General features: G+C 37.8%; 69 protein-coding genes, 1 tRNA gene and 3 pseudogenes (2 of these 73 only partly in view). 19 read left to right on the forward strand and 54 right to left on the reverse strand.

Going from position 1 to position 55,983, the window contains the following annotated elements; genetic code table 11:
• Nucleotides 1–110, forward strand: the 3' end of a protein-coding gene (locus tag CUU64_RS20970; RefSeq protein WP_101635610.1) for an ATP-binding protein. It extends 1,144 nt beyond the left edge of the window; 110 of the gene's 1,254 nt are visible here — the last part of the coding sequence; its start codon lies beyond the left edge, outside the window; it ends in the stop codon at nt 108–110.
• A 576-nt stretch (nt 111–686) separates the two neighbouring features.
• Here the strand turns inward: CUU64_RS20970 and CUU64_RS20975 are convergent.
• From CUU64_RS20975 to CUU64_RS21000, 6 genes and pseudogenes are all read right to left on the reverse strand, one after another.
• Nucleotides 687–838, reverse strand: a pseudogene (locus CUU64_RS20975) (IS256 family transposase); the annotation flags it as partial.
• Between the two features lie 165 nt (nt 839–1,003).
• Complete coding sequence (locus CUU64_RS20980; RefSeq protein ID WP_101635692.1) at nt 1,004–1,390, reverse strand: VOC family protein; 387 nt, start codon at nt 1,388–1,390, stop codon at nt 1,004–1,006.
• Between the two features lie 97 nt (nt 1,391–1,487).
• On the reverse strand, nt 1,488–1,766 hold the full coding sequence (locus tag CUU64_RS20985; RefSeq protein WP_101635693.1) for an ArsR/SmtB family transcription factor: 279 nt from the start codon (nt 1,764–1,766) through the stop codon (nt 1,488–1,490).
• 269 nt (nt 1,767–2,035) lie between these two features.
• On the reverse strand, nt 2,036–4,171 hold the full coding sequence (locus CUU64_RS20990) for a heavy metal translocating P-type ATPase (protein WP_101635611.1): 2,136 nt from the start codon (nt 4,169–4,171) through the stop codon (nt 2,036–2,038).
• Complete coding sequence (locus CUU64_RS20995) at nt 4,164–4,532, reverse strand: ArsR/SmtB family transcription factor (RefSeq protein ID WP_101635612.1); 369 nt, start codon at nt 4,530–4,532, stop codon at nt 4,164–4,166. The genes CUU64_RS20990 and CUU64_RS20995 overlap by 8 nt, the downstream gene beginning before the upstream one ends.
• Nucleotides 4,533–4,731: 199 nt before the next feature.
• The gene (locus CUU64_RS21000) at nt 4,732–5,031 is read right to left on the reverse strand and encodes a hypothetical protein (RefSeq protein WP_101635613.1); all 300 of its coding nucleotides are present in this window, start codon (nt 5,029–5,031) and stop codon (nt 4,732–4,734) included.
• A 37-nt stretch (nt 5,032–5,068) separates the two neighbouring features.
• On the opposite strand from CUU64_RS21000, the gene CUU64_RS21005 reads away from it, so the two are divergent.
• The gene (locus CUU64_RS21005; RefSeq protein WP_101635614.1) at nt 5,069–5,347 is read left to right on the forward strand and encodes a hypothetical protein; all 279 of its coding nucleotides are present in this window, start codon (nt 5,069–5,071) and stop codon (nt 5,345–5,347) included.
• A 258-nt stretch (nt 5,348–5,605) separates the two neighbouring features.
• Here CUU64_RS21005 and CUU64_RS21010 read toward each other — a convergent pair whose 3' ends face one another.
• Entirely contained in the window at nt 5,606–6,091 is a 486-nt protein-coding gene (locus CUU64_RS21010; protein WP_101635615.1) for a hypothetical protein, read from the reverse strand.
• Nucleotides 6,092–6,605: 514 nt separating this feature from the next.
• A complete protein-coding gene (locus CUU64_RS21015; protein ID WP_101635616.1) occupies nt 6,606–6,719 on the reverse strand; it encodes a YjcZ family sporulation protein in 114 nt (37 codons plus the stop codon).
• A 1,121-nt stretch (nt 6,720–7,840) separates the two neighbouring features.
• Between CUU64_RS21015 and CUU64_RS23275 the strand changes: the two genes are divergently transcribed.
• Nucleotides 7,841–7,969 (forward strand): DUF3967 domain-containing protein, encoded by a 129-nt coding sequence (locus CUU64_RS23275; RefSeq protein ID WP_374702743.1) that lies wholly within the window; start codon nt 7,841–7,843, stop codon nt 7,967–7,969.
• 85 nt (nt 7,970–8,054) lie between these two features.
• Here the strand turns inward: CUU64_RS23275 and CUU64_RS21035 are convergent, their stop codons facing one another.
• From CUU64_RS21035 to CUU64_RS21085, 11 genes and pseudogenes are all read right to left on the reverse strand, one after another.
• A complete protein-coding gene (locus tag CUU64_RS21035; protein WP_101635620.1) occupies nt 8,055–8,174 on the reverse strand; it encodes a YjcZ family sporulation protein in 120 nt (39 codons plus the stop codon).
• Nucleotides 8,175–8,687: 513 nt separating this feature from the next.
• Nucleotides 8,688–9,128 carry a hypothetical protein gene (locus CUU64_RS21040; protein WP_101635621.1) on the reverse strand — a complete coding sequence of 147 codons (441 nt, stop codon included), beginning with the start codon at nt 9,126–9,128 and terminating at the stop codon, nt 8,688–8,690.
• 15 nt (nt 9,129–9,143) lie between these two features.
• Nucleotides 9,144–9,446, reverse strand: a pseudogene (locus CUU64_RS21045) (C40 family peptidase); the annotation flags it as partial.
• 82 nt (nt 9,447–9,528) lie between these two features.
• Nucleotides 9,529–9,831, reverse strand: a complete 303-nt coding sequence (locus CUU64_RS23280) for a lysozyme family protein (protein WP_374702744.1) — start codon at nt 9,829–9,831, stop codon at nt 9,529–9,531.
• Entirely contained in the window at nt 9,750–9,926 is a 177-nt protein-coding gene (locus CUU64_RS23285) for a lysozyme family protein (RefSeq protein ID WP_101635624.1), read from the reverse strand. The genes CUU64_RS23280 and CUU64_RS23285 overlap by 82 nt, the downstream gene beginning before the upstream one ends.
• 3 nt (nt 9,927–9,929) lie before the next feature.
• Nucleotides 9,930–10,148, reverse strand: a complete 219-nt coding sequence (locus CUU64_RS21060) for a hypothetical protein (RefSeq protein ID WP_101635625.1) — start codon at nt 10,146–10,148, stop codon at nt 9,930–9,932.
• 235 nt (nt 10,149–10,383) lie between these two features.
• Nucleotides 10,384–10,515, reverse strand: a pseudogene (locus CUU64_RS21065) (oxidoreductase); the annotation flags it as partial.
• Between the two features lie 32 nt (nt 10,516–10,547).
• On the reverse strand, nt 10,548–10,976 hold the full coding sequence (locus CUU64_RS21070) for a DUF7662 domain-containing protein (RefSeq protein ID WP_101635626.1): 429 nt from the start codon (nt 10,974–10,976) through the stop codon (nt 10,548–10,550).
• A 139-nt stretch (nt 10,977–11,115) separates the two neighbouring features.
• Complete coding sequence (locus tag CUU64_RS21075; protein WP_101635627.1) at nt 11,116–11,526, reverse strand: DUF4395 domain-containing protein; 411 nt, start codon at nt 11,524–11,526, stop codon at nt 11,116–11,118.
• A 289-nt stretch (nt 11,527–11,815) separates the two neighbouring features.
• Nucleotides 11,816–12,214 carry a hypothetical protein gene (locus CUU64_RS21080; protein WP_101635628.1) on the reverse strand — a complete coding sequence of 133 codons (399 nt, stop codon included), beginning with the start codon at nt 12,212–12,214 and terminating at the stop codon, nt 11,816–11,818.
• Nucleotides 12,215–12,845: 631 nt separating this feature from the next.
• Nucleotides 12,846–13,163: a hypothetical protein gene (locus CUU64_RS21085; RefSeq protein WP_180954703.1), complete on the reverse strand. Its 318-nt coding sequence runs from the start codon at nt 13,161–13,163 to the stop codon at nt 12,846–12,848.
• Nucleotides 13,164–13,390: 227 nt separating this feature from the next.
• On the opposite strand from CUU64_RS21085, the gene CUU64_RS21090 reads away from it, so the two are divergent.
• On the forward strand, nt 13,391–13,885 hold the full coding sequence (locus CUU64_RS21090) for a hypothetical protein (RefSeq protein WP_101635629.1): 495 nt from the start codon (nt 13,391–13,393) through the stop codon (nt 13,883–13,885).
• Nucleotides 13,886–14,036: 151 nt separating this feature from the next.
• Here CUU64_RS21090 and CUU64_RS23290 read toward each other — a convergent pair whose 3' ends face one another.
• Both CUU64_RS23290 and CUU64_RS21095 read right to left on the reverse strand, forming a co-directional pair.
• Nucleotides 14,037–14,237 carry an AMP-binding protein gene (locus tag CUU64_RS23290; RefSeq protein ID WP_142383670.1) on the reverse strand — a complete coding sequence of 67 codons (201 nt, stop codon included), beginning with the start codon at nt 14,235–14,237 and terminating at the stop codon, nt 14,037–14,039.
• A gap of 61 nt (nt 14,238–14,298) precedes the next feature.
• Entirely contained in the window at nt 14,299–14,802 is a 504-nt protein-coding gene (locus CUU64_RS21095) for a hypothetical protein (protein WP_101635630.1), read from the reverse strand.
• A 192-nt stretch (nt 14,803–14,994) separates the two neighbouring features.
• On the opposite strand from CUU64_RS21095, the gene CUU64_RS21100 reads away from it, so the two are divergent.
• Entirely contained in the window at nt 14,995–15,804 is an 810-nt protein-coding gene (locus CUU64_RS21100) for an STAS domain-containing protein (RefSeq protein WP_101635631.1), read from the forward strand.
• Nucleotides 15,805–16,005: 201 nt separating this feature from the next.
• Nucleotides 16,006–17,205, forward strand: a complete 1,200-nt coding sequence (locus CUU64_RS21105; protein ID WP_101635632.1) for a NupC/NupG family nucleoside CNT transporter — start codon at nt 16,006–16,008, stop codon at nt 17,203–17,205.
• 66 nt (nt 17,206–17,271) lie between these two features.
• Here the strand turns inward: CUU64_RS21105 and CUU64_RS21110 are convergent, their stop codons facing one another.
• Together CUU64_RS21110 and CUU64_RS21115 are read right to left on the reverse strand one after the other, a co-directional pair.
• Nucleotides 17,272–18,522, reverse strand: a complete 1,251-nt coding sequence (locus CUU64_RS21110) for a D-alanyl-D-alanine carboxypeptidase family protein (protein ID WP_101635633.1) — start codon at nt 18,520–18,522, stop codon at nt 17,272–17,274.
• A 249-nt stretch (nt 18,523–18,771) separates the two neighbouring features.
• Complete coding sequence (locus tag CUU64_RS21115) at nt 18,772–19,206, reverse strand: peptidylprolyl isomerase (protein WP_101635634.1); 435 nt, start codon at nt 19,204–19,206, stop codon at nt 18,772–18,774.
• 217 nt (nt 19,207–19,423) lie between these two features.
• On the opposite strand from CUU64_RS21115, the gene CUU64_RS21120 reads away from it, so the two are divergent.
• Together CUU64_RS21120 and CUU64_RS21125 are read left to right on the forward strand one after the other, a co-directional pair.
• A complete protein-coding gene (locus CUU64_RS21120; protein WP_101635635.1) occupies nt 19,424–19,606 on the forward strand; it encodes a hypothetical protein in 183 nt (60 codons plus the stop codon).
• A gap of 156 nt (nt 19,607–19,762) precedes the next feature.
• Entirely contained in the window at nt 19,763–20,137 is a 375-nt protein-coding gene (locus tag CUU64_RS21125) for a nucleotide excision repair endonuclease (protein WP_101635636.1), read from the forward strand.
• A 356-nt stretch (nt 20,138–20,493) separates the two neighbouring features.
• Here CUU64_RS21125 and CUU64_RS21130 read toward each other — a convergent pair whose 3' ends face one another.
• The 3 genes from CUU64_RS21130 to CUU64_RS21140 all read right to left on the reverse strand — a co-directional run bounded on the left by CUU64_RS21130 (nt 20,494) and on the right by CUU64_RS21140 (nt 22,316).
• The gene (locus CUU64_RS21130; RefSeq protein ID WP_180954713.1) at nt 20,494–20,967 is read right to left on the reverse strand and encodes a CcdC family protein; all 474 of its coding nucleotides are present in this window, start codon (nt 20,965–20,967) and stop codon (nt 20,494–20,496) included.
• A gap of 100 nt (nt 20,968–21,067) precedes the next feature.
• Nucleotides 21,068–21,436 (reverse strand): response regulator, encoded by a 369-nt coding sequence (locus CUU64_RS21135; protein WP_101635638.1) that lies wholly within the window; start codon nt 21,434–21,436, stop codon nt 21,068–21,070.
• 172 nt (nt 21,437–21,608) lie between these two features.
• Complete coding sequence (locus CUU64_RS21140; protein ID WP_101635639.1) at nt 21,609–22,316, reverse strand: cytochrome c biogenesis CcdA family protein; 708 nt, start codon at nt 22,314–22,316, stop codon at nt 21,609–21,611.
• Nucleotides 22,317–22,574: 258 nt separating this feature from the next.
• On the opposite strand from CUU64_RS21140, the gene CUU64_RS21145 reads away from it, so the two are divergent.
• Complete coding sequence (locus tag CUU64_RS21145; protein ID WP_101635640.1) at nt 22,575–22,733, forward strand: aspartyl-phosphate phosphatase Spo0E family protein; 159 nt, start codon at nt 22,575–22,577, stop codon at nt 22,731–22,733.
• 194 nt (nt 22,734–22,927) lie between these two features.
• Here CUU64_RS21145 and CUU64_RS21150 read toward each other — a convergent pair whose 3' ends face one another.
• A complete protein-coding gene (locus tag CUU64_RS21150) occupies nt 22,928–23,995 on the reverse strand; it encodes an ATP-binding protein (RefSeq protein ID WP_101635641.1) in 1,068 nt (355 codons plus the stop codon).
• A 117-nt stretch (nt 23,996–24,112) separates the two neighbouring features.
• Between CUU64_RS21150 and CUU64_RS21155 the strand changes: the two genes are divergently transcribed.
• Nucleotides 24,113–24,391 carry a SpoIIAA family protein gene (locus CUU64_RS21155; protein ID WP_101635642.1) on the forward strand — a complete coding sequence of 93 codons (279 nt, stop codon included), beginning with the start codon at nt 24,113–24,115 and terminating at the stop codon, nt 24,389–24,391.
• A 90-nt stretch (nt 24,392–24,481) separates the two neighbouring features.
• Here the strand turns inward: CUU64_RS21155 and CUU64_RS22270 are convergent, their stop codons facing one another.
• The 5 genes from CUU64_RS22270 to CUU64_RS21175 all read right to left on the reverse strand — a co-directional run bounded on the left by CUU64_RS22270 (nt 24,482) and on the right by CUU64_RS21175 (nt 27,169).
• Nucleotides 24,482–24,649 carry a hypothetical protein gene (locus tag CUU64_RS22270; RefSeq protein WP_180954706.1) on the reverse strand — a complete coding sequence of 56 codons (168 nt, stop codon included), beginning with the start codon at nt 24,647–24,649 and terminating at the stop codon, nt 24,482–24,484.
• A 281-nt stretch (nt 24,650–24,930) separates the two neighbouring features.
• Nucleotides 24,931–25,080 (reverse strand): hemolysin XhlA family protein, encoded by a 150-nt coding sequence (locus CUU64_RS21160; RefSeq protein ID WP_257985623.1) that lies wholly within the window; start codon nt 25,078–25,080, stop codon nt 24,931–24,933.
• Nucleotides 25,081–25,188: 108 nt separating this feature from the next.
• Nucleotides 25,189–25,473, reverse strand: a complete 285-nt coding sequence (locus tag CUU64_RS21165) for a hypothetical protein (RefSeq protein WP_101635643.1) — start codon at nt 25,471–25,473, stop codon at nt 25,189–25,191.
• Between the two features lie 228 nt (nt 25,474–25,701).
• The gene (locus CUU64_RS21170; protein ID WP_101635644.1) at nt 25,702–26,163 is read right to left on the reverse strand and encodes a hypothetical protein; all 462 of its coding nucleotides are present in this window, start codon (nt 26,161–26,163) and stop codon (nt 25,702–25,704) included.
• A gap of 355 nt (nt 26,164–26,518) precedes the next feature.
• Nucleotides 26,519–27,169 carry a DUF4163 domain-containing protein gene (locus tag CUU64_RS21175; protein ID WP_101635645.1) on the reverse strand — a complete coding sequence of 217 codons (651 nt, stop codon included), beginning with the start codon at nt 27,167–27,169 and terminating at the stop codon, nt 26,519–26,521.
• Between the two features lie 182 nt (nt 27,170–27,351).
• Between CUU64_RS21175 and CUU64_RS21180 the strand changes: the two genes are divergently transcribed.
• Entirely contained in the window at nt 27,352–27,753 is a 402-nt protein-coding gene (locus CUU64_RS21180) for a hypothetical protein (RefSeq protein WP_142383666.1), read from the forward strand.
• Between the two features lie 486 nt (nt 27,754–28,239).
• On the opposite strand, the gene CUU64_RS21185 is transcribed toward CUU64_RS21180, so the two are convergent.
• Nucleotides 28,240–29,088, reverse strand: a complete 849-nt coding sequence (locus tag CUU64_RS21185) for a 3-hydroxyacyl-CoA dehydrogenase family protein (RefSeq protein WP_257985624.1) — start codon at nt 29,086–29,088, stop codon at nt 28,240–28,242.
• 174 nt (nt 29,089–29,262) lie between these two features.
• Between CUU64_RS21185 and CUU64_RS21190 the strand changes: the two genes are divergently transcribed.
• Nucleotides 29,263–30,168: a LysR family transcriptional regulator gene (locus CUU64_RS21190; protein WP_101635647.1), complete on the forward strand. Its 906-nt coding sequence runs from the start codon at nt 29,263–29,265 to the stop codon at nt 30,166–30,168.
• Between the two features lie 353 nt (nt 30,169–30,521).
• On the opposite strand, the gene CUU64_RS21195 is transcribed toward CUU64_RS21190, so the two are convergent.
• The 5 genes from CUU64_RS21195 to CUU64_RS21215 form a co-directional block, all read right to left on the reverse strand.
• Entirely contained in the window at nt 30,522–30,965 is a 444-nt protein-coding gene (locus tag CUU64_RS21195; RefSeq protein ID WP_101635648.1) for a hotdog family protein, read from the reverse strand.
• A 35-nt stretch (nt 30,966–31,000) separates the two neighbouring features.
• Nucleotides 31,001–31,558 carry an FAS1-like dehydratase domain-containing protein gene (locus CUU64_RS21200; RefSeq protein WP_101635649.1) on the reverse strand — a complete coding sequence of 186 codons (558 nt, stop codon included), beginning with the start codon at nt 31,556–31,558 and terminating at the stop codon, nt 31,001–31,003.
• 67 nt (nt 31,559–31,625) lie between these two features.
• Complete coding sequence (locus CUU64_RS21205; RefSeq protein WP_101635650.1) at nt 31,626–33,248, reverse strand: long-chain fatty acid--CoA ligase; 1,623 nt, start codon at nt 33,246–33,248, stop codon at nt 31,626–31,628.
• Nucleotides 33,249–33,334: 86 nt separating this feature from the next.
• A complete protein-coding gene (locus tag CUU64_RS21210) occupies nt 33,335–35,644 on the reverse strand; it encodes a hydantoinase B/oxoprolinase family protein (protein ID WP_101635651.1) in 2,310 nt (769 codons plus the stop codon).
• A 29-nt stretch (nt 35,645–35,673) separates the two neighbouring features.
• A complete protein-coding gene (locus CUU64_RS21215; protein ID WP_180954707.1) occupies nt 35,674–37,848 on the reverse strand; it encodes a hydantoinase/oxoprolinase family protein in 2,175 nt (724 codons plus the stop codon).
• An 816-nt stretch (nt 37,849–38,664) separates the two neighbouring features.
• Between CUU64_RS21215 and CUU64_RS21220 the strand changes: the two genes are divergently transcribed.
• Nucleotides 38,665–40,305, forward strand: a complete 1,641-nt coding sequence (locus tag CUU64_RS21220; RefSeq protein WP_101635653.1) for an AMP-binding protein — start codon at nt 38,665–38,667, stop codon at nt 40,303–40,305.
• 642 nt (nt 40,306–40,947) lie between these two features.
• On the opposite strand, the gene CUU64_RS21225 is transcribed toward CUU64_RS21220, so the two are convergent.
• The 8 genes from CUU64_RS21225 to yneA form a co-directional block, all read right to left on the reverse strand.
• Complete coding sequence (locus CUU64_RS21225; protein ID WP_101635654.1) at nt 40,948–41,268, reverse strand: hypothetical protein; 321 nt, start codon at nt 41,266–41,268, stop codon at nt 40,948–40,950.
• 1,101 nt (nt 41,269–42,369) lie between these two features.
• A complete protein-coding gene (locus CUU64_RS22865) occupies nt 42,370–42,699 on the reverse strand; it encodes a phage integrase SAM-like domain-containing protein (RefSeq protein ID WP_257985625.1) in 330 nt (109 codons plus the stop codon).
• Nucleotides 42,700–42,891: 192 nt separating this feature from the next.
• Nucleotides 42,892–43,107 (reverse strand): YneF family protein, encoded by a 216-nt coding sequence (locus CUU64_RS21235; RefSeq protein ID WP_101635655.1) that lies wholly within the window; start codon nt 43,105–43,107, stop codon nt 42,892–42,894.
• 86 nt (nt 43,108–43,193) lie between these two features.
• On the reverse strand, nt 43,194–43,634 hold the full coding sequence (gene sirA / locus CUU64_RS21240; protein ID WP_101635656.1) for a sporulation inhibitor of replication protein SirA: 441 nt from the start codon (nt 43,632–43,634) through the stop codon (nt 43,194–43,196).
• 241 nt (nt 43,635–43,875) lie between these two features.
• A complete protein-coding gene (gene tkt / locus CUU64_RS21245) occupies nt 43,876–45,882 on the reverse strand; it encodes a transketolase (RefSeq protein WP_101635657.1) in 2,007 nt (668 codons plus the stop codon).
• 200 nt (nt 45,883–46,082) lie between these two features.
• Nucleotides 46,083–46,319 (reverse strand): DUF896 domain-containing protein, encoded by a 237-nt coding sequence (locus CUU64_RS21250; RefSeq protein ID WP_101635658.1) that lies wholly within the window; start codon nt 46,317–46,319, stop codon nt 46,083–46,085.
• A 74-nt stretch (nt 46,320–46,393) separates the two neighbouring features.
• A complete protein-coding gene (locus CUU64_RS21255) occupies nt 46,394–47,044 on the reverse strand; it encodes a YneB family resolvase-like protein (RefSeq protein ID WP_101635696.1) in 651 nt (216 codons plus the stop codon).
• A 19-nt stretch (nt 47,045–47,063) separates the two neighbouring features.
• A complete protein-coding gene (yneA, locus tag CUU64_RS21260) occupies nt 47,064–47,372 on the reverse strand; it encodes a cell division suppressor protein YneA (protein ID WP_180954708.1) in 309 nt (102 codons plus the stop codon).
• A gap of 156 nt (nt 47,373–47,528) precedes the next feature.
• Here yneA and lexA point away from each other — a divergent pair, with 156 nt between their 5' ends.
• Nucleotides 47,529–48,152, forward strand: a complete 624-nt coding sequence (gene lexA, locus CUU64_RS21265) for a transcriptional repressor LexA (RefSeq protein ID WP_101635660.1) — start codon at nt 47,529–47,531, stop codon at nt 48,150–48,152.
• A gap of 106 nt (nt 48,153–48,258) precedes the next feature.
• The gene (locus tag CUU64_RS21270; RefSeq protein ID WP_101635661.1) at nt 48,259–48,639 is read left to right on the forward strand and encodes a cbb3-type cytochrome c oxidase subunit I; all 381 of its coding nucleotides are present in this window, start codon (nt 48,259–48,261) and stop codon (nt 48,637–48,639) included.
• 67 nt (nt 48,640–48,706) lie between these two features.
• On the opposite strand, the gene CUU64_RS21275 is transcribed toward CUU64_RS21270, so the two are convergent.
• Entirely contained in the window at nt 48,707–49,129 is a 423-nt protein-coding gene (locus CUU64_RS21275) for a hypothetical protein (protein WP_101635662.1), read from the reverse strand.
• 612 nt (nt 49,130–49,741) lie between these two features.
• Here CUU64_RS21275 and CUU64_RS21280 point away from each other — a divergent pair.
• The gene (locus tag CUU64_RS21280) at nt 49,742–50,080 is read left to right on the forward strand and encodes a YuzC family spore coat inner layer protein (protein WP_101635663.1); all 339 of its coding nucleotides are present in this window, start codon (nt 49,742–49,744) and stop codon (nt 50,078–50,080) included.
• A 367-nt stretch (nt 50,081–50,447) separates the two neighbouring features.
• Here the strand turns inward: CUU64_RS21280 and CUU64_RS21290 are convergent, their stop codons facing one another.
• Nucleotides 50,448–50,756, reverse strand: a complete 309-nt coding sequence (locus tag CUU64_RS21290) for a hypothetical protein (RefSeq protein ID WP_101635665.1) — start codon at nt 50,754–50,756, stop codon at nt 50,448–50,450.
• Nucleotides 50,757–51,233: 477 nt separating this feature from the next.
• A tRNA-Arg gene (locus CUU64_RS21295) sits at nt 51,234–51,307 on the reverse strand.
• Between the two features lie 205 nt (nt 51,308–51,512).
• Here CUU64_RS21295 and CUU64_RS21300 point away from each other — a divergent pair.
• A complete protein-coding gene (locus CUU64_RS21300) occupies nt 51,513–51,758 on the forward strand; it encodes a hypothetical protein (protein ID WP_101635666.1) in 246 nt (81 codons plus the stop codon).
• A 47-nt stretch (nt 51,759–51,805) separates the two neighbouring features.
• Here the strand turns inward: CUU64_RS21300 and CUU64_RS22280 are convergent, their stop codons facing one another.
• On the reverse strand, nt 51,806–51,958 hold the full coding sequence (locus CUU64_RS22280) for a hypothetical protein (protein ID WP_180954709.1): 153 nt from the start codon (nt 51,956–51,958) through the stop codon (nt 51,806–51,808).
• 68 nt (nt 51,959–52,026) lie between these two features.
• Entirely contained in the window at nt 52,027–52,212 is a 186-nt protein-coding gene (locus tag CUU64_RS21305; protein WP_101635667.1) for a hypothetical protein, read from the reverse strand.
• A gap of 159 nt (nt 52,213–52,371) precedes the next feature.
• On the opposite strand from CUU64_RS21305, the gene CUU64_RS22285 reads away from it, so the two are divergent.
• A complete protein-coding gene (locus CUU64_RS22285; protein WP_180954710.1) occupies nt 52,372–52,542 on the forward strand; it encodes a hypothetical protein in 171 nt (56 codons plus the stop codon).
• A gap of 160 nt (nt 52,543–52,702) precedes the next feature.
• A complete protein-coding gene (locus CUU64_RS21310; protein ID WP_101635668.1) occupies nt 52,703–53,173 on the forward strand; it encodes a DUF2512 family protein in 471 nt (156 codons plus the stop codon).
• Between the two features lie 99 nt (nt 53,174–53,272).
• Here CUU64_RS21310 and CUU64_RS21315 read toward each other — a convergent pair whose 3' ends face one another.
• The 3 genes from CUU64_RS21315 to CUU64_RS21325 all read right to left on the reverse strand — a co-directional run.
• Nucleotides 53,273–54,448 (reverse strand): CapA family protein, encoded by a 1,176-nt coding sequence (locus CUU64_RS21315; RefSeq protein WP_101635669.1) that lies wholly within the window; start codon nt 54,446–54,448, stop codon nt 53,273–53,275.
• Nucleotides 54,449–54,611: 163 nt separating this feature from the next.
• Nucleotides 54,612–55,358, reverse strand: coding sequence for a CPBP family glutamic-type intramembrane protease (locus CUU64_RS21320; RefSeq protein WP_101635670.1), 747 nt, complete (start codon nt 55,356–55,358; stop codon nt 54,612–54,614).
• Between the two features lie 18 nt (nt 55,359–55,376).
• Nucleotides 55,377–55,983 carry the 3' portion of an alpha/beta hydrolase family protein gene (locus CUU64_RS21325; RefSeq protein WP_101635671.1) on the reverse strand. 359 nt of this gene lie beyond the right edge of the window, so the window shows 607 of its 966 coding nt (coding positions 360–966); the start codon falls outside the window, past its right edge; it ends in the stop codon at nt 55,377–55,379.

A 55,983-nucleotide genomic window follows, 5' to 3' on the forward strand; every position in this document is an offset into this window, starting at 1 on the left:
GTTTTCAAATTATTCAGTCCATGAAAGGAACGATAGCGGTGGAAAGTGAGCTGGGACAAGGCTCCAAATTCACCATTCAGTTACCTGAGTATCATACGTATTCGGAATAATTAAAATGCCAACTCGCGGGTGTGTACTGACAACGAAATTACTTAATTTTTTTAAGAACATAACAGGTGGAATAGTTACCGGTTTAGGCTTCCCTCTTCTCAATAAGGGTAAACGGAGGAACGCCTACTGCATGTAATGGTCTATCCTTCCTATAAATACGATAATTAATACATACCAGATACGCCATCCTGTAAGAGGGTAAAAGAATTCCGCATATTACTGAAAAGCACCTAAACTATGCACTAATGCAGGAAAGCGTTCAACTCAATTTCAATCTATCCATGAGAAGAAAACTTGCCTTCAGGGGGAAGTTCAAAAGAATCACTGCTATAAATGCATAGTGTATTACAGCAATAGCATGATTCCCTTTGCTGATTTTATCGATGAATTTCATGTTAATAAATCCTATTTATGTTAATCAAGCCCAGAAAAAAGACGCTCATTCTTTTGAGCGCCTAAATAGACCCCCTGATGGTAGGTGTCAGGCAATATCATCTTATGTCCAACCAAACAACGTGACACAAATCAGGCAACATTTATTAAAGAAAATACTCAGTAAAAATTGTCTGAGTTAAGCCCATTCGATCATATTTCTCGTAATCTAAAAACGCCGTTAATTTAGTCGCAGCAGCGTATTGACGGCTGTTTCTAAATACGAACGGAATACTTCGGCAATATCTTGTTTTTTCACTAGAGCGTTAACAATATCTGTTGTAAACTGATTCATAGGGAAGACCTCTTTTCTGTAAATTGTCTTGTGGAGATTCAATTCTACAAGAAAAGGTCTTCCTTTTTCTATTTATTCATTTACACTCTCTTTTTGAACTAACACTTCACCGGTCTTAATCATACCCATAGTGTCGTCTAGAAACTGGGCTCTTTCTTCATAACGTTACTTCTTCTCTATCATCTGAATAAGGTTTCCGCATGTATCGTCGAAGACAGCTATTGTGACTTCGCCCATTTCTGTTGGCTCCATAGTAAACTTTACTGCATTTTCTACTAATCGTTTGTACTCTTTGCGAATATCTGCAACCCCAAACATTGTTACTGGAATGCCATCAGCAAATAGCTTCTGTTGAAACTCTTTGGCAGCAGGGTGGTCATTAGGTTCGAGTAAAAGCTCGGTACCGTCTTGTTCATCAGGAGAAACAAGCGTTATCCACCTATATGCTCCGCTGGGAATGTCATGTTTTTTTACAAAGCCCAGCGTTTTTGTATAAAACTCTAATGCTTTGTCTTGATCTTGAACGAATATACTAGTAATAATGATTTTCATCATGTTTTGGCCTCCTTTGATAAATGCGAGGTACGGTTCTTTTCTAACAATCTGGCTACAAATAGAAAAACTCATACATTCGTCGTTAGTTATAAAATTAATCTACCCATGCTTTCAGCAAATTTTTAAGTGGTTCTTTGTTAAACATAAGTACTCGATATTTTCCCTTTCGTTTTGATTTTACGAGCCCTGCATCTTCCAATATATTTAGATGTTTAGCGATTGCCTGTCTCGAAATGGAAAGGTTGTGTTTCATAACGAGACGTGCCGTTAGTTCATACAACGTCAGCTCGTTACGTTCGGAAAGTTCATCTAATATAACCCGCCGAGTCGAGTCGCCAAGTGCTTTGAATACAGCGTCTTTGTCACAATCCATATGTCGATTGTATGCAACTATACGGTTGCTTGTCAAACATAAGCAACCGTATAGTTGCGTGATAAAGGAACCATATCATACACCCCTTAAAATCACATAAAAGTAGTTTGAACCATTAGTAAATATAACCCGTCTTATATTTACTGATCATTTTGAGAATAGCAGATATTTAATTTTCATGGTAGTTTAAGTGCAATCATTCACAATCAACATCTTCAATATTTACTATCCATTAAAAGGGCTTCCCTATATGGGAAGCCTTATTATTACTATTCCTGTACCCTTAATAAACGTAGACTGTTTAACGTAACAATTAAAGTTGCTCCCATATCCGCAAATATTGCAATCCATAGTGTTAGCCAACCTGGAACGACTAGAAGTAGTGCCAAAGCTTTGATAGCTAATGAGAAAGTAATGTTTTGCTTAATAATTGCTAATGCCTTCCGGCTTAGCTTGATGGTGTATGGTAATTTACTTAAATCATCCGACATTAAAGCAATATCAGCCGTTTCCAGGGCTGTATCTGTTCCTGCTCCACCCATAGCAACACCAACCGTTGAAGCTGCAAGAGCTGGTGCATCATTTACTCCATCTCCTACCATAGCTACACTTTTATGTTGTTCCCGGAGTTTTTTGATATAAGATAATTTATCTTCAGGTAACAAGTCAGATTTGATATCTGACACGCCAACTTCATTACCAATCGCTTCAGCTGTTCGTTGATTGTCTCCAGTAAGCATTACTGTTTTTTCGATACCGATTTGATGCAGCTTACGAATAACTCCTTTTGAAGATTTTCTCATTTCATCAGCAACAGCAATCAAACCGATATTTTCTTTTTCAGTTCCAAGGATCATCACTGTTTTTCCTTGTTTTTGAAGGGTTGTAATCTGCTCTTTAGTATCCGCCTCAATGTTATTTGGCAGAATCTCTTCAAACAGATTCGGACTTCCGACAAAGTACATTTCATTATTTACTTTTGCCTTTATACCTTTACCGGTAATGGATTGAAAATCTTCTACGATTACATTGTTAAAGTCCAATCCATACTGTTCAGCTTTTCTCATAATTGCAGAAGCCAATGGATGCTGTGAACCCTTTTCAATAGCAGACGTTATCTGGAGCAATTTTCGTTCATTACCTTTCAAAGTAATCATATCGGTAACAGCTGGAACACCTTTTGTCAAAGTCCCGGTCTTATCAAAAGCAATGACTTTCAAAGAACCTGTTGCCTCTAAGTGAACGCCACCTTTTATCAAAACACCGTTTTTAGCTGCGTTCCCAATTGCTGTTACCACGGCTACAGGAGTTGAAACAACTAGGGCACAAGGGCAACCGACAACCAAGACAGCCAATCCTTGATAGATCCATTCGCTCCAATCTCCTCCAAGAAAAGGAGGAACTACAGCGATCATTAAAGCCAAAAGAATGATAAACGGAGTGTAGTATTTTGCAAATTTATCAACAAATGCTTGTGAAGGGGCCCGTTCTGCTTGAGCTTCTTCTACAAGGTGAATGATTTTGGAAAGAGTGGTATCTTTCACTCGTTTTGTTACCTTAACCTCTAACAAACCTTCTTCATTCAATGTACCTGCGAAAACTTCATCATCGATGGTTTTCGCAACGGGCACAGACTCACCGGTTATAGCAGCCTGATTTAATGTGGATGTACCTTTCACAACCACACCATCCATCGCTAACTTTTGTCCTGGTTTCACGATCATAATATCGCCTACTTGGATATCATCAACGTGAACCATCAATTCCCGATTGTCCCGGCGAATTAATGCTTCCTTCGGAGCAATTTCCATTAAGGATTCGATGGATTGCCTTGCTTTATCCATTGAGTAACGTTCTAGAGCTTCACTAATAGCAAAGAGGATGACTACCGTTGCTCCTTCGCCCCATTCACCAATCAGGGCCGCACCAATGACAGCGACTGTCATAAGTGTATTCATATCGAATTTTAACCGGCTTAAATTCTTTAGACCTTTCAGGAACAAAGAATATCCGCCTATTAGGATAGATGCTGCGTATCCAATTGTCGGAAGAATGTGTTCTTCGCCATATTGCTCTCCTAAAAACCAAGCAATAATCAACAATACAGCCGAAATATATACCTTAATGTTTTCTTTTTGCTTCCAAAACGGTTCACGTTCAACCCTTTGTTCTTTTTCATCCCGAACTTTTAGGTTTTCGAATGCTCCTGCCTTTTCTATGTCTTTAATGGTTGTATCACCATAAACCGTAAGCTTTGCTGCACCAAAATTAACTACCGCATCAGAAACACCATCCAGGTGTTTCACGTTTGTTTCGAACGTTTTAGCACAGTCAGCTCAGGTGAATCCCTGAATGCGGTATGTTTTTGCTTCTTTTTCATTTACCTTTATTTGTTGCTCAGACATTTGCTTTCAACTCCTTGTTATGAGCTAGTGCGATTACAATCAATTGTTTGATGTGATCATCGTCTAAGGAATAGAAAACAAGCTTTCCTTCTTTTCTGTGCTTAACAAGCCCTTGTTTAAGAAGAGTACGCAAATGGTGGGAAGCAGTAGCAATGGTAGAACCAATAATATTAGCGATGTCACACACGCATAACTCATCATCTTGGCAAAGAGAATAGGCGATTTTAGCCCTATTTTCATCTGCTAGTGCCTTAAATAATTGGGCCACACTAGAGATATCCTCTTTTTGTAATTCTCCTTGTATTCGGTTAACTTTTTCTTCGTCATAACAATAAATTTCACAAGTATCTTTATTAATCATTAACATTCACCTAATATTCAAATATTCATTTGATTATATTATAACCATTTCTTTTTATTATTCAAACTTTTATTTGAATGAGTAAACCAAAACTTTATTTAAAGACACAAATAAGGCAGCTATTATACTGCCTCGTCCTTTATCCTATTCTATTTTTTGTATTCTTGCCAAAAATGAACCAATTGGAATACTGCATACCTTAATGTTTCCAGGATGCAACGCCATCTTCAAAACTGCTGTTGATAAGAAGGTTGGACGCAGAACCAAGGTTGTCGCTGGACTCGATTAAATTTCCATTCCCGCTTTCATCATATTTCGCAACGGAAGATACCTTTCCGTTGTGATCCGTTTCAGATACAGCATTTAGCCCATCATAGGCTATCGATGTAACACCGTCTTCCGTATCTGTAATCGATGTAACATCATTATTTTGATTGTATTGATAAGATTCAGTACCATAGCTGTCACTTTCCGTCAATATGTTCGCATTTGGCATCATAGGTGTATAATTCTGTCGGGCTTGAACGCCAATTGGGATGCTTCTGTCGCTAGGCGGTCATTCATTTGCTCATATTATCCGTGCCCACGAAGGCGGTGGTGCACGTTCCGACCGGGACGCAATCGATATCAGGTTGATCAATTTAAAATGGAATCTTGGAGGTGTAAGCATGCGCGGAAAAAAATTACATAATATTCAGACACTGTTCTCAAAAAAAATGTGGGTTTGCAGGTGCCGTGATCGTGAGTTAGTGTCAGCACGGAAAAATTATAAGAAGACCGGCAACCTGCAAGGGCTGCTCCCCACATTTAAATAATTATTCATTTTTAAAGCATGGCGGGCATTCAACATAAATGGAGCAGGAACCTAATAGTAGATACCCTAAAATCACGTGTTCCACTAAAACGAAGTGAACGTTTTGTCACTATTCAAATTTATTTTATGGAATAAAATTCAAAAGAACTATCTTGCCCAAAAATGATTATATTGTTATTAAAGCTCAATGAAGAAGGTACAAACGAATTGTTGATAACAAAAGCTCTGACTATTAAGAGTACACCATACTATTGGAAAATTACTTTAGTTGTGCATTTGTTTGTTTGAATGACCAAGTCTTCGTTCCCCTTTTGATGGTTGCTGTAACGGTTGCACCCACTCGACTATAAGGGGATCCCAGCAGTACGGGTTTCCAAGTTTTTGGCGGATAAATTGTGTAAGATAAAGTTTTGCCACTAATTGTATAATCCTTTATTTGACCAGTTAGATTTCCGGATTTAGATGGACCAGGCCCTACTTGTCCAAGCCTTATTTTTGGTTTTAATACTTGAAGTGATCCTGAAAGTACCTGTATTTTCCCTTTAACTTTAGTAATTTTGTAGAGTTCGTTTCCATCACGATAAGGTACCGTTGTAAAATATACGGTAGTAGTAGACTTAACACCATATGTTTTATCATATTGTGTTCGGGTAATTTGATCAGCTTGTGCCGCCGTACCGGTGAAACCAACAGCAAATAATAGGAATGCAAATAAAAACGTACATCGAATCAGTTGTTTTCTCATCATTTTCTCCTTTTTATCACGTATTATTTTTATGAAACGGTAGGGTTAATACCTGATTCTTTTGTGTATCAACCCATAAAGGAACCCTTCCATTTTATGACATGATATCTTGGATTAAATCTAGATTCGAGGTATTTCCAATGTACACCCTGTCCAACCTACATAGGGACATTGAAGTGCTTCACCAAGTAAAAGGATAAAATTCTGGTGCTCCTCTTTGTGTTTTATTGTTGACTCTTGTATCTACCATCTGGCTATAGCATTTTACAATCTATCAACCCTCACATTTGCTTTTTTCATAGGTGGCACGACGGTGGCCACATTCCAATACCACTTTGAGGAAATATACAGGAATTAAGTGTTCACGATGTTTAGGCTAGCCAATTGCCTATAAGGGATAGTGAGGTTTAACGTATCATATGTAAAAACCGCTGACATGATAGTCTTTTTTTCAATGGAATAAAGGAAAGCCTGATAGAAGGTTCGAAACCCATTATCAGGCTTTGAGTGCAAATTAATTAGCGTAACCGCCATAGCAAGCGCAGCCAGTAATTACAAGAAGAATGAAAATAACAAGGAGAAAAGCAAAGCCGCTATTCCAGCATCCGTCTCCAGTATATTTGCCCATATAGTCTCCTCCTTTGTGTGCTAGTGGAAAAGCTATTTTACACTTTACATACTATGTACAACCCATTGGGACATGGTAGAGAGTTTGTCCTACTTAAAAATGTACCTTTTCATCAATTCAATAAATGCTTTTTAAAAAGGCTGTCACTTTAATAGCTTGTACATATTATAAATTAAGCCGAAGCCAGCCAGCATATTCGCCATTATCCTCCTTTACGAAATGGCAAAAAAGAAGCCAGATAATTAGGAGTGCCTGATTATTGGGCTTCTTTCAATTTGTGATTTGAATCTCTTTCGATTTGCATATTACGCAAATCATCTACCCGATTTTTTCTTTAAGATATCGTAAGACCATTTTGTTGTACTCTTTTACCGCGTTTTTCTTTGTCTCCACCAAATCCCGATAAATAAATCGGAATATCATTTGTATCATAAATGTTTTAGCCTTCCCCCTTACCCATGCTAATTCTAAGTGATCATATTCCTTTAAAGTTTTGTATCCCATTCAGTTTCAGTCACATAAAACACACCCTTATCAGGCTAAGAATAATAGCCTTTATATCTTTTATAGTCATACAGGCATTCATTTGTGTGGGCCAAAGCTCAGAGCGTTTCTTTTGTGCCTCTAACATTTGATTTATTTTCATATAGTTCCGAGTGCCTTCCACAATTTATCAATGAAAATAAAAACAGAAAACAAATACGAATTACGACTTTGTATAGTTCGTACTAGGATGACAGGTGAAAGGAGTGAGAACGATGGAGGGAACGGAGAAGTACATAACTCCCAACGATGCCAGTATAAAGTTAGGCATTGGTGACAGTACACTTTGCAAGTGGTGTCTTTTGTTAGAAAGTCATGGTTTCTTTTTTCGAGAACAGACAATAAACGGAAATCGTTCTCGGAGAAGAATCTGGAAATGCTGCGGCACTACTGGCAATTAGTTCAAGTTCAAAATATGGGCATGGAGAACACATCTTTGATTGTATTATCAAGTTTAAAGAGGAAAACGAGCTAACCGTCCAGTCAGAGCACAGTGTTCCTGCTTTGCTGATTGTAACGAGTTAGTTGAAAACCTTTTAAAGCACATAGAACAAAAAGAAGCCTTTAACTAGCTTTTGTTGCAACGGTTAGACGAACAGCAAAAATACATAGATGAACGGCTTAACAAGCGTGATGAAATGTTAATGGAGTCCATAAGGGAGACTCAAGAAACAAAAAAACTTCTTCTTTGCAGCAAAGGAAGATGAGGAAGAGAAGAAAAACGTAATATTTAGATTATTCAGTAAATATCATAGACCCTCCATCGGGAGAGTCCATTAAATGTCTAAAAGATTAATAACCGCCGCAAAAGCCAGCACAGCCAATGATCACCAATAATATGAAGATTACAAGGATAAAAGCAAAACCGCTGCCCCATCCACCGCCGTAGCCGTAGCCGCCATAACCGTACATTTATTTCCCTCCCCTTTTAGATTAAGTTAGAGAAAATGAACGAATGAAAATATGTGGTGGTTTTTATTGTATGTATAACTAATTGAAAGGGGCATGGTAGAGAGTTTGTCTTAAAGAAAAATGTGTCTTTTTATCAATTATAATAAATATATTTCTCTTGATTTAAAAGGGGCTGTCACGTTCAAGCTTGTACATATTAAAGAATCCAACGCTGACCTTCCAGTATGTGGCGTTTCAAAAGCCTTGAATAAACGAGTTTTCCCAATCTATGAACCTCATATTCACATAAATTAGTGTATTGTTATCTTTATCTACAAAAAAGAGTACCGGCTCCGCCTCCGCCTGATACCATGATAGCCACCATTGCTACCCAACCTATATCAAATTATAATTGAAAACGCTTACAAAATCAATTTAATGTTACTACGAACATCCGGTCAGATTTCCGATGAACTCTACATTATCAATCTTCCAACCTTGTTTTTTCCACAAATAAAACGGTAGTTTTGACGATCACATTTCGGTATTTGCAATATTGTTAAATTGTGTTGTCTGCTTGAATTCATTAAAAAATTCAGCTTCATTTCTCGATGAGCGATACTCAAAGGCTATAAGTCCAACCATGGATGATTTCACAGTTTCATCCGACATTGGAAGTTCCATCCCGGAAGGATAGGTTGCCTGGTAACCCTGGTCGGTCATCAGCGGCATGATTTTCTGGTATCTTTCAGCTGTTTCTTCATATGTGAAGAATTTCTCAAGGAATTCTCGATTGACTTTTGATGTCTCACTTTCCTGTATGGTTGATAAGGATTTAATCTGTTCTTCGTAGTTACCCTGATTGGCCCGTACTTCCTGAAGCTGTGAACGCAAACTGCATATATACATGATGACCATAGCCCCGTCGATCCCAATGATTAATAACACAAAGCTTTTCTTGGGGATTGGCTCCAAATTAACAGCTCCTTTCTATATCCTTCTAAAACCTAAGAAGGGATAACGGTTTTTCCAATCCTCAACTGAAGAATACGAAATGCCTCCGCTATTGTTTGCATTAATGAACTGGCCGTTCCCGATAGACATGCCAACATGGGAAGCCCCCGGCTTGTAGTTGGTGAAGAAGACCAAATCCCCCAGCTTTATTTTGTTTTCGGGAATCGGTTTCGTTTTGTTAAATTGTGACTGTACTGTCCCGTACATATCAATGCCAATCTGGGCAAATGCATATTCATGCAGGCCGGAACAGGCAAAACCTCCTGCTGCAGGCGTGCTGCCTCCCCAAACCTATGGCCTTCCTAGATATTTTTTCATGATGTTATGAACCTCCTCCACATTGAACGTTTGTGTTCCATCACTACATTAGTATTGCTGCCGGTTCCACCGTCATAGTACGCATAACGTGTTCGACATAATTGACATCACCGTAACGTCCCCACCCGGACCTTGCCGCCATCATCCTATTTAACTCTATAGCTAGTTCCTTGGTATAACCTCTGCGCTCCCAGGCATACCCTATGAATCCATTTCCGAAGTTATAGCTTTGCAAAGCAAGTTTGATATTGCCTTTTGCCTGTTTCAGCACATCCGCAAAGTATTTGACGACGATTTGGATGGAATACTCCGGGTCTGTAATGGCTCCGGGCGCAAGACTGAAGATTGTATGACACCCAGGTGTCGTCCCCCTGATTCCTGTTGGATGAGGGCAAGGAGTAGTCCCACATGTTCCTCGATTCCGTTTTGTTCAGTATTCATATCTCAAAACATTGCTTGATACGTGCGCCGGTCCAGTGTTTCCTTCACTGGAACTTTCGGATTCAAACTGGTTTTCGCCTCCCATGTGGTGGAAATGGACAGGGCAAGTCCAAAAACGGCCGTCAGTAGCAAGAGGATCCCTGCAATAGTCAAAAGCAAGGGGTTCTTATATACATCAGTGGCTTTTGTGATTTTGCTGCCTTTCTTCCAAATTCCCTGCATGAGTAAGTCCTCTTTCAATGAACATTCAGCATTACGCGACAAATGGAGCGTTATGTTACATGCGGCATTCAATTCCGTTCCTTCTCTGTATGTCTGAATTTTGCATTTCTTCTCTTCGACTTTTTGACAACCGTTTCAGTAGATAGTTTCGCTTGTCTTTTTTTGCTCTTTCGCTCACTCCTGGCGTTCGGAAGGTTATTGACTGATTTGCTCAATTCTGCTCCTTGTTCCCTTTTCCCACTGTGAATTCGTTACCGACTGCTTCACGGACAGCTTTAGATACCTCAACTAATAATCGAACTCTGTTTTCCGTAGAGCCTCCATATTCATCCGTTCTTTGATTCGTATAATCGGATAAGAATTGATGATAAATGGACCAAGAACAAAAATGATCCTTCTTTAATCTCGTACGAAACAGATACTTGTACCTAAATTAATTTTCGTTGTTTTCCAGCCAGCCAAAATCCATGCTTTTGCATGTGAATGTGTACCACTTGTTTCATTTGCCCACCAAGCTCCATATTTATAAGCAGAATTTGGTAAGTTAAATTGCAGGATTTCTTCAATTTCCGAAAATGTTAAGGATAGTTCCGAAAAGCAATTTCTCCTTTGAAACAAGAAATCAAAGAGTTTCGTATATTTCCCTTCATATTTCTTATCATATTCTTCAACTTTCCCGTGTTCATTAACTACTGATGTTGCACCTCTAAAAGTTAAGTTATTACTTTCTACAAAGCCCATAAATTTATGCAAGAATTGCTCGTGATCGATGTCATCTTTAGTTGAAAAAATACTTCCTTGAATAAGGATACTCTTGGAATTATTCATGTTGTTTGTTCTCCTAAAAAATAGATATTGTTATTTTTATCGTCAAATGAACAAACATATTTAGGTCTATGTAAAAAAGACCCAATTCTTTTTTCCACAACGAACAAGAAAGGGTCCTTTTTGCAAAATGCACAAATGTTTATTTAGTTAAGGTTCTTCTATGCTTCCACATAATATAACGGTATCGAATGAAACAGCCAACGCAAAAACCCATCAATGCAATACCCGCAGCTAACAAGACCATAATACTAAAAACATATGCTAATGTATTCCAACTGAGTTGAAAGAACACTAGTGATAATCCAAGGCAAACCGTTGCTATCCATTGATTAAAAATCTGCTGTTCTTTGTCTTCCATAATATACTCGGATAACGGCTTCTTGAGAAAGCCTTTCCCTGTTGCTATTATAGGATTCTTCTTTGTTACTAATGTGTAGACACCTATAACAAATGGAAGTAAAAGTATGAATTTATACGATACCATCGCGATAAGAACACTCAACACAATAAATGATTGATTAAGTTGAACCAACGGTTTTGGAATACCCATGCGAAAAACCCTCCAGTTGAAAAAATATGCCAGAACAATAACATAGTATATTACTATGAATTATTTATTGACAATACCACACTTTTAGTATGCTGTACATATTTTCAACCTAATGATGTCCTTAGCAAAACCTCAGCTTGCTGCATTCAGCTTTGAATTTTTGGGTACCTAAATCTATCGGTGAATTCAGTGAACATCGAGACAGACTCCCTAAACGAATGATTTTCGGGGGCTAGAATTGTTCGCCGTTCCAAGAATCTTCCCTACAAAGATTAAACAACCTTAAAAATCACGAATAGTCATTGTCTTTCTTTTCTTTTGCTTTCAGAATCATGTCGTTTTCTAGAACGATATAAATCGCTGGTAACTTAGGAGAAAGAGTAATAATTTCTCTTCCGCTTAGCCAAATGTACTCCTCTTCGTTACCTTCATTCGTCGGGTCAATACAAAATATTGCTTCGTCCATCTCCTGGCCATTCATTTTTGTTATTGCTTGACAATCTGGTTCAACCTTTTTCATAAAATGCTGGAAAGCCTGGTCCTCATTTCTAGCCCCAATCCAAGCGGTATTTTTTTCTCCGTAAACAACAAACAATCCCGCTGTCAACACAATTTCGATGTTTGCCATTCCTGAAGGACTTACGATAAATCCCTTACAGTGATCACATCTTATAGAAGTTTTGAACATAGACACATCTCTTTGGTTATGCGCTCTATTGCACCTATGGCAATAATGAGTGATCTTATAATTGTAACGCATCTAATTCCCCCTCTATATTCATTGCACTTGACTACTTTCCAGGTTAAATTTTTCCGTACTAAAGTGTTACTTATTTTTAAGTTGATTGGCCCAAAATTATTACCAAAACTAAAAATAATTTGTCCTGCAAGAATCATCTAAAAATCAAAGCTCGGGAGCTGTATATAAGGAATGTAACATTTAAAATGAAAAAACTCGCCGTTATGAGCGAGTTTTAAACTTACTTATACCTATAATAAGAAAGCACTTTAATCTAAATCAAATGTGCATCTAGAGTAGCAAAACGTTCTGTAGCAAAACAATAGCTGCAAAATGTCATTCTTTCTTATTTATTAAATACAACCTATAATATAAAACCATTCTTATTTTCTCCTAACAGAAAGTAATGAGCGTAAATGATTAATTGGCTTTCTCCCCTCAGTCAGGCAGCCTTTTTGAATAAGTAAAAACATACAAAAAATAGTACTGAGTAATACGTAAAAAAGGGAGGACATTTAACAGTCCATCCCTTATGTTGGAACATCCCATCTCTCAATAGCTGGCAAATTGATCAACCACTTTATTCACGGTGCCCTCCATATCCATGGTGATATGGATATCCGCCATAGCCCATTCCGTGGCCTGGGTAGCCCCCATATCCCATGCCGTGGCCTGGATAGCCTCCATAGCCCATTCCGTAGCCCGGGTAACCTCCATAGCCCATCCCGTAGCCCGGGTAACCTCCATAGCCCATCCCGTAGCCCGGGTAGCCTCCATAGCCCATTCCGTAGCCCGGGTAACCTCCATAGCCCATCCCGTAGCCCGGGTAACCTCCACCCATTCCATATCCCATACCGTAGCCTGGCTGGCCTGCGAAACTTCCCATTTGTCTTTCCATTTTTCTCCTCCTTCGCTAGTTACAACATAAGGTATGTGTCCATATTGAAGGGAGAATAGACTCTTGCCCATTTACAGAAAGAAAAAATTTTCTTTTGTTGGATTTCTACGATATGGCTATTTCAGGATCATCTACCATATATCTAACCTTTTCATTCATCCGTAACCATAACATAAATCATCCAGGCGAATATAATATCACAGATGCTCTGTAAGGGAGTGATGATTTTGAATGAAAAGCAACTTCAACAGAATCTCGAGATTGTCAGCACCATCCATAGGAAAATTAATATCATCACTGCATCCCTAATAATTACAGGCCAAATAACCATTTTAAGGATGTATATTGAACCAGGCGGTTTTGGATTTACATTAGGCGGACCGTTGACAGGCAGAATTCGTTTAGAGGGAAAACACGGGAATGAAGCTTTATCACTTATATTAGATATCGTTGACATTATTTTGGCTATTCTTTTATTAATTGATGAAATAGAGGTTAACGGCGTATTCCTTTCATCTGGAGGTGGCTTTAGTTTTAATGTAACCGGGCCTATATTCGGGGGTCCAAAAATCGATCCCACCCTCCCGGATATAAGCAAAGTAAAAGAAACATTCCATTGGATTGTCTCAGAGCACTTCAATATAAACCCCGAGTTAATAAAACAACTACAAAGGAATGATATCTATGGCATTAACAGATCTCCCCACTTTCAGACCATCTAAAGGAAGCAGATTCCTGGTTGCGCTTCCGATTGTTCTTTTTATTTTTTTCTTTACGCAGCCTAAACGGGTCGATCAGATATAGCTATGTAATTTGATCCCCCTAAAAACCGAAATTCAAATTAAACCTCCCCTGTTTTTTGTAAGTAAACAACTAGCAGCTACGGCACTGCTTTAAAATTTTTTTATGATTGAGTGAATAAAACCAGTCATCAGCAAATACTATCACGGCATCTGAATCATAAAAAATATAGCCTGCTTTATGGGACGTTAATCGAAAATTAATAGGGACCACAACTCCGCCTGCTTTCAAGATCCCATAATAAATAAAAGTTACATGATATTTTACATTGATTTTTTTATGATTGTCTTTACCTTATGAACCTGCTATTCACACACAAAAAAAGCACCCGGTTTCACTCCGGACGCCCATTTTTCCAATATTCATAGATAGCTTCCCTAAAGAATCTGTTTAAATCAGCTTGTTTTTGATTTTTAACCCATTCCGCCTGATCGATTGGCAATGTTACTTTTAAACGGACCTGTTCATTAGGCATTTCAATTTTCCTGATGTCCTCAATGGTTATTCCCTTTTCAATTTCAGGAAAGGATATGTCGTTTTCACTGAATACTTGTAAGTTCCCGAATTCTTCTATATCATTTAGTTCGCAATATAAATTAAGCTTTGGCAGTCCACCAGATAATCGTTGTACATGCATAATAGTATTGATCATATGTCCATCGTTTAACTCTATTTCTAATATTAAATTCTCTTCATTTCCATATTTTCTTTCCACAATTTCGCTCACGATCATATCCAATTCCAAAGTAAAACGCGAACTTGACTCTACTATATATATAGCACTATTAAACACATAAATACTATCCCCATCAATTTTGACAGATTTTATATCAACCATTAACCGTCTTCCCTTCACCAAGCCCTTCGGCACAGGAACTCATTATCCCTGCATACTATTCTCCATTTCTCCTCAACAAAAATTATAGAGGGTTTTTTCACTACAAACAATACTGATAGTCCTTTCTCAAGTTTTTTAGCCAATATGCTTGGGTATATGTGAATAAACGATCAGACTGGCGAGGTGAAGCCCATGGACCATGCATTGCAGAATGTTATTGCTTGTCTTGAACAAGAGAAAGAGAGAGTAATCGAAAAAATATTGGAAAAGGCAGAAGAGAATCTTCAATTTGATATCACAGAAGAGGATCTGGATCATCATAGATCCCTTTTGGTATCTTTAATCGGATTAGTTTCCAATAGCTTAATGAAAAGAATTGATCATATAAAAAGTAATTTTGTATATGATGTAGACAATTACTTTCATAATAAAGGCGTTTTTCTTACAGACATAATTGACCTGCTTTGTGACTATCGTTTATCTATGCTGAAAGAAATACGGGAAAGATGTATTTCAGAGGAAATGGACACAGAGGGTATTTATGAGGTCTACGATAAGGTGGTAACTATTTTCGACGTAGTAATGCGGAATACGACTGACCGGTTTAACGAGAACCTCCGGACATCCATCAAAGCACGTGAAATGGAGATATTAGAACTGACAGCGCCGATAGTTCCAATAAAAAAAGGGGTTGCTGTTTTGCCTCTCATCGGCGATTTCAGTGAAACCCGCGCCACTTACATCACAAATACAGTAATCCCTAAAATATCCCAAATGGATATCGATTTGCTGATCATCGACTTTTCTGGCATTCACGTTTTTGATACGTTTGTCGCCCAGCATTTTTTCCAGATTCGCGACATTTTAAAACTCCTGGGAATCATCCCAGTGATCACTGGCATAAGACCGGCTCTTGCCCAAACAGCCATCCAATTAGGAATTAAAATAGATGATTTGCGCACCTACACAAATGTTCAACAGGTCCTTGAACAATTGCAGTAACCCAGACTTCTATAAAAATAATTAGGTAGTCAACTTGATAATATTTCTATGTCTGTGCATCATGCACAGACATTTTTTATTCTCTTTCTGTTCCTTTTCTTAAGCACCTTTCATTCTATTTTCCTGTATAGCCTGTAAATAATAGCAAAAGATAATAGTGGAATTTTGCTTTAGGAAACACAACAACTATGGAGGAGAAAAATGGACATATTGATCGGAATTATCAGCATAGTTGTATTATTGGCTATCTGCTACCTTTTTTCAAAAAATCGCAAGAACATTAATATAAGAGCCATCGTGATTATGCTGATCTTACAATTTGCTTTAACATGGTTTATGTTTAACACAAAAATCGGACAAACAATTTTGAACAAAGTATCAGGTGTTTTTAACAAATTATTAGATTTCGCCAGGGTCGGGGTGGAGTTTGTATTTGGTGGCATTCAGACGAACGCACCATTCGTTTTTTTCTTTAATGTATCCTTGGTAATTATTTTCTTCTCTACGCTGCTTTCTATTTTAACTTTTTTAAAAGTCCTTCCTTTCATCATTCGATATCTAGGCGGGGCTTTGTCTACCGTTACAGGTCTGCCAAAAGTAGAATCCTTCAATGCAATAAATTCTATTTTCTTTGGACAATCTGAGGCCCTTTTAACCATAAAGTCACAATTTTCTCGCTTAAGTAAAGATCGGCTGTACATGGTTTGTGCTTCCGCCATGGGTTCGGTTTCAGCGTCAACAAGCGGGTCATACATGCAGTTGCTCCCTCCTAGGTATGTGTTGGCTGCCATGGTCTTAAATGCTTTTTCTGCATTAATCGTTGCTTCCATTTTGATGCCTGTTAAAGTGCCTAAGGAAGAAGATATTATTGAAATCAATAAAACCGAGCAGGCTGATAGTTTTTTTGAAGCGATGAGTGAAGGGGCAATCGATGGCTTGAAAATTGCTGGAATTGTTGCAGGAATGTTAATAGCATTTATTGCTACAATGGAATTGGTGAACTTCATTATCGCCAATATTACAGGAGCATTCGGTTATAAAACAAGCCTTCAGGAAATTTTTGGTTTCATCCTCTATCCATTAGTCTTCTTAAGCGGCGTACCGGCTAACGAGGCCATTCAAGCGGGCGGAATAATGGGGACCAAAATTGTATTGAATGAATTTGTTGCTATGCTCAGCTTTAAACCGATGATTCCTGACCTTACTGAAAAGACCGTCGCAATCGTGTCAACCTTCTTAATTTCCTTTGCGAACTTTAGTTCTATTGGAATCATTGCCGGGTCAGTCAAAGCCATCGATCCTGAACGAGGAAGATGGGTTTCCGGTTTCGGTTTTAAATTACTATTTGGCGCGACAATAGCATCGTTTTTGTCAGCAACGATTGTAGGGATTTTTATATAAAACAAAAGCTAGGAGATAACCTCCTAGCTCCTTGCTTCCTGACTAATTTTAAATATGGCGAAGCCCTTATATATTCCCTAGGCTTTTTCGATGGCGTAAGTTTCTTACAATAATCAAACCAACGTAAATGGCCACAGGTACTCCCACACTTATTAGGAACATCATAATAGTACTAACATGAGCTGCGCCCTGCTCTTGCTTGTTTTCATTTTTGCTGGCTTCTTTTATTTCTTTTTTTACTGGTATAATGATATCTTTATTCGATTTGAGCGGAATCTGTTTGATAACCCTTCCTTGGTAAATCACATTTACATTCCCGACAATGTCCCCTGCTTTAAATCCATTAGGATGGTTAAACGTTTGAATTTGGGTTTTATATCCCGGCTTTTCTCCCTTTTTAAAGGTCACAGAATAATCCTGTGATGACAACAAGGATACTTCTACATCTTTGAATTTCAATGAATCTACAGCTTGATTCTTTTTTACGATGTTTTTTACATTCAATTGATTAAACGCAAAATTCCCCATGATGGCAATATCTTTGTACTCCTGGGCTAACGTTGTCTTCATGACGACTGCAATTACTGTCTTGCCATCTTTCTGCAGGATTTCGACAAGTGTATTTTGCGCTTTGCGGGTATATCCAGTTTTCCCGCCTAATGCAAGCGGATTATCATGAATCTTGCTTTTGTTCACTATCCTTACTTGCCTTTTATTTGTATGGATTACAGCTTCCTTTGCACCCATTGCTTTCATTACAGTTGGAAATTTTAACGCTTCTTTGGCAATGAGTGCCATATCATAAGGCGTTGTAATATGACGATCATCATGCAGTCCATTTGGAGTTACGAAATTACTATTGACTGCTCCAATCTCTTTTGCTTTTTTGTTCATAAGTTGTGCAAACGCCTTGGTATTTCCGGCTATTTTTTCGGCAACCGCGTAAGTGACATCATTTGAGCTCTTGATCATCATTGCGTTTAGGGCATCTTCCTTTGATAATTGTTCTCCGCTTTGCATCAGAAATGCCTGGTTGCTGGGATCTTGTTTAACAGCCTGAGACGATGCCGTAACGATTTCTCCATCTTTTAGTTTCTCGGCTAAAATGATGGCGGATAACACTTTTGTCATGCTAGCCGGGTAACCTTGCTTGGTTGCGTTTTTGTTGTAAAGAATTTTTCCAGTAACAGCGTCGATCGCAACGCCAAATTCTCCTGTTATAGCCGGCTGTGGAGCATCAGCCTTTGCTTTAACAGGAGAAACGGCTACGCCTACCAATAAGCACATACCCAACAAGATTTTTCCTAACCACAACATAAATGTACCCCCATAAACCAATAAAAAATGAATAGGTAACTAATAACTGGCTACTAACAAAATATTCATATCTATAATGCCTTAATTGTAAATGTGGAATAATAGTAATTTAGTCCTATTACAGTTTACCATATATTTGGCATTACAGAAATAAGAATTATTTACCTACAAGCCAACACACAACATAAAAACGCCTATCGACGGATAGACGTTTCAAAAGGATTTTTTTAATTATGGTTCTGCTTTCACTTACCCTGTCACTTTAATCGTGTTTATACCTGCACCTTGCCTCATGTTAAGAGCATGCTCCAGCCCCTCAGTAACTTTGCCAAATACAGTATGAACTCCGTTAAGGTGCGGCTGTGGTTCATGGACAATAAAAAATTGGCTGCCACCTGTATCTTTGCCAGCATGAGCCATTGATAAAGACCCGGCTTCGTGCTTGTGCGGATTACCTTCTGTTTCACATTTGATGGTGTAACCAGGTCCACCTGTTCCGTTTTTGTTTGGGCAGCCGCCTTGGCTTACAAATCCAGGAATTACCCTATGAAAATTCAACCCATCATAGAAGCCCTCATTCGCCAATTTTTCAAAATTTGCCACCGTGCCAGGAGCTTCCTCTGGGAATAATTCAAAGCTGATTTTATTCCCATCTGTCAATTCTATGTATCCAGTTTTAGCCATCATTATCTCTCCTTTATTTCTAAATCAGTTACATTCTATCATATAAGTAAAAATCATAGAAATGTAACCATCATGTTTTTCATTTTTTTCTTCTGACAGCTCTTGCATCCTGCAAAATCTTCATCTTTGATTTAAAGCAATGCAGTAAGCCCTCAGATTGATGCACTTTCATAAACTCCCCAGAAACAGTGCAATATAATAATCGGAGGTGTCACATATGACTAAAGATAAACAGCCAGTTACCTATCAACAAACATTAGGAACAGAAATAAAGAGAGCCCAATTTAACCACGGAAAAGATCCATCAGTATTTGTTGAAGGCGGCGACCCGTCACTTTCCACCGATTCTGCAAATCCAGGCCAAGATGTAGAAGTTCCTGACAATAATCCGAATTTGTAAAACAAGGGCGACCTGTTTGGTTGTCCTTTTAAGAAAACTTTTGGGTTCGCAAAGTCTCCATGTATGAATCCTTTTTCTTTTTGAAAATCTTGCTTGCGAATCTCCATGTCGAAATGATAAAATTAATGTTTATATCTACATAAGGAAGTGATTGGCATGATCAAAATCGAAATACCTGCACCAGATCTATCCATAACACAACGTGAACAGGCAATAAACAGAAACGAACCAAAAATCCCCAGTATTAACGGATTCATTGATTTTCACTTGATTCCCCGTGACAAAGGAGGAATCTTTATGTTTTATAATATTAATGATGAACTTTTGTTCGTCGGCAAGGCAAGAAAGTTAAGGCAAAGAATCAAAAAACATTTTGAAGACAATGTGTCGCCTATTAAATCACATAGGGACGAGGTTTACACCATTGATATCATCTATGTTGACGATCCTGTTGACAGGGAGATTTATGAGACCTACATCATTAATGTCCTTAAGTCAAAATACAATGTTGATAAAGTCTTCTATAAATAAGTTATCAGGGAGGGTTCTTCTCCCTTTTTATCTTCATATATGCAACTGTTCCGTGTGCTTTGCCTTTACTATCCACCAAACGTTAATCTTTTAACATTGTCCACCCTCTGTTTGTTAACCAAAAATCTATTAGCATAAGAATAAAAACCACCTGAACCCGCAAAAAATGATTAATTAATGTTTGGCAGTTATCGTGGAAGCTTAACAAATGATGCGCTTCCACTGTTAATGCTACCGGAATATCGGCAGCCGCTCGATATCAGATCCCAAGAAGACATATTTATCTATACTTTTGTGAAAAATAGTACATACCAAAATAAAAAAACCTCCAAAAACCGGAGATTTTAACATGGCACCTATTTAAGTCCATTATTGAAACTCTGTTTAAGTTTCTGGTATTGAAGGAACATGGAAACCCGCCAAGGAACGATCATGGCAAATGCCAATAGGAAAAACATGCCACTTAATTCACCAACGTCGATGGTTGTGCTTAAAATCAATTTTGCAATAATCCTTATGATCAATAGCCCAATCAAAATTATAACAAATGCCCTTGAACGCTTGAGGAATATTTGATCGTCCTTAATTTCAAAATTAGAGGTTTTGATAAGGAGGATTGAAAAGAGCAAACCAACCGTTACAGCTTCCAGCACCTCCATCGCAGTTAGCCGGAAGACGGGAAATAAAAACATCAAGGCTCCTGTACTCATAAAAACAGGGGGCAAAATGATTTTTTTTGCATTCACAGGCCGTTTAGCAGCTTTCATCCTTATAAAAAGCGCGAAAATTGCCATTAAAATCGCTAATGCTGAAGAAAGATAAACCACGATTGATCATCCCTTTAACAAAAGAAGGTAACGTACTAACTTATTATATAATATTGCCCAATTATATAAAATGTCCTTTTCAAATTTAAAACCGTTTAGATCTCTAAACGGTTACATCCAACACCCTATTTATCGCTTCTATTACACGGTTTTCCTCAAATGGCTTTACTATAAAATCCTTAGCCCCAGCTTCAATCGCTTCTACGACCATTTTTTGTTGGCCCATTGCAGAACACATCACTACTTTAGCATCGGGGAACTCTTGCTTGATTTCTTTAACTGCATCCAAACCGCTCATTACAGGCATTGTTATATCCATCGTGACTAAGTCGGGATGTAATTCACGGAACATTTCAACCGCTTCTTTTCCGTTTGCCCCTTCTCCAACCACATCATGCCGAGCATTTGTTAATATGTTTGAAAGGGTTAATCTCATAAATTTTGCATCATCGACTATTAGTATTCTGGCCATCTGAAGAATCCTCCTCGCATCACTAACAGAAAAACAATCTTTCTACAAAATGCCTTTTTTCTATGTATAAAAAAATGATCGCAACTTTAAATATATAGGATATTGACAGTAAATTCAAATGATTTATCAACACAAAGAGTCTTCCCAATGCTTATTGGCGTTTCATAAACAGTTAAAAACCAGTAAATCCACCAAATAGGTTAGAAAACACAATAATGATCTTGGTCATCCAGTCAAAAAATAAAACAATCCCCATAACAATCATTAAATAACCACCAATTTTCACTATGGAATTACTGTATTTCTTGATCCACTTTAATCTGCCTATAAAAAAGGAAAGAATGAAAAAAGGGATGGAGAAACCTAAAATATAAGCGACCATGTAGGCAATGGAGGATCCGGGATTTGTACCTGCCATAACAAAAACTGCAGAAAGAATCGGTCCCGTGCATGGTGTCCAACCGGCTGCAAATGCCAAGCCGATTAAGACTGAGCCAAAATATCCGCCCGGCCGGTTTTTAAATTCAAAGCGGGTATCCTTCATTAAAAATTTGGGCTGGAACACACCAACGACGATTAAACCGAAGAATATAATCATAATAGCACCCAGCTGCCTAATTAAATCCTGGTACTCATCAAAAAAACGTCCCAAAAGTGAGGCGCTGAAACCGAGTGCTATGAAAATGATTGAAAAACCGAGAAGAAAAAACAAAGTATGAAATAAACTCCTTCTCTGAAGCATGGCATTTTCAGATTTTATCTCTCCTACGCTCATACCGGTTATATAAGAAAGGAACGCCGGATAGAGCGGTAAACAGCATGGGGAAATAAAACTTAAAAAACCTGCCCCAAAAGCAAGCAACACGTTAACATCATTCAAGTACGACAACTCCCCGCTTTGCAATCTACCATCATTCTAACAAATTGAAATCCAAAAAGATATGCAAGGAATTGTGACTTTTACGATTCTTTTTCTTTGTGGTGCCAATTTTATAAGAGTCCAAAATTCGAAAATTTGATTAGGACCTTCTGTTTGAAATAACTTCCATAACCACTTATAATAACTACATTCGCGCACTCTGTATCTATCTCAAATATAAATATGTACTTCAGTTCATCTGTAGAAAGGACCATAATCGTGACAAAGACTGAATTTTTGGCACTAATTGAAAAAAAGAGGATCGAATTGTTCCAGATTGTGTCCAAGAATGGATTGAATTCCAATGTGACATTGAAACATAGTCAAGAATTAGATCGGCTGCTCAATCAGTACAATAAAGCAATTTTTGAATCGTGATATCCTCCTCGATAAGCAAATCCTTCTCCTTTAAAAATAACGGATTCCTTCCTTAGGACAAATACATCCGTTTACTGGCGGACAATTATTCCGTTTCTACTATTATCCGTATTCATAACACTTTTTCCAACAAATAAAAAAAGATAGGTACAGTAATATGCCTATCTTATACTCCAAATTATTTAGCAGCCACTTCATGCCTTAATCGAATGAAACTCACCGTATTTCGGCAAAGAAATGGTGACCGCTGTTCCTCGGTTTGGTTTACTTTCGACTTCAATTGTTCCATGGTGGTTTTCTATAATTCGCTTGCAAATCATCAACCCAAGTCCAGTACCTTTTTCTTTTGTAGTGTAAAAAGGTTCAAAGAGTGTCTTTTGCCTCTCTTCTGAAATTCCAGAACCATTATCAATGATTTGGATAACATAATTATTCTCCGAGCCTGCTTTTAGTATAAGGTCGATATTTTTATTGGTTTCCAACGTAGCTTCCAAGGCATTTTGAATCACATTAATAAGGACTTGTTTTATCTGATTCGGATCGCATAAAGCTGTTATGGAGGATTCTAGTACGGTATTCACTTTGACACTTTTTATGTTGGATTGCGGCTCCATAAATTTTACTACATTCACTATTAATTCTTTTATATCTGTTTCTTTAAATTCTATCGTATCACGCGGTTTTGCCAGAAACATAAATTCATTTACTATTTTATTGATCCGGTCTAACTCACTTAGCATGATATCTAGATATTCTTTCGTCGGTACGTCATTCATTGTTTCTTTCAAAATTTGGGCAAACCCTGTAATAGAAGTCAAGGGATTTCTAATTTCATGTGCAATCCCTGCTGCCAGTTCCCCAACCATTGAAAGCTTTTCCATTTCGTGAACCTTCATGTCATTCTTCTTTTCTATTGTGATGTCAATCGCTGTGCCGTTTACTTCAATTGTAGAAGAATTAATTATTATGGGACTCAAACAGGCCACATAGTAAGAGCCATTTAAGCTCCCTTCGTAATTCACAGTTTCCCCATTCCATGCCATATCGTAATACATGTGTTTTTGATTCGCACTGTCTTCAGGCAAAAAATCATATAACGTATGGCCCACTACATCAGTTGCACATATCCCAACCTTATCAAGGAAATCCCCTTCAATGAATGTATGGATAAAATGATGGCCCTTTTTAAGAAATTTAAAAACAAAACCATTTTTTCGGGGTACCAGGTTTTTGTAGTTAATGCTCCTCTTTATTCCTGCCATGTTTTTCCCCCTTTAGACATTATTATTCTACTTAATTCGTCATATTACACTAAAATCCTTTTAACTTTTCCCATGAATTCGTTTCAATATCGCTGTGCAAGGGAAATCATAAAGCAATTGCAAAAGGGGAGGACAGTTCAATGCTACTATTTTGCCGAGTCAAGACATATCACCATTGCCATCGAGTTTGATGGAAAGGCAACAAAAGAAGATGCGATGATTTTGGACAACTACGTCAGAAGTAATTTTCAAGAAAATGAAAAGTTTAACATCCTAGCCATTATGCATGGTCTGGATGGGATGACAGTAAGAGGAATAGTGGATGGGGTAAAATTTGACGCAAAACGGTGGATGCAATTTAATAAATTCGCCGTCATTAGCGATACTTTTATTTAGATTGTTTAGTTACAAAATTGCGACCCCTATTGCCAGCCTTTACTAACAATTGGGGTGCAGTTCAACTCATATTGTGGGTTTTGTCTTTCTTTAACGATTGTTCCCAGGTGTGCCGTTCATTAAATCGTCACCTGAACGATTTGTTTCTAAAGTCGTGCGATCATCCAAACCAGCTAAATCAGATGCTGATATTACTACTTTTTCTCCGCCTATTGTTTCAGGTGTGAAATTGGAATCCTTTTGGTTTTGTTTTGACATAATGCGATCCCTCCTTCCTTATCATCTCCAAAGCCTTTATTGTCCGTGGTTGGATTAATTATAACTCCCATGATGGATATAAGGACTAATACAGCATCAACGAAAGCAATGATTTCTGTTTTGACTTCCTAAGTAATGTTGTAATTAAAAAATAAAGCCGCCCCTAATTGAGCGACCAATAACGCTTGAGATACAATGGACATCCATAGAGCGTAACTTTTGAACCTCAAGTTATCCCCCACCTTTCATTAACAGTCCAAGCAACCCCATAGCAATAGCACCTATAATAATTCCAATATCCAAGTCGTATTGCTTTTTATAGATGATAAGTCTTCTTTGATGTCTGTGATATTAGATTCAGCTACTGCTACACGAGTCTCCAGATTTGTCACCCTGTCTTCTAGTTTTGTTACCCTTACTTCTGGGTTCATCGTTAAACCTCCAATCAAAAAAGGCGAGCATTAATCCCACCTTAATTTAGACACATAAAATAGAGGACTGAAAAACAGTCCTCCACAATACATCATGCTTATGTATGTTTATATCTTACTTTTAATTATATCCTCGATAATTTTATTAATATCTAAAAATCCTTGCTCATGTAATCTTGGAACAGCATTATTTTGTAAGTATTCCCAATCTAAATCAATCGTGTATTGGTCATTTGCGTTAGCAATTTCCTTACTGTTTTCCCTCATTAGGATTCTGTATTTATAAGGCCATAAACCTGTCTTATGCTTTTGCATAATAAAATTAGAATCCTGCTTAATGTTAGTCCAAAAAGTAAGTCCACCTTGTGTAGAAACTGGCTTTCTAAATGGCATTTTTTTATCCCCCTTGTTATATCTACATGTAAATATTAACTTTTTCTACCATCAAGCTACAATACTTTTGTCCTAGAGTTTTTTTAAATCATAAAAAATACACCTACTTTTCAGTGGTGTTCTGTGTCACATAATGATCCTACTTTCCTCTATAACTACGTGTTACATAACGCAAAAGACGATTCTAATAAGTGAATAATATCGTCCATGTGTTTCCTTGTATTCAATTTATGCTAGAAAAGGACTCATTAAAGGTTTATCTTTAGCAGATTTATTTGGCTTAAGAATAATAACGTAAGATTCTGACTCTTCCTCATATACAAATAACGCTTCATAAAGAACAAAAATAATTTCTTTTCCTTGTTTTTCGTATATCTCAATTAGTTTGTTTAAATCCTTTTCAGCGTAGATTTCAAACAATTCTGGTACGAGTACCGCAAACTCAAAAATGCGCTGGAGAACATCTTTTCCATTCGAACAATTAGAAATCTTCTTGAGTAGTTTTGATTCTTCGCTAAGTTTTACATTATTAAATGTAATTTTTATAGGTCTGGTTCTTTCAACTTCTTGATCTAGCGCTAAGTAAAACAGTTCGTCTTCTTGATAAATTAAAGTAATCTCATCATTAGATTGTTTATCATTCCTCGTTAAATTTCCTAGTTGCTTCATAAATTTCCCATGCAGTAACATATTAAAAGTTCCCCTTTTCTCATAAAAACAAATATCAGATACTATATTTTATAATGATATTGTAATTGAATGAATTAGTTTATCAAGGGATTTTAATTTTTTATTACGTCAATTCGTCCTACTCTGACATTAAGCCGGAGTTTTCAACGCCATTGTTTTATCATATTCCGTCTGTGTATCCGGTGAAATCAGCCGGATTGTTGATTGGTAGTGTCACTATTTTTTTATTTGCATCGTTTGCTAATACTTAATTCCTTTGAGTGGAATGATATTAAATCTTTCATTCTACTATCTCCCCTAAACAAAATAAAAAAAACCACTGAACCGTTTTTAGCTCAGTAGCTCTAAATCAAAATTACTTATATATAGACTGTGCTACCTTAATTACTGGCATTTCAGATGATGCCCAAGCTGTGTACTCTTGAAAATTTAAGATAATTCCACCCTTTGTATACACAAATTCACTGGATGTTTTTAAATCTTGGTAATTATATGCCTCAGGGAAAATATCATGTTTTTTACTTAAGTTATTAATGTAATTTACGAGTTTTTGTTTCTTTGCATTTGTTGTCATAAGATTATCTAACTTTATTTCAGTACCAGAACTCATATTAAAATTATAAGATTTTACGTAAATGTGGTTTCTTGCTCCCCCACCATATGTATCCGTAAAGAACAAAACACTAAGTGTTTTACCGTCATTATATTTGATAGAATATTTAGTTGTATGATACCAGTCGCCTGTATAATCAGGTTCTTCTTGTTTGAATTTTTCCAACTCATAATATTCCTTGTAGGACTTTTTTATTTCATTTAACAAGATATTATTGATTTTCTTTTCCATTGTTTTATTCTGAAGTCCATTGACTTGCGGATATTTAAGATCTTCGATTTTATTGTACTTATATGGTACAACCTTAAATCCTGAAGCAGCGTCGGTTTGTGTAGAAAAAGTAAAACTCAAAATGATTGCAAAGAACAGCGTTGTTAAAAATAGTTTCTTCAAAATTATTCCCCCTATTTGTCTGTACTCTAATGTATTATCGGAATAATTTTCCTATAATTAACCTATTAACATAATATTATGATGCTAAGCCTCGCCTACATTTGTCTGCAAACAAACAAGAACGGTTCGGCCAGAACGTCCCATTACTAATAAATTTCACAAACACAAAAACACACTCCATATTGGATGTTATTAGGCTTGCAAAAGGCCGTAGAGAACAAGCCTTTTTAAGAAAGGAATTATTTAACAATAAACACACAGACATGTGTTGTATATGCGGAAAAGAATATCTAATTGAATTTTTAGTAGCAGCTCACATCAAAAAGAGGGCCGATTGTTCCCAGGATGAAAAACTAGATAATAAAAATATTGTTATGCCCATGTGTGCCTTTGGATGTGACGAACTTTATAAAAAAGGGTTTCTTTCTATGATCGACGGTACCGTTCGCGCGTTACAAGATACACGACTATTACCTAGTGCTTTGCAAGAATACATTACAAAAATAGAAGGTCGCGAGTGTGTTCATTATAACAGAGCAACAGAAAAATATTTTAAATGGCACCATAACCACCACAGTAAATAACAATCAAATTACTGGGCTATTGGTTTTATTTCTATCCTCAACCTCCCGATCAATATAAGGCTGCGTTAAATTACATAAGGGTATAAAAACCTTGTCCACAACTTATGGAGGTGGAATCATTATCTTATGGGCTCTTTTGAATTTAAAGCGAGTGTTATGATTTCCAAAGTATTGCATATCTTCGTGTCAGTGACAAACTTCAGAACCTAGATAGGGAGCGGGTTCAATTGTAGCCACTCGGAATACCCAAGAAAATAACTAGCTTGATACAGGCAACACCTTTATTTCTTTAAATACTAAAAAGGAGCCAAAATTACGGCTCCGACTTTTTATATTTATTCACATGCATAACATCCAGTAGTAATTGACACTAATTAGATTGTCGCTGAGCAGGTATTCTTAGAATATGGTTGTAGATGGGGTTCAATATCAACTTGGACTTTTGTATGTGTTCCGTATCCACCTATATAGTCACTTTTAGAAGAATTATTTATACTCGTAGAACCCTCTTCCAGTCTTTTTGCCAAGATGACCAGCTTCCACCATTCTTTTTAATAAAGGACACGGACGATATTTGGAATCATTGTATCCTTGGTATAAACTTTCCAATGTATGCAATACAACATCAACTCCCACCATATCAGATAGTTTTAACGGTCCAATAGGATGGTTAGCACCGAGCATCATGCCCTTATCTATTTCTAATGGTTCATTTCCTTCCATAACGAGAAAAGCAGCTTCATTTAGCATCGGTACCAGTACTCTATTTACAGTGAATCCTGGATAATCTTTTGCTATAATAGTCTTTTTTCCCAATTGCTCTCCAAAAGCCTTTGCCCACTCTACAATATGTTTAGATGTATTAATCGACACTACAATTTCCAGCAGATTCATAATCGGAACAGGGCTGAAAAAGTGTAATCCTATCACCCGCTCTGGTCTCTTCGTAACCGAACTCATGGCTGCAATAGATAAGGAAGAAGTATTGCTTGCTATAATAGCTTCCGGCTTTAAAAGTTTATCTAATTTAACAAACAATTCTTTTTTTAAATCTAGTTTTTCAGGAATTGCTTCAATTACCAAATTGGCATTTTTCCCATCATTTAATTGAGTAGAGAAGGTAATTCGTTTTTTTATTTCCTCGACTTCTGTAACACCTTGCTTTTTTAAAGATTTCTCAATCCGTTTTTTTCCCTTTATGAGATCTTCTTCCGTCCTATCGACAACAACAACCTTAATCCCTGCCTGTGCAACTACTTGAGTTATACCAGCACCCATTAATCCACAACCTACAACTAAAACTTCCTTACACTGCTCTAATAATAATTGAGACACCGTGTCCCCTCCATATTAAATAGTTAGTCCAAACGGTTTTTTATGGTTAATAGCTCTTTTGTACATACAAAATAATTACCTTGTTAGAACTTAAGTAAGCGCTTAAAATAAAGAATACTAGCATGTTTGTAAATTTTACCTTGATGAATTTTCGGGCATAAAGGAGGGCATGATATGCATTTTGAACAACTAGAGTACATTCTAGAAGTTGCAAAAAAAGGAACTATTTCTAAAGCTGCTGAAACTTTACACGTATCACACTCTGCTATCAGCCAGGCGATTTCAAATCTTGAGTCTGAGCTAGGAATACCTATTTTTAAAAGATCGCGTTCAGGAAGTATTTGCACAGAGGAGGGAAAGAATGTTCTTAAATTATCCTACGATATCATGAATAAAGTCACAGAGCTTAAAGAATTAGGCCAGAAATCAAGTCTGATGAAGGGTAATTTATCAATATCCTCATCCCCAATTTTCTTCTCGACGGTGCTTCCTGAAGCTTTATATGCATTTAAACATGATAACCCCAATATACAAATTGAAATTAACGAAGACAGCACGGAAAATATTATTACATCGGTTAAAGACTATCAACTAGATTTAGGTTTCATTTTTGGGTCAGATGAAACGTTTAAAACTGTCTCTAAAGACTTGACATCCCGTTCGCTTTATCAACCAAAATTCAGGGTTTCTGTCAGTAAACATTCCCCTTTAGCTAATAAAGAAGTAATATATCCTGAAGAAATGCTCCAATATCCCTTAGTTATGCGAAACGAAAAATTCGCAAAGGAGATTTGGAAAAAAATATTCTCAACATATGGCAAAGGGAAAGTTCTTTTTTACTCTAACAATGATGATGTAATTAAAAACGTAATAGCAAATAACTTAGCAATCGGTTTTTCAACGGATATAATGAAACACGACCCTCTTGTTAAAAATGGAGAGATCATCATGATTCCCTATGTTGATAATAAGAATAACCCTATCCTTCACTTGATTTGCATACATGCAAAAAATAAATACCTGTCTACTATAGAAAAGGAATTTCTTAAATGTATAACCATGAAAATTAATACATATTAACGAATCATTAAGATATAGTCTAAATAAATACTTTTCATTTTTGAGGGCCAGCTCTACATTTGTTTTTGCAGGGAATGCGTGAAACAATTGTCATTTTTTAGAGATTAGTTAAAAATCTTATTTCTGATGTGACATCCCACGATGAAGAGCTACTATCTGTGAAACCGAAAGTTTAAGGTTCCTAAAATCGAAATTTTACTTTACTGTTCATAAAAAGCTAAACACTAAAAAAGAACGATCTAACTCTATCTTTCTCACTGTTCTCCTTTTTTGATAGTTAACAGTTACATATAAAAATTATTAGATCCTTTATATTTTAAAAGCAAACAAGAAATTTTTTAAAAATCAAGTCTTTACTGATTTCTCTTAGGTAGAGCAATAACAACTTGTCCAGGGCCTACTGAAATACCCTTTGAATTTTCAGACCATATCTCTAATTCTACAAAGGACTCATTATTTTCATGCCATTTCTTTTTGACAATACCTTTAGTCACAACCGTCTCTCCTACAGTATTAAAGACTTTCATACGGAATTCCTTTACACTTTTAATAGTACCCGAGAGACCGATAAACTCCCGGACCGTCCTTTCCCACATTCCGTAAAGGAAAATAATATTTGCGTACATATCAGGAGCACCCGTCTCTCTTGCATACTCTGAATTATGATGAATGGAATTAAAATCACGATTTGCACCGGCTGCCATAACCAGCCGGGAAACACTAAGCGGAAAATGTAATGATGGGATTTCTTCTCCTATATGAACGTCTTCCCAATAACGTTGCAGCTTGTTTTCCATATATATTGATTCCTTCCATTTTTGTATAATTTAATTTATTCATGTGGAAAATAATGATATGTCTCTAAACGGATTTTTGCGACGAGCTGTCCTTTTTGGTTTTGTATTTTTGTTTCCCAAATTTGAAATGCTCCTCGTCCGACTTTTGTTTCTTTCGGAACACAAGAAAGCAACACATCTCCGGCACGGCAAAGTCGATCTCCGATTATTACGGGTTTTATATAGTCAACCTCAACATTTGTTGCAAAGTAAAAAGGGGTTGGAGGTGCTAAATCAGTTTTTACTACCAATAACGGAAGTTCGGTAGCTGGAGCGTTTCTTTCGGCACTGGTGAATACATCCATTCCCGGTTTCCAGTAAGGGGGAATAATCCATGTAAATAGGCTGCTGTAAGGGGAAACAATATCGCTATAACCGTTTTCATTTGCAACAGCTTTATCATAGTGAAGAGCACAATCGAACTCAAGTGGTTCGAGAAATTGACGAATAGAACCGCGTTCAACATGGTCTGCGCCCCATAACTTCGTGTCCTCATTAAAATTTGTACCTACTGCTTGAATCAATGGTTTCCACTCTTCTTTCCAATCTTTCATCTGCTATATTCCTTTCTGTCTTTTCTTTCACGCTCATCCGTTCCACTTGCAGTACTATTTAACAAAATTAGCTTTGATTAGAAAGCCTGGTTTGGTTGACAATTTCCCTTAACAATTTTTTGTTGTATTTACCGTTTGCGTTCTTTGGAATTTCTTCTACGAACATAAATTGATCAGGTAACCACCATTTAGGAAACTTTGGAGTGAGCCATTCAATTAGTGCTTCTTCTACACGATGTGTTCCCTTTTGATTACTTTTTAACAGGATGCAAGCAATCGGTCGCTCTAACCACTTTTCATCGTTAACTGCAACGACACAAGCCTCTAAAACATCTGGATGAGCCATTAGTTCATTCTCCAATTGGACTGACGATATCCATTCTCCTCCACTCTTAATGACGTCTTTATCCCTGTCAACTATACGTATCGATCCATGTTTGTTTATAGTTGCAATATCCCCACTCTTCCACCATCCATCAGCAAAACCGGAGTCTGATCGTTTGTCATTATAATATTCACTTGCAATCCATGGACCGCGGACCAAAATTTCCCCCATATGTTCATCATCCCACGGGACTTCTTTTCCCAATTCGTCTACAATCTTCATTTCTAATCCAGGCAATAGCATTCCTTGTCTTGATCGAATTTCATTCTTTTGGTCATTACTTAGTCTCATTTGGTCTCGTCTAATATGAAAAAAGGTTACAATCGGAGAAGTTTCCGTCGCACCAAATCCTTGTACAACAGGGACTCCATGTCGTTGGTAATACTTATCAATTAAAACTTGTGGTATCGCTTGTCCTCCCAGCATAAGCTGACGCAAACTTGACAAGTTATATTTTTTTTCTTCTAGAATCGTCAACATATCAATTCCTAGTGTCACAGCACCAGCTGAAAATGTAACTTTCTCAGACTCAATTAATTTCAAAAGGTCTTCTGCTTTTGGTCGTGTACCAGGTAGTATTAACTTTGCCCCTGTAGCTATAGCAGCATAGGGTATGCCCCAAGCACATACATGAAACATAGGTACGATCGGTAAAATATGATCATGTTCGGAAATTCCCATTACATCTTTAAAGCATAGAGCGGATGCATGAAGATATATACTTCTGTGACTATAAACAACCCCCTTTGGAAGTCCAGTTGTAGCAGAGGTATAGCACATTGAGGCTGGTGAATTCTCATCAATTTCTTCAAAAGAGTAATTAGAATCCGCGATAGATAGAAGGTTTTCATAGCTAAAGACCGGAGAAAGACTAGTCTCAGGTAAAGTATAGTCCAATATTACATACGCTTTAATTTTAGGGAGTTGGTGAGCTATTGCTTCCATTATCGGTACTAAATCTTTATCTAAAAAGACAACCTGATCTTCAGCATGATTGATTGCATGAACAATTTCATTTTCACCATACCGAATATTTACTGTGTGCAATATCGCTCCATAACACGGAACTCCAAAATATAATTCGAGATGTCTATGATTATTCCATGCAAATGAAGCAATTTTGTCTCCTTTTTTTATACCTAACGATTTTAATACATTTCCTAGTTTCTGAACTCGTTCATTAAACTGTGCATAATTATATCGAAATAACGAATTATCCGGTTCTCTTGAGATAATTTCGTTTTCTGGAAAATACCGTGCAGATCTTTCTAAAAATGTTTTTAAATTCAATTGAAATGAATTCATTTTCTTCCTCCGTTTCTGCTAGGTACACATAATATTCCTAGCTTCCCTACCAAAACGAGGAAAGCTAGTCATATATTAATTTTCGTCTATAGTTGAATTTCAAATTCTATCGAATGTTCATCTTCAGTTCGCTTTACTTCTGTAGCTATCCTTGTTCCGCAGTTCGGACAAAAATATTGATAGAAAGACATGGCTTGGTCAATATACCTTTCTACATCAACAAAATGTTTGCCCGCTTCCTGAATTGTCCCTTTATAAATTAAGCAGCTTGCTTTAAAATCTTGAGTTCCGGTGGAAATCACTCCTCCGCAGCAACTACAGTTTACATTGATAGCTTCACTACCGTTTTTATTAACAAACATATAATCTCCTACTTGTATCGCATCCTTAGGAATATCCACATTTTTAGATAAGAGATCCTCCAAATTATGTGGGGCACTCTTTTGACATTGTTTAAATCGGCTCTTTCTCATTTCAAGACGTTTGTTTTTAGTAGCTTGCTCATCTATATATCCTGTTGATGTAAATTTAACACCATATGTCTGTTCCGCTGCTTCTTGAGAAATTATCCTGTTTTCCACATCTATACGGACCAATTCTGGGTCACGATCAAGTTCGTCTCCATACCCCGGACTCGATCCCCAATTCCATTCCACTATATCGGTCTCAGATAAATCGATAGGCATACCTTTTCCATTTGTTAACATTTCTTGCCCTTGAATTTCCTCTGTTGATGCTGGCATTTTCCCTTCACTGAATAATCTGCTAATATTGGAATTTTTAATAATTCGAGTCTCTCCACGGCTGCCCGGTAATCCTCCCTGTAAACCTACAGTTTTCGGAATTCCTTCAGATGAGTGCGTACCCAAAGTTACTTGCCCCTTGTAGGGAATATATGCTAATATCCCTCCATTACCTCCCCGAAAACGACCTGATCCTGCCGAATCTTGGTGTTCATTTCTATAAAGGTATAGTATAGGCCAATCTCTTTCACATGCTTCTATATTCGGTCCTTTTCCTTCTGGGACCCACCAAAGCCCGTTTGCAAATGAACCATCTCTATTAAGAGTTGCACCTGTTGTACCTATCATATGCTCTAGCATTGGTCCAACATAATAGTCCCCTCGTTGATTAATGCCATAATGTATATTTATATGCCATTGAGCTGGAGTAGGACTTAGTGCCATCTTTCTCACTTTAGGGTCTACGGAAGACATAATCATTTTACTGATAACTGAATTGGCCATCGATATCGCCAATTCATTTGAATAAATGCCCGCAGGGCTAACAGCGGCTCCATAATCTGGACACGTAAGTGTTCCAGGAGTAGGATCAAATTGCAAGTGAGGAATCGCTCCACCAATTGCACCCATTTGATCTGGAAGCAAAATAACATTTAGTGCTGATAAAATTGTACCTCTCCAACCGCAGAACGGAGCGTTGATTGCACCTACCTGAGGATCTGTTCCCTCGTTTTTAAAAATCAGCTTGTCTCCTTTTTTTGTGACAGAAAGCTCAACTTTATAAACCCCTCTGTCCCCTGTAAGTGCAACCTCCTGATAAACTCTTTCACTCCAAGTTCCATCAGGAATAGATTTCATAAAATCCATAAAAGCAGATTTACTGGCATTCATCATTTTTCTCATTGCGCCTTTTACTTTCTCCGGACCATATTTCTTTAACATTTCTAAGATACGGGCCTGAGAGGCGTGGCACCCTGCAATAGCTGCTCTCAAATCAAGTGCAAGATTATTTGGCGTTCTTGAAGCTCTTAAATAAATCGCTTCTAATTCAGGGTCAATTTTCCCCTCTTTAACAATCTTCATAGGGGGAAAGCTAGGGGGATCCGAAAAAACATCTGGAGCATTCTGACAAAAACTCCCTGGCATTATTCCTCCAATATCGTTTTGATGCATAACATTTGACACCCAACAAAAGACCTTACCCTCCCATACAACAGGTGCACATATCCCTACATCAGGCTGGTGGGGAGCACCAATCCATGGATCATTTTGCAAAAACATGTCGCCTTCATTGATACCTTTTTCTCCACGGTGCTCCAATACATACTGAATCATTAAATCCATTGCACCAGAAAAGTACTGGAGGTAAGGACCGAACAGAATAATGTCTCCTTCTTCTGTATGCAGGCTAGTTTGAAAATCCCTTGTTTCTAAGGTTATGGGGGAAACTGCCAAGTTTTCAATTACTTTTCCATGTTCTTGGTTTATGCCCCATAAGCTATGTCTAATAACTTCCAAAGTAATCGGATCAATTTCTTCTTCATACTCTTTGTGAAGCTTCACATTTGGAGAAATATTAAGAGGTTTAAACGGTATATAGGCATGTTCTTTGCCATTCCAGAATTCCTTTAATTGAGCAAGAGTTTTTTCCATACTTCAGTTCCCCTTTCTACTATTTGTACTTAAACAGATTCTTCAATGGCAGAAACAAGTTCATTGGCATGATTCTTTTTTTCTTTTTCTCCTAAGCTTAATATAAAATCGCCACGTTCTGTTTTTTGTACTTGTTGACCGTTATCGATAACAATTGATGTGCCGGGCAGATCGATAACAGCTGGCCCATCAACTATATTTCCACCTAACAACTTTGATCCATTATAAATTTGTGCTTTAACTGGAGATGTTCCTCCTAAATAGACCAATCTTTCTGGCTTCTTTGCTTCTTCTGAAGGAGTTGTTATTGAAACCGCTTCCATTTTTCGCTTTGGCTTCCACACACGCACTACAGGTTCAGACCGAATGGATTCTATTTCCAACTGAGCCCCCGGAAGAATAGATGCAGAGCCATATCGCTCTTTGTACATAGACGTAAAATCGTTTATAACCTTTTTCATTGTTTCTTCATTGAAAGTTTGAGCATATATTGGAACTTCTAACGAATGCTTTTGCCAATTAAACCGCATCCGAACATACCGTTTAAACTCAATTTTTGTATCTTCTCCTACTTCTTTGTAGACTAAATCTTTAGAACTGTTCTCTACATCAACAAATAGGGTTTCCAATTCTTCGGCATTAAAAGGCGAAAGGAGTACGACCTCTTTTTCAGTCTCATAACGAATGTCACTAATTGATATACCGAATGCCGACCACACCGAAGATATTTCACCCGGGATAATAACCGTGCTAATACCGAGATCTTCTGCATAGGAAGCCGCATGTACTGGACCTGCTCCCCCGTATGAAACAACAACAAAGTCTCGTGGATCTAATCCATGCCCTATTACTTCGTTTTCAATCAGATTTGCCATTTTTGCATTTGCTACGTCTACAATTCCTTTTGCGGCTTCCATGGTACTTATTCCAAGTGTTGCAGCAAGTTTCGAAATAGCTTTCTCAGCTAACTCTTTGTTTAGACGAAGTCCCCGTCCTGCACCGGTGCCGAATACTGTCTCAGGGTCGATATATCCTAGTAGTAAATCAGCATCTGTTACTGTCGGTTCTTCGCCGCCCAACCCATAACAAGCCGGACCAGGATTAGCTTTAGCACTCTGGGGTCCAACGCGAAGCCCGCCACTATAAGAATCAACCCATGCGATACTTCCTCCACCAGCACCAATGGATTGAATTTGTACATTAGGAGCATTATAGAAGAATTTATCCACTATAGCCTGGTCAGAAGTCAATGGATCTCCGTTTACAATCAAGCCCACATCAAAAGTTGTTCCACCCATATCAGTACCAATAATGTTTTTATACCCTAATTCATCTGCTAAACTTTCGCATCCCATAATCCCCCCGACAGGGCCAGACCCAATGGTTAATACTGGGGCTAGACGGCTGCGGATAGCGGGGAACATGCCGCCATGACACTGCATGATAAGAAAAGATGCATCAGACCCCCTTGAATGAATCCCCTTTTGGATCTTTTCAAGATATTTGCTCGTTGTTGGGCCTACATAGGCATTAATTACTGCTGCAACTGTTCTTTCATATTCTCCAAGTGTTTGAGAGACTTCATGTCCGCAAGTCACAAATAAATCAGGAGCCATTTCTTGAATAATTTCTTTTGCTCTTAATTCATGTGAAGGATTTTTAATACTCCAAAGAAATGATATTGAAACCGCTTCCACTTTTGAATTTATTAAATCTTGTACAGCTTCCCGAATCTCTTGTTCATTGAGTTCTACTACAACATCGCCATTACTATCCATTCGTTCTGAAATACCTTTTATTTGCTGACGACTTACTAGTGGGTCTGGCTTTGGTATCTCAACAACTTTTAGAATATTTTCAGGTGATTCCCCAGCTACACGACCTAAGCCCCGCATCATAATAATCGTATCTTCATGTCCCTTCGTGGTGATTAGTCCCACTCGCGAACCATTTCTTTCTGCAACAATATTAGTTGCTATCGTAGAACCATGTGAAATCCTCGACAGCCTTTCAAATACCTCTTGTGTAGAAAGCCCCATTTGTTCCCCAGCAGCTTCTATACTATTAAAAAAACCCGATTCAAATCCATCTTTATATGATGTAAGTGCTTTACCATAAACTACATTTCCGTCTATATCCAATAAAACACAATCAGTAAATGTACCCCCAATATCTACACCACAAACGAGTTCAGTTCTTGTCATGTTTTCTACTCCCTTCATTAATTGAATTCATCTTTAATTTTTCAACTTTAATGACAACATTCAATCAATGTGTTTTTTGTGCGCAAAAAAAATGGTTAATGCAATTATTTCTTTACCCTCCTTAAATATCTAAAATTTCAGAATTTTTAAATTGCAATTTAAGTATATTTAACCATTTTATAAAGGTAAAGTTAACAGTTTCAACATTTGTGTAAATGATACTTACATTAAATAATTACACGAAACAGTAATCGAACAATAGAATAGATAATCTTGTTACTGTCTTGATGCGCTCCATTCCTGGTCCTATCAGTTGATGGCCATGTCTAAATCCTACTTCCATCCTGGTATTCTAATTTTTCTATTTATGAATGCATTATATTTATTCTGCTGAACCCCATTAAAAAAATTGAGCTGACTACCATATTTTCAAAAACACTTAAAATTCATATTATTGGCAATAATCTTAATAATTTAATAGTATTAATGTATACAGTGAATAATATTAGAATTGAAATGACCGTCTCGCCCCACCTCCTCTTAATGCTCAGTAATTTTGGCGTTATTGTTTCGTAATACGCCTAAAAGACTGTAATGCCTATCTCTATCAAACTAGTCAACCTCTAGACCTTTACTAATTGGAGCCTGGTCAATATAAACTTTGAATATTTATATTTTCAAATAAACAAAAACAATTTTCTTAGAAAGGGGTATCCTCCAGGTTCCTATATCCCTTATTTGCTACATATTGGTCATACAAACCCCTAAAAATATGATCATTACCAACTTTACTCAAAAGAAAGAGAGGCGGATACCATGCCAGAGAATGTATCAGAGCAAGTAGGAAATTTGCTCAATGAATATGACCGAGCAGTACCTTCAGTTGCTTATTTACTCTGTGATCGTCATGACCAGGACAAAGTAGCACTGCGTTATGAAAATGTGACGGGTGAAAAGAGAGCGTATACATATAGGCAGTTACATGAACTTTCCAGGAAATTCGCCAGCGTGCTTCAGGACCTTGGGGTTGAGAAAGGCCATCGAGTGGCAATTCTGTTGCCAAAAGGGCCTGAGATTCTGATTTCAGTTCTTGCTGTCTGGAGACTCGGAGCGGTTCATGTACCACTGTTTACCGCATTTGGCCCAAAGGCTATCTCCCATCGAGTCGAAAACAGTGGTGCATGTGTCGTAATTACCGATTCGGTCAATCGTAAAAAATTAAATGGAACGACAAAGGAGACTGAAGCGGTTGACACATCCAAGATTCGTGTAATTACGATCCCGTCATTGTCTAATGAACGGATAGATTCTTCTGACATCGAATTTTGGAGTGCGATCGAACAAGCAATGCCCATTTTGGAAAACACAGAGGTTACGGGAGAAGATTTGTTTATCTTGCTCTATACTTCTGGTACGACTGGCTATCCCAAAGGTGTGGAAGTTCCAATCCGTGCATTGGCGGCGTTTGAAGGGTATATGCGATTTGGGCTCGATCTCAGAAAAGAGGATATATATTGGAACATTGCAGATCCCGGATGGGCCTATGGCCTATATTATGGTGTCGTTGGTCCCCTACTTCTTGGTCAGACATTTATTATGGTTAATGCACCCTTTAGCGTTGAAGAAGCTTATCGCTTTCTCGAAGAATATCAGGTCACAAACTTCGCAGCTGCTCCAACCGTCTACCGATCGATGCGGGCAAATGGTGTACCGCATGGACTTAAGGATAAATTGGGATTGCGCATTCTTTCCAGTGCTGGAGAGCCTTTGAATCCAGATGTCAGCACCTGGGCAGAAGTGCAGTTAGGTGTGCCGGTTTACGACCACTATGGACAAACCGAACAAGGCATGGTTGTCAACAACCATCACTTCCCTGCGCTGCAGCGTCCTCTGAAAGCTGGATCTATGGGTCAATCCATGCCAGGCTTCCGAGTTGTGGTTGTGAACGAAGAGGGTACTGAATTGCCTCCTGGTGTTGAAGGTCAGTTAGTCATCGATACGGAGAGTTCTCCTTTGTTTTGGTTCCGCGGCTACTATCATGATAAGGAACGGACTGAAGAGCGTTTTGTGACCGGATCGCGCTATTACATGACCGGTGACGCAGGGAGCCGAGACGAGGATAACTTTCTTTACTTTTCCGGCCGATCGGACGATATTATTTCCAGTTCAGGATACCGGATTGGACCTTTTGAGGTGGAGAGTGCCTTGATGGGCCATGACGCTGTTGCGGAAGCCGCGGTTATCGGGGTTCCTGATGAAAGACGTGGAGAAATCGTGAAAGCGTTTGTCGTCCTTCGGCCAGGTTTCGTACCAAGTGAAGAATTGAGCATGGAATTAAGTCAGTTTGTCAAAGGAAATCTGTCTGCACATACGTATCCGCGTGAAATCGAGTTCATCGATGCGCTCCCAAAAACGCCGAGCGGTAAGATACAGCGTTTTCTGCTACGGAGCCCTTAAGCAACTTTTATGGTTATGATGTTGACACTAGGAATACTCTTTCGAAAATGATATTAGCGGTCATTATATACCGGAAATAGGAATATAGGATGCAAGAGGCATCCCTACAAGGGTGGACACTCCCGTCAACTGGAAACATACCTGGGGCACTCCACCCCAACCTATTCCACCATCTTGCAACGTAGAGTAGAAAACAGGAATTAGATATTGCCTTCTTGTCTTCGGGTTTCAGGGTGTTCCACCTATAAGCCGGACAGGAGGGCAGTTCGTTTTCCTGTTTCCCCTCATCAAACCGTCCATTATTTCTGCCTCATACGGCTTTCCGACATATGTAATGATCTCTTTGACTTCGTCATATAATTTCTGATAGTTATATTGAGTCTTCGTAAGGTTGCACCAATAAAATTTTCAAGACTACAACTCCTCTATTGTAATATGCTCCACGTTTTGCATACCTAAATGGGACTTATATGTCTCTATATATGATACCATTGCTTTTGAGGCTACCATCCAACCAAAATGTTTGAACTTCGTTAAATTCAACTCCTTGACTTGTTTATCCCTAATATAAGAGCGGAAAATGGATAGCATCACTTTTTAAACGTACCGACATTTCGATTAAGAAACCGATAAAGCCTCCTCCTATATAAAAACCAGCAGGCATATCAATTTCGGTTTGTAATAATATTGACTGTCTTTTTGCACTTCTTTTTGCTGAAATGTTACAGCTTCATATGTGAAATGCTTTGAAGGCATATATATTCCATCTAAATGGAAGGCCCATTTAAAGTAATCAGGCGTGCGATCATTATCAATTTGTAGTTTTGTTTGAGCCAGAACATTAAATAATTTCTCAGCTACATCAATGGAGCCTTTCTCCCCGCCATAGCCTTTTATTCGAACCTTTTTGTCCGAACTTATACTCAAAACCATTTGATCAAAAGTCGGAATTCCTACTAACATGCATGCATCAAAAAGAAAGAGTGGTCGTTCCCCCATAATACGTTGATGGTTCTCACAATTTCCATGGCACGTCTATATGTATCATTTTCTTTTGCTGCAGATGCATTATTAACTACTATAAAATTATAATAACAAGGTGAAAGTTTAAGATTCCGGATACTGCCTAATTGATTTTTTTAAGTGGTTGTTGATCCTTTGATTGCGAATGCTGCAAAGGGATCATACTTATGGTCAACCAACGGAATATTTAAGACCTTTTGCACATCAAGTCCCGATACATTTAATAACCAAATTACATCATATCTTGGTGTATACAAACCTTTTAGTTGTTCAAATTTATATTCTTCCTTTACTTCAAAACCAAGCCACTTCCCTATTCTTAGTAATTTTGATTGAATTATATCAGTAGAAAATTTTTCATTTTAACCCTCCAATGGTAGTTACTATATATCAATTTCTGCATAAGTGAAAAATTTTACATTAAAATAGGTGTGAATGTTTTCATTATAAATTTACGTTACATACTTCTAACCCACAACATAGGAAAACAATATATGAAAAAGCGGTAAACCGAAGTCAAGGGTTTACTGTAAGAAGTAAAGAATTTGCATACTAATTACAATCAGGGGTATAAGTACTTAGGGTTAAACGCTTAAAATATCCGCTGAATATAGTCTAATCAGTAACTTCTATCTGCAAGAATTTATTTTCCAGCTGATTGGATCGTAGGTAGTTTTCTAAGTTCATTAAAAATTTCACTCTGTATTGTCTCGGATGAGGTTACACGTAATAATGCTACACATTTTCCAACCGCATGCTTTATTTCCCAATATTTCCTCATGGATTTTCCAAATGAATGGCTTGTCCACATTCGTTCGTATTTAATTAGGATCTTCTTTAGTGCTGGGCTAATAAATACAATTCGTTCTTTATTCCCTTTTCCATTAACAAAGATTTTTTCCGCTGTTAAGTTTTAAATTTCCATAGCCCTTAAGCCATAATCAGCAAGTTCTGCAATAATAGCCATATTCCTTAGTTCCATGTAATTCTTACTCGAGAAGGAATGAATCATTTCACATACTTGTTCATTGGTAAATCCTTTTAAAACCTTATTAGGCGCCTTTGATGTTTCCACTTTTTTGCTATATTTTCCTTTATATATTCTTTCTTTTCGCACCAACTGAAAAATGCAGCGATAATTTTCCACATTGAAACAATACCTTCAAGTTTTAATCCAGATTTTTGTTTAAGCCTTATGTAAGCTTTTAAATCATGAACCGAAATACTCTCTAATTCACGAATACCTCTTTTTTCCTGAAGAAATTCTTTTATCTGTTTTATTTCCTGTCGTTTATTTTTCATGATTTTGGGTGTGAAACCTTTGTCCATACAGTGATAAAAATATTCTTCAATTGTTTCTTCTAATTGCATAAAAAAACCACCCTCCTGTTAATCTTTCAACAGTAAGAGTGGTAAAGTTGATGACAAAAGAAAACTTAAGCAAAATTGACGAAAATAATGAGAAAGGATTAACCCCAGGTAGTTGTTTTCGTTAACTATCTTCACCAATTACGCACCAAACAAACGCTGGAACCCTCGCCCTGTCTGGCTTCAAGGGTTGTCCTACTTCATACCCTGTTTGTTCATTGCACTCATCATTTGGTTAATTTTCTTTTGCGAAGGCTTCATGCCCATTTGCATCATCATCATTTTTAACATTTGCTCATTAATTGGCGGATTTTTCTTTAGGTAGCTCATCATATAGCGGCGAGCAATGAAAAATCCTAGTGCTATTCCGGCTAATAACGCCAAAATACCGACTAGAATATAACCCCACATATAATTTCCTCCTATCATGTTGTCTATCATACAGTGTACTAGACCAAGGGTTATTATACAATAACAAGGCTTAAAATATCGCCTTTTTAGACAAATTTTCTTTCTTTTACAGGCTTAAGCCACCCATACCGATGATTTTCAAGATCAATGGCCAGAAAACCTGATTCATATTTCCGGATACACTCAAAAAAGGATGTTTCAGCTTCGAAGTTACCGTCAGCCTGCAATGCAAGAAATTCGTTGCCTAATTTAAGTACTGCTTTGCTCTTTCCAGTCCTCTTTTCTAAATAATATATCCCATCCTTATATAAAAATTCCTTATTTCGAATTGATAATTTTTCTAATATATTTTTTAAAGCAGCTACAGGAATGGACCTAGTGATATATTCGATTTGTTTGTGCAGAATACTCTTTTGTCTGCCGGATGAATTAGTATACTCCAAAAACAAATTGAAAAATAAACGCTCTCTTCCATAAAAATGGTGAGCAAATTCATCCTCAATCAGATAGATTCGGTAATTCCTCATTCCAACCGCCTCCAAACACTCCTTTTTGCTATTATATATGTCAAAAATAAAAAGATATGTTGTTTGATGGTGAAAATTAAATCTTCTTTTGTCGAATGAATAGTTTTCTGAAAATACTGTATGTTTTTACTATATTCTATTTGTTGTTGTATGTAAAATAATAACTATTGATGGAAAACTGATAAATTTTTAAAGGAAATAAAAAGAAACCTGTCCGAGCATAGACAGGTCCCTAGTGATATTATTTTCCAAGCATTGTTTTAACACGAGCAACAACATTTTCAACTGTAAAGCCGAATTCCTGCATGATCCTTCCTCCCGGTGCTGAAGCTCCGAAATGGTTGATCGCTAGAATTTCACCTTCATCTCCTGTATAACGATCCCAACCAAGCGGTGCTGCCATTTCAATGGCAAGACGCTTTTTGACAGCAGGACTGATAACGCTCTGCTTGTATTCTTTAGTCTGCTCTTCAAATCGGTCCCATGAAGGCATACTAACAACGGCTACATCAATCCCTTCTGATGCCAACGCCTTTTGTGCATCTACTGCGAGATTTACTTCTGAACCGCTCGCAAGAAGTAAGGCATCAGCCTGCTCCTTGCCAGCTGGCGACACAACGTATGCCCCTTTTGAAATACCATCATATGCCAGCTTTGCCGTATTTGGAAGTGTAGGCAGATTTTGGCGTGTTAACACAAGCGTAGTTGGTTTGTTCTTTGATTCAAGCGCGACCTTCCAAGCAGCGGCAACTTCATTTCCATCAGCCGGACGTATGACGCCAAGCTTCGGCATAGCACGCAATGCTGGCAATTGTTCAATTGGCTCATGAGTTGGCCCGTCTTCTCCAACCGCTATACTGTCATGTGTAAAAACATATGTGACTGGAAGGCCCATTAATGCGGCCAAACGGATCGCGGGGCGAAGGTAATCCGAGAATACAAAGAATGTTCCTCCGAATACTTGGATACCGCCATGTAGAGCCATACCGTTTAATGCCGCACCCATTGCGAACTCACGTACCCCAAACCAAATATTTCTGCCTTCGTATTCACCAGGCATATAATCCGCCTGGCCTTTGATCATCGTATTATTGGAGCCCGCCAGGTCAGCAGATCCGCCAATAAAGGTAGGAAGGTTCTTAGCGATCGCGTTTAATACCTCACCGCTGGAAGCACGTGAAGCAAGGCTCTTTCCTTCTTCATATACTGGGATATCTTTGTCCCATCCTGAAGGAAGTTCCCCCTTCATTGCACTTTCAAGCTGAGCCCCTAGCTCCGGATAGGCTTTCTTGTACTGAGCAAACAAGTTGTTCCAGTCTTCTTCTTTGCTTAATCCCGCTTGAACACAAGACTCTTCAAAATGCTTGTACACCTCATCAGGTACATGGAAATCCTTTTCAAACGTCCACTTGTAAGCATCCTTTGTTAGCTTTAATTCATCTTCACCCAGCGGTGCACCATGTACGGAAGAAGTTCCTGCCCTATTCGGAGAACCGTAGCCAATGATTGTCTTTACCTCAATCAAAGTAGGCCGTGTTTCATCGCTTTTCGCTTCTTTAATTGCATTCGCAATTTCCTGCAAATCATTTCCGTCATTTACACGGATGTATTGCCAGCCGTAAGCTTTAAAACGATTTTCAACACTTTCACTGAAAGACTTATCAAGGTCGCCATCCAATGAAATATCATTCGAGTCATATAAAACAACCAATCTGCCAAGCTTAAGATGGCCCGCTAAAGAAGCTGCCTCAGCAGAAACACCCTCCATTAAATCCCCATCTCCGCAAACACTGTATGTATAGTGGTCTACAACATTAAAAGATTCACGATTATAAGTCGCTGCCAAATGCCTTTCGGCCATTGCCATTCCGACTGCCATCGCAATACCTTGGCCAAGTGGACCCGTAGTTGCATCTACGCCAGCTGTATGGCCGTATTCCGGGTGGCCAGGCGTTTTGCTGCCCCATTGGCGGAAATTCTTTATATCATCCATGGATAAATCATACCCGGATAAATGAAGTAAGCTGTAAAGAAGCATAGAACCATGTCCGGCAGAAAGAACAAAACGGTCCCTGTTAAACCATTCAGGATTTTTTGGGTTATGGTTCATAAATTGTGTCCATAATGTATAAGCCATCGGAGCAGCACCCATCGGCATGCCTGGATGACCTGATTTTGCTTTCTCAATCGCGTCGATGGACAAAGTACGAATGGTACTGATCGATAGCGCATCAATCTTTTCTAACATGAAAAAACATCCCTTCTTTGATAATCACTCTTATATATTATAGTTACCTCTTTATAAAGACAACTAAAATTCTTCAGTTAAGACCATGAGTTTACATAGTTTTCCCACAATTATTGTTTTATCAATATTAGTGCCCTCTTATTATCATTCGCAAAAAAAGAGAATACATACGAATCGATGTATTCCCTGTGAAAGCCTCCTTAGTGGAGCTTTTTCTTTTTTTCCCTTATATCCTTTATCTTTTGCGGAGTGACATCGTTACCCTCCGGGTCAATTATCGTTACACCTTCCAATGTATTGGCCATCGAATTCCTAAAAGATTGTAGATATTCGCTTCTAAGTTTTGTTTGTTCCTTTGCCTCTTCTTCTGACAATCCGGTTTCTCTGGATTTTTTAGATAACTCGTTAATACGAGCGATTTTTTCTTTGGACAGCATCTTTCGGCTCCTTTTTTAGTGATGGTGATACTGCCCATCTTATAAAAAATATTGCTAAAAGACAAGTTACAAGGTTAGACGTCTTCCTGCCCATTTTGGTATTCCAAATATCTTCTGTGAACAGTAGCCTTGGAAATTTTATATCCAAATCCTCTTAAGGTGGCAGCTACCTCTTCAAATGTAAGCCCATTTTCCCTTAGTCTAACAATTTCCGCAACCGGTACTTCCTTTCGTTCCCGTCCACCAATATTTCCACGGTTAGCCAGATTTTTTTGAGGCTTGTACCCGTTTTCCACAGCACGCAGCATGCCTCTCTTGATTTTCAAGTTATGCAGCTTTCTTTGGTATTCTTCTACGATGCTGATGATGTTTAGTACCATACTGTCTGAGTCAGATAACTCGATTTCTCCGGAATGTGAAAGAGAATAGATCCTGACTCCTTCTTTAAGGATCACATGAAAGAGGGCAATCTTGGCATTTCCCCTGCCAAGCCTGGTTTCATCCTGGACTAAAAGAGCGGTTGCTTGTTTATTTCTTACCAGTTCAAGCATTCTAAAAATGCCGTCCCTATCCAATTCATAACCGCTTGCTTGTTCCTTTATAACTTCGACTACTTCAAAATCCAGCCTCGCAGCAAGTTCCCTCAGCTCCTCCTCCTGCCTTAAGAGTGAAGTTTCCTGAGAGGCTTTTTCTGTGCTTACTCGGCAGTAAATAATTGCTTTCATTGATTTTTCAAATCCTTTTTTATTCAATTGCAAGATTATGTATGGTGGAATTTTTCTCAACAGGAATAAAAATCTCATCTCCAGGCTGAAGAGATTCAGCGCTTATTCCATTTTGTTCTTCTATCCAGGAAATAAATTGTGTTCTTGAAAGTTTTTCAGTTTCGTAACGATCAGCGAGCTGCCAGAGAGTTTCCCCTGTAGCAACCTTTATCGATAGGTAGTTATCCATGTTTTCCTGTTCAGATTTTAATGATAGCAATAATGAAAAAATAAATACTACGCCCAGTAACAAAATAGTATAAGAATTTTTTTTAATTAATTTTTTCATGTAAATACCTCCAAAAATCGAATACTTGTTCGTTTTCTGACTCGAGTATAAACCGAACGTTTGTTTTGTGTCAATAAATAAATTCGAACTTATGTTTGTATACCACATGTGGACATGATATAATGAACCCAAGGATTTTGAGATGGGGTGCGTGAGATGACAAAACTATCGAAAAGGCAAAACGATATTTTAGAATTTATAAAGGAAGAAGTACGCAAAAAAGGTTATCCTCCTTCCGTTCGGGAGATTGGAGAAGCTGTAGGCCTGGCATCTAGCTCAACAGTACATGGCCATCTTTCGAGACTAGAAAGCAAAGGGCTTATCAGGAGGGATCCAACGAAACCAAGGGCAATTGAGGTTCTCGATTTGGAGGAAGGCAGCACTATCCCTCAAAGCGGAGTCATTAATGTACCTTTGCTTGGTAAAGTCACAGCCGGCCTGCCAATTACCGCAGTGGAGAACATTGAAGAGTATTTTCCTCTTCCGGAAAATATGGCTCCACATGATGAACAGGTATTCATGCTTGAGATTATGGGGGAAAGTATGATTGAAGCAGGGATATTGGATGGGGATTTTGTAATCGTTAAGCAGCAAAAAACGGCGAACAATGGTGATATTGTAGTGGCAATGACCGAAGACGATGAAGCCACTGTTAAAAGATTTTTTAAAGAAAAAGATTTTATACGGCTTCAGCCGGAAAATTCAAATATGGATCCAATCATTTTAAGAAACGTCTCCATTCTTGGAAAAGTAATTGGTTTGTATCGTCAATTCCATTAAAAAGCGCATATGCGCTTTTTTTAATTTCATATTGTCTAAGTCCGGCATAATACTAGGAATTTTTTACCCACTCCGCCTCATATATAGGTAAAAGGGGGTGGATATTATGGGTATTTCATTTATTAAATCATCGGTTGTCTACTTTTTGATCGGAATTGGAATGGGGATGTTCATGTCCATTACACACAAGTTCCAATATGCACCGGCACATGCCCACATCAATTTGCTGGGTTGGGCCTCTCTCGCATTAATGGGGCTTATTTATCATTTCTTTCCTTCAACTGGTGAAAACTCTTTGGCCAAAGTACATTATTGGCTCTATAACATAGGCCTGCCAATTATGATGATTGGTTTACTATTAATTGAATCCGGAAAAACAGCATTTGAGCCTGTAATCGCAATTGGTGCTAGTATTTTAAGCATAGGAGTTATCTTTTTTGTAGTAAACGTGCTGATTAATCTGAAAAACAACGCCGGGAATAACTGATTAAATTTTGTGCAGGTTTTAATAATCTATAAATTGCAAAAGCCTGGGCAGGGGCCAGGGCTTTTTTTTATTCTTTATTCAATTCTTTATAAGCAATAACTTTTAATGCCAGTATTTCCTCCTCGGTGAGCTTGCTTTGAACTTCAGCCATTAGTTCTTCTTTTGTAATTGTTCCATTCTGGACTTGTGTTTGTATATCTTTTAAATTTCCGATGCCAAACTTACTGACCAAAGTCTTTGTGGCTTCTTCTTTTGTTGTGAACGGCAATGTACCTTCATCCACATTTTTACCTTCTTCAACAAACTTCTTAAGTTCCGGGTCATTTTCAATAGCTGTCCTAATTTCTTCGGCTTCCCCACTGCTTTCAAGCTGATCTGAAACAGCCGATACCAATTGGTCAGATGCGATTTTTGTTCCGAAATGGTAGATTCCAACTCCAATTATGGCCAGAATTACTACTATTACTGAAAGTATTTTTACGGCTTTCATAAATTCCATCCCCTTTCAACTTATAATCTAATGAAAATTTCTTTAATGTCGTGTACCGCTTAATCGCCTTCTTCTTGTTAACATAATATAATTATAGAATATCACGTCGTGGAGTTTGAAGATCCAATACCTACTTATAGTTTTTCATCACTACTTCTCATTCTAGCACTAAGTTTCCTTTTATATACGTAAAGAATTTCGATTGAACTAATGATACCTTGTAGTTTGAAAACCGTGTTTTCGTTTAGTAGGTTACCTTTATATTCAAAGACGTTCCTCCCGATTCAAGTATAACTCATTTAAAAGCCAAGGCGAAGGCTTTAAGGTTGTTTCCGGCCGGCTAGTATTGTTCTTCGAAAGCTATAGATTATTGATTTCATTTTTAGTAGTTATTATTAGGAGAAAGCATTTTAACCTGCAATTTCTCAAACCACAGAGGTGTGTTTTCATAAATATAAGCTGAGTTTACAGTTTGCCTATGTTAAGACTTTTTTATATTTTCACGTTCAAATCCTATGAGCCCTATTCAAGAACTTACTTTAAGTAACATACACTTTGAGTAACCAGAATTCATTACAGTTCATAAACATAATCAAAAAGAGGAGTGAAATCATGTATTATCAAAAACCTTATTCTCATCTCCCAATATATCGGCAATATCCTCCTGTCGACACCTCAACATTTGAACAATCTGTTGCCGCCTTTCAAAAAACTGTTGTCGAAGCCGGCTCTATCCTTAAAAAGTTTGCTGAACCACAATTCGCCAACAGGTTAATGTCAGCTGCACAACAAGGAAATCAGCAGGAAGTGGATCGTTTAATTAAATCGATAGGCACAAGCACACCTGTTACAACTCAATACACTCCAAGTGGGGTTTTACTGACCATTCATGCCCAAGCCCTTGGTTCACAATGTTGTACATTAACGATGTTTCTTAAATGGGGTAAATAGTTTCATTGCTTTTATAAGGTATTTCGGACATTCCAACAGCAAAATGTCCCTCTCAAAACGTTGTCTTAATCCACCTGTAGGAAAAGGATTCAACAGAAAACCGCACCCTCGAAAGGATGCACTTCACCGTTATTATTTTAATGTTTATGTCCAACCTCAGTTCCCCCAGGTGCAAACTAAACTTTAAATGTACTTCATGGGTAACAACATATTGAAGAATATCAAAATGTGGACTTCAAATCCTGGATGGCTATTTGGAACTAATTCGAAATCAGAATGCACAATTGAAGGCGAAGGTAACCCTTTCATTCCCGGAATATTAACATGGTTTTTACCCTTCACAAAGTCATCCTGGCTAATCATCTGCTTAATAAAGACTAACTTTACCTTTCTCCACGCCATATATAGGACCAAGAGGAAATTCAGTTGGAAGTCCCCAATGTTGCCCCATTCCTAGAACACCCGGATCCATGACATCTTTCGAACCCTCTAATGAAATAGCACCCTCAGGCAAATCTAATACGTATGCTTCCCATATCTTCTTACTTTGGTCCCATAATACGTTGTCCCCTCCTGTCGCGTCACAAATTTCTCTAACATCAACAGCTGGTCTTCCATTATAGATCTTTACAGGTAGAGTCTTTCCGCTAATTGTAAATTGATTCTTTTTTCTCATTGTAAGTATATTTCCGTTCCAACAAATCCGCGTATCCCTTAGCGTCTACCCAAATCTTCCCGAGTGTCCAATGAGTTGCGTCTCCTTGTACTTTTACTCCATTAATTAGGACAGAAACGTCGTCTTCACTTTCTCTAATTTTACATTGGCAGCGGTTGCAGGAATTAAGAATACGACAGACAGGGCAAACGACATTACCTTCCCCCTTAGATGACCGATTAGTGGTACCAAATTAGTCCAACAACCAAAGCCAATAGAGTAAATAAAAAACGTTCACTATAAAGTACAACGATGCATTATGTAACAACAAAAACAGATGTCTTTCACCTAGATATATATACGATGACAAATTTCTTCCATAGATTCTGCGTACCTAAGGTTAATCCTACAAATCCCATAAAAAAGACGCTATATCCACAAATTCAAACCATTTAAAGAACGGTTTTCATAAGCAAACATTGCGTCTATCTTTGTTAGCGTCCCAGATAGGAATCGAACCTACGACCTACAGCTTAGGAGGCTGTCGCTCTATCCTGCTGAGCTACTGGGACAAGAAATTATTGGTTATACTCATAAATCTTCTTCTGAAGAACTAACTTTTATATAATAACAAAACATAAGGAGATTTATCAATAGGTAAAATAAATTTTTTTAAAAATATTTAGCTGTCATTGTAGGAACACTAATTTGCAACACCAATATGAAGCGTGTCTTATCGTTTTTAGGAACAATGCCAGGATGAAGGAGTGAAACTATATGGCTATGTGTCCGTTATGTAATGGATTTGAGGAATTGGAAATGTATTGCACTGAATGCGGTACAATGCTGAATGATTCTGGAAAGGTATCTGACTTTATGGACCCATATGGTCATTATAATGATGAAGATACTGTAAAAATGGGTGATGGGTATCAAAACACAACAAAAGACAATATTTGCCCTCATTTAATGTCCTGTGCATCTTGTAACCATGATCAGGTTGTGTTTATCAAAGAAAATTAAAGGAGCCGGTCGGAAGACTGGCTCGATTCAGGTGTATTTTGTAGTCTTTATTGTCCTCTACTGTCTCCGCCACGAATGCCTGCAGGATCGTTAGGTCTATCAACCGAATGTTCTGCAGGAATAGGAGACTTTTCGTGTTGTTCTCCTCTTTTCTTATCTTTTGAAACACTTTTTGAAAACTCATTAATACCCATACCCATTTTGATTCTCCTTATCTTTAGAATCATGACAAATTGCACCAAATAAGATTAAGTAGCAGCACATTACGTTATTCAGGAAAATTGGCTTTGTTCAAAGCATTCTCGGTCGAACTAGCATTGTCTAAGCCTGCTTTGCTAAATGCATTATCGGTATCTAATTGGCTGTTTAGAGAACCTCCACTCGTGTCAACATCGCCTTCTAGCCGGGGAGTGGTGTCTTTTTTATTTCCATTTATTAGCTTATCGTTTGTCATTATTTTGCCTCCTAACGCGTTAAGTCGTATTTATTATCCACAAATCTCCCGGTCCACAACCATTTATTTTTTTGAAGGATTCTATGATGTTGGAGAATAACTTTTCATCTGAAATAATAAGGTTTTTGGTTGGGAAGAATAAAATTGGAGGTGATGATCGTGGTGGAAAAGGACAATTTTAAAGAGAAAAGCTATAAGGAAAATTTTCTGCAATTTAGAGGAAAGACTGAAGCAAACCAACCGGTATTACAGGAAAACGAACTAACATCAAACCTCTCGATATTCCCTGAAGATAATGGTATTGATACAACAACAGCAGATACTCAATAACGTAGGTGTAAATTAAAAATTATACTGGAGTGGGAATCAAGTGGATGATTCCCTCTCATTTCATAAATTCACATTATAAAGATTTACTTTTCCCATAGTAGGTAACGCATACTATCATCCGGTCGAAAACATTAAAAATACAGTTAAAGGAGTGTTTAGAATGCGACACTTCCGTGCAATATCTTTTAAGTTTATTTCCACATTGGCACTTATGTACATTGTTCTTGGGGTTGCTTTGGGATTAGCTTTCCCCCTTGTTCTCCTTTTCACTATGACGCTGATTGCAGTTGAATATATAATTGGAGATTTAGTAATCTTACGAAGAACAAATAATACTGTTGCTACAATCGCTGATTTTGGAATGGCATTGGTTTTAATTTGGCTTATGACAGCTAATTTGGAGGCCTTCAGAAATCCGTTTTATGCCGCACTTGTTGCCTCTCTTGCGCTGGCTATGTTCGAGTATTTCTTCCATAGATATGTAGCAAATCATATCCTATCGCCAGATTTAAGTTCCAGGTCCCATCCTACCACCCAATTTCAAACGGAAGCATCGAACGAGTTCCACCTTAATACCACTGATGACCGTTACACTAAGGATCATGAGAAGAAAAAGAAGCCTACAATATAATAAATTGAAGTCACATGCTGAAATCCGGAACTTCCATGTTAAACTGATATAAGAATTTAATTAACATAAATAAAGCTGCACTTGCTGCGCAGCTTTGATTTAGTTCTGGTTTCTTTCATACTGAAGCCAATCAGAACCCTCGATTTGATTAGATACATCTATGATTTTTTCCTTGACCCGTTCTGCTTCCTTCCCTGTCAACTTCATTGGCTGGTAATTATTCCGGGAAGTAATAGAAGAAATAGAGAAGGGCACCACATTGATTTCTTTTTGTTGAGACAGTTCACCATCATTGATATGAAACGTCTGCTGGAATACAAAAGTATCCTTATCGTTTGTACGACTGTTTCCGCCAAACATAAAATTCCCAAGGCTATACACAATAAATTTTCCATTGTATTCCTCTATTCCCTGCACCACATGCGGGTGATGCCCTAGAACGAGGTCAGCCCCGCTATCAATTGTATAATGGGCAAGGGACTTCTGGGATTCATTTGGTACATAACTCTTTTCTATACCCCAATGGAAGTGGACAAGGATGATTTTAACACCTTGATCCCTTAACTTTTTAATATCGTTAGAAACTGTATCTCGTATTTCAGGTGTATCCCTCCAGCCCTCATACCCCAGGGCGCCTATTTTAACCCCTTTTATGGCTGTAACATAATGGTTTTCATAACCGAAATACCCAATCCCCTGCTCTTTCAAATGATTCATCGTATCTTGGTATCCCTGTTCCAAATAATCATGGATATGATTATTTGCAAGATTCACCGACTCAATTCCGCCCATGGTTAATATCTTCGCATACGAAGGATCTCCTTTAAAACGAAAAGTTTTCTCAGCTTTTCGTGTGGCGTGTGTGAGTGTTGTTTCTAAATTCACAGTAGATAGGTCATCTTGTTTAAAAATATTATCCAGTTTCGCTACGAAGTATGACAGTCCATTGTTTGCCGCCTCTTGCGGAAATGAGCCATCATAGGGAAAGCTTTCATCCGTACCGAGAGTAAAATCGCCGGCAGCACTTATGGTAACCGTGGTATTAATTTTACTTTCTGCTGTTTCTTTTTTACTAGATGGAGGAGTTTGATCCGATTTATCTTCCTCCACATTTTCATTTCTATCGTCCTGAGTTGTTACAGCAGGTTCTGGCTTAGTACTAAAATAATTATATATCAGCAGCACAACTATAAGAATAATTCCTAGTAGGAGGACCCGTTTAACCGACCTTTTCAACCGCCTTCGTTTCTTTTGCCTGTTCTCTATCCTATTCATAAATTGAGAGTAGACCCCTTTGCCCCATTTTTCCTAGTACAAAAATCATACTACAAAAGCCGCCAATACTCTACCATTTATTTACTAGTTTGACATTTTTATTAACGTAAAGAAATTCTAAGCACTTTTAAAGGGAATTAAACCAAAAATGAAAATTTGTACCCTAGCCGAAGAAACTATGAATGATAATATCTGCAGTCATATGAGCGATGATTGCGTATTCAAGTCCTTTTTTCCAAAACAGAAGTCCTGTTACTACACCGAAAAGTGTATTTAGGACGATTGTACGGAATATAAGCATTGCGGGAGGATCGGCTCCAAGCGCACCGACATGCCCAATGCCAAAATATATAGAAAGCAGTAAAATCGCTGTAATATATATCCATGCTGGTTTCTTTTTAAACACTAAAGATAAAAGCCAAACGACAAGGGTTACACCGCCAAAACGCATTAATACCTCCTCAGTATAACCCCCTTGAAAAACAGTCGATATTCCAATCAGAAAGTTCACATTTCCGGCAGAAGGCAATTCTGCAATTTCGGGAACTAACGGGAGAAATATAAACTTATCAATCAGTATTGTAAAAAATGTAACCATTGCGCCTAATGCTATAGCTAAAAGAACTGAATGCTTATTGAATGTGACACCAGTATCCTTATACACCCAATTTCTTAAAATTTCCGCTTTTAATCCGACTTTGGGTCCCAAACATACTCCAATTAAAGAGGCAAATAATGAGCCTACTGTCAAATTAACCATCATCAACCCAAGGAGCATTGTTTGGGACATTTCGATTCCAGCTGGTACTTTGAGGGCAATTGTAGTATAAGGCAAGGCAATGATACAGCTTAAGAATGCGAAAATTGTCATAAACAGCACTAGCTTCACATTCTTTCTCTTGACCGTCATTAGTACCGCCTCACTTTCCTATTCATTGGATCTGGAATCCTCGGTTTTATAGTTTGATAGCAGCCATGCGGAGACTTTCGTCAACGCTTCTGCGTTAAGAGGCTGTTTTAATGCTTCTTTGAAAAGTTTTTTATGCTGTAATATGCTTTTTGGTTTTGTTTGATACCTTAATCCGTGCTCCATATTTTGAATAATATGAAACTCGCTTTCTCCTTCGACCAAACGGGGGAGATCATGTAATACCTCGTTATCTACCAAGGGATCCTTATCCCCATGTAAAGCAAATACAGGACAAGAAACGTTTTTCAAAGCCTCTCTGGTGTTGTAGGAACTATGTTCACGAAACCATTTAGCAGGTTGCTTAAAAAAGAATTGCACTCTCACGATATCCGTTTCAGATTTAATAATTTTTCTCATCAGCTTGTCGTATTTCTTTTCGTTTTTTTCATCGATCTTTAATTTGCGGTTTATCCAGCCCTTGAAACCTGGCAATGTGAACAATTCTTGATATGCAAGCTGACGCTGTTTTTTTAGGGCTTCCATTAAGTTATCGACGCCCCCTGATAAAAGCATGATTCCCGCAGGATTGGTTCTTTCAGCAAGTGCAGTTGCTATGATCGTCCCT

The organism is Bacillus sp. V5-8f (assembly GCF_002863565.1).
Lineage (GTDB): Bacteria > Bacillota > Bacilli > Bacillales > DSM-1321 > Peribacillus.

Coding starts and splice junctions, on each gene's coding strand:
- CUU64_RS20980 (WP_101635692.1), bottom strand. CDS start 1,390: ATGAAAATCATTATTACTAGTATATTCGTTCAAGATCAAGACAAAGCA.
- CUU64_RS20985 (WP_101635693.1), bottom strand. CDS start 1,766: ATGGATTGTGACAAAGACGCTGTATTCAAAGCACTTGGCGACTCGACT.
- CUU64_RS20995 (WP_101635612.1), bottom strand. CDS start 4,532: ATGATTAATAAAGATACTTGTGAAATTTATTGTTATGACGAAGAAAAA.
- CUU64_RS21000 (WP_101635613.1), bottom strand. CDS start 5,031: ATGATGCCAAATGCGAACATATTGACGGAAAGTGACAGCTATGGTACT.
- CUU64_RS21005 (WP_101635614.1), top strand. CDS start 5,069: ATGCTTCTGTCGCTAGGCGGTCATTCATTTGCTCATATTATCCGTGCC.
- CUU64_RS21010 (WP_101635615.1), bottom strand. CDS start 6,091: ATGAGAAAACAACTGATTCGATGTACGTTTTTATTTGCATTCCTATTA.
- CUU64_RS21015 (WP_101635616.1), bottom strand. CDS start 6,719: ATGGGCAAATATACTGGAGACGGATGCTGGAATAGCGGCTTTGCTTTT.
- CUU64_RS21035 (WP_101635620.1), bottom strand. CDS start 8,174: ATGTACGGTTATGGCGGCTACGGCTACGGCGGTGGATGGGGCAGCGGT.
- CUU64_RS23285 (WP_101635624.1), bottom strand. CDS start 9,926: ATGAATACTGAACAAAACGGAATCGAGGAACATGTGGGACTACTCCTT.
- CUU64_RS21060 (WP_101635625.1), bottom strand. CDS start 10,148: ATGCAGGGAATTTGGAAGAAAGGCAGCAAAATCACAAAAGCCACTGAT.
- CUU64_RS21070 (WP_101635626.1), bottom strand. CDS start 10,976: ATGAATAATTCCAAGAGTATCCTTATTCAAGGAAGTATTTTTTCAACT.
- CUU64_RS21075 (WP_101635627.1), bottom strand. CDS start 11,526: ATGGGTATTCCAAAACCGTTGGTTCAACTTAATCAATCATTTATTGTG.
- CUU64_RS21080 (WP_101635628.1), bottom strand. CDS start 12,214: ATGTTCAAAACTTCTATAAGATGTGATCACTGTAAGGGATTTATCGTA.
- CUU64_RS21085 (WP_180954703.1), bottom strand. CDS start 13,163: ATGGAAAGACAAATGGGAAGTTTCGCAGGCCAGCCAGGCTACGGTATG.
- CUU64_RS21095 (WP_101635630.1), bottom strand. CDS start 14,802: ATGGTTGATATAAAATCTGTCAAAATTGATGGGGATAGTATTTATGTG.
- CUU64_RS21100 (WP_101635631.1), top strand. CDS start 14,995: ATGGACCATGCATTGCAGAATGTTATTGCTTGTCTTGAACAAGAGAAA.
- CUU64_RS21105 (WP_101635632.1), top strand. CDS start 16,006: ATGGACATATTGATCGGAATTATCAGCATAGTTGTATTATTGGCTATC.
- CUU64_RS21110 (WP_101635633.1), bottom strand. CDS start 18,522: ATGTTGTGGTTAGGAAAAATCTTGTTGGGTATGTGCTTATTGGTAGGC.
- CUU64_RS21115 (WP_101635634.1), bottom strand. CDS start 19,206: ATGGCTAAAACTGGATACATAGAATTGACAGATGGGAATAAAATCAGC.
- CUU64_RS21120 (WP_101635635.1), top strand. CDS start 19,424: ATGACTAAAGATAAACAGCCAGTTACCTATCAACAAACATTAGGAACA.
- CUU64_RS21125 (WP_101635636.1), top strand. CDS start 19,763: ATGATCAAAATCGAAATACCTGCACCAGATCTATCCATAACACAACGT.
- CUU64_RS21135 (WP_101635638.1), bottom strand. CDS start 21,436: ATGGCCAGAATACTAATAGTCGATGATGCAAAATTTATGAGATTAACC.
- CUU64_RS21150 (WP_101635641.1), bottom strand. CDS start 23,995: ATGGCAGGAATAAAGAGGAGCATTAACTACAAAAACCTGGTACCCCGA.
- CUU64_RS22270 (WP_180954706.1), bottom strand. CDS start 24,649: ATGTCAAAACAAAACCAAAAGGATTCCAATTTCACACCTGAAACAATA.
- CUU64_RS21160 (WP_257985623.1), bottom strand. CDS start 25,080: ATGAACCCAGAAGTAAGGGTAACAAAACTAGAAGACAGGGTGACAAAT.
- CUU64_RS21165 (WP_101635643.1), bottom strand. CDS start 25,473: ATGCCATTTAGAAAGCCAGTTTCTACACAAGGTGGACTTACTTTTTGG.
- CUU64_RS21170 (WP_101635644.1), bottom strand. CDS start 26,163: ATGTTACTGCATGGGAAATTTATGAAGCAACTAGGAAATTTAACGAGG.
- CUU64_RS21190 (WP_101635647.1), top strand. CDS start 29,263: ATGCATTTTGAACAACTAGAGTACATTCTAGAAGTTGCAAAAAAAGGA.
- CUU64_RS21195 (WP_101635648.1), bottom strand. CDS start 30,965: ATGGAAAACAAGCTGCAACGTTATTGGGAAGACGTTCATATAGGAGAA.
- CUU64_RS21200 (WP_101635649.1), bottom strand. CDS start 31,558: ATGAAAGATTGGAAAGAAGAGTGGAAACCATTGATTCAAGCAGTAGGT.
- CUU64_RS21205 (WP_101635650.1), bottom strand. CDS start 33,248: ATGAATTCATTTCAATTGAATTTAAAAACATTTTTAGAAAGATCTGCA.
- CUU64_RS21210 (WP_101635651.1), bottom strand. CDS start 35,644: ATGGAAAAAACTCTTGCTCAATTAAAGGAATTCTGGAATGGCAAAGAA.
- CUU64_RS21215 (WP_180954707.1), bottom strand. CDS start 37,848: ATGACAAGAACTGAACTCGTTTGTGGTGTAGATATTGGGGGTACATTT.
- CUU64_RS21220 (WP_101635653.1), top strand. CDS start 38,665: ATGCCAGAGAATGTATCAGAGCAAGTAGGAAATTTGCTCAATGAATAT.
- CUU64_RS21225 (WP_101635654.1), bottom strand. CDS start 41,268: ATGTTAGTAGGAATTCCGACTTTTGATCAAATGGTTTTGAGTATAAGT.
- CUU64_RS22865 (WP_257985625.1), bottom strand. CDS start 42,699: ATGCAATTAGAAGAAACAATTGAAGAATATTTTTATCACTGTATGGAC.
- CUU64_RS21235 (WP_101635655.1), bottom strand. CDS start 43,107: ATGTGGGGTTATATTCTAGTCGGTATTTTGGCGTTATTAGCCGGAATA.
- sirA (WP_101635656.1), bottom strand. CDS start 43,634: ATGAGGAATTACCGAATCTATCTGATTGAGGATGAATTTGCTCACCAT.
- tkt (WP_101635657.1), bottom strand. CDS start 45,882: ATGTTAGAAAAGATTGATGCGCTATCGATCAGTACCATTCGTACTTTG.
- CUU64_RS21250 (WP_101635658.1), bottom strand. CDS start 46,319: ATGCTGTCCAAAGAAAAAATCGCTCGTATTAACGAGTTATCTAAAAAA.
- CUU64_RS21255 (WP_101635696.1), bottom strand. CDS start 47,044: ATGAAAGCAATTATTTACTGCCGAGTAAGCACAGAAAAAGCCTCTCAG.
- yneA (WP_180954708.1), bottom strand. CDS start 47,372: ATGAAAAAATTAATTAAAAAAAATTCTTATACTATTTTGTTACTGGGC.
- lexA (WP_101635660.1), top strand. CDS start 47,529: ATGACAAAACTATCGAAAAGGCAAAACGATATTTTAGAATTTATAAAG.
- CUU64_RS21270 (WP_101635661.1), top strand. CDS start 48,259: ATGGGTATTTCATTTATTAAATCATCGGTTGTCTACTTTTTGATCGGA.
- CUU64_RS21275 (WP_101635662.1), bottom strand. CDS start 49,129: ATGAAAGCCGTAAAAATACTTTCAGTAATAGTAGTAATTCTGGCCATA.
- CUU64_RS21280 (WP_101635663.1), top strand. CDS start 49,742: ATGTATTATCAAAAACCTTATTCTCATCTCCCAATATATCGGCAATAT.
- CUU64_RS21290 (WP_101635665.1), bottom strand. CDS start 50,756: ATGAGAAAAAAGAATCAATTTACAATTAGCGGAAAGACTCTACCTGTA.
- CUU64_RS21300 (WP_101635666.1), top strand. CDS start 51,513: ATGGCTATGTGTCCGTTATGTAATGGATTTGAGGAATTGGAAATGTAT.
- CUU64_RS22280 (WP_180954709.1), bottom strand. CDS start 51,958: ATGGGTATGGGTATTAATGAGTTTTCAAAAAGTGTTTCAAAAGATAAG.
- CUU64_RS21305 (WP_101635667.1), bottom strand. CDS start 52,212: ATGACAAACGATAAGCTAATAAATGGAAATAAAAAAGACACCACTCCC.
- CUU64_RS21310 (WP_101635668.1), top strand. CDS start 52,703: ATGCGACACTTCCGTGCAATATCTTTTAAGTTTATTTCCACATTGGCA.
- CUU64_RS21315 (WP_101635669.1), bottom strand. CDS start 54,448: ATGAATAGGATAGAGAACAGGCAAAAGAAACGAAGGCGGTTGAAAAGG.
- CUU64_RS21320 (WP_101635670.1), bottom strand. CDS start 55,358: ATGACGGTCAAGAGAAAGAATGTGAAGCTAGTGCTGTTTATGACAATT.